This window comes from Pseudomonas sp. (genome assembly GCF_028293835.1).
In the GTDB taxonomy this organism is placed as follows: domain Bacteria; phylum Pseudomonadota; class Gammaproteobacteria; order Pseudomonadales; family Pseudomonadaceae; genus Aquipseudomonas.
Genome location: NZ_JAQGNX010000179.1, coordinates 1 through 57411 on the forward strand (window position 1 = coordinate 1; position 57411 = coordinate 57411).

51 protein-coding genes (1 of these 51 only partly in view) are annotated in these 57411 nt (G+C 57.4%); 27 read left to right on the forward strand and 24 right to left on the reverse strand.

Annotated features, from left to right (window positions below; all coding sequences use genetic code 11):
• Positions 1-320, forward strand: a 320-nt coding sequence (locus JWR17_RS24425) for an FAD-binding protein (RefSeq protein WP_299835646.1), incomplete at its 5' end; no start/stop codon positions are given.
• A gap of 85 nt (positions 321-405) precedes the next feature.
• Here the strand turns inward: JWR17_RS24425 and JWR17_RS24430 are convergent.
• The 4 genes from JWR17_RS24430 to JWR17_RS24445 form a co-directional block, all read right to left on the reverse strand.
• Positions 406-1731: an amidohydrolase family protein gene (locus JWR17_RS24430; RefSeq protein ID WP_299835647.1), complete on the reverse strand. Its 1326-nt coding sequence runs from the start codon at positions 1729-1731 to the stop codon at positions 406-408.
• Positions 1732-1955: 224 nt separating this feature from the next.
• The gene (locus JWR17_RS24435) at positions 1956-2123 is read right to left on the reverse strand and encodes a rubredoxin (protein ID WP_299835649.1); all 168 of its coding nucleotides are present in this window, start codon (positions 2121-2123) and stop codon (positions 1956-1958) included.
• A 103-nt stretch (positions 2124-2226) separates the two neighbouring features.
• Positions 2227-2703 (reverse strand): MaoC family dehydratase N-terminal domain-containing protein, encoded by a 477-nt coding sequence (locus JWR17_RS24440; protein WP_299835651.1) that lies wholly within the window; start codon positions 2701-2703, stop codon positions 2227-2229.
• A 36-nt stretch (positions 2704-2739) separates the two neighbouring features.
• A complete protein-coding gene (locus tag JWR17_RS24445) occupies positions 2740-3642 on the reverse strand; it encodes an SDR family NAD(P)-dependent oxidoreductase (RefSeq protein ID WP_299835653.1) in 903 nt (300 codons plus the stop codon).
• A 328-nt stretch (positions 3643-3970) separates the two neighbouring features.
• Between JWR17_RS24445 and JWR17_RS24450 the strand changes: the two genes are divergently transcribed.
• A complete protein-coding gene (locus JWR17_RS24450; protein ID WP_299835655.1) occupies positions 3971-4711 on the forward strand; it encodes a TetR/AcrR family transcriptional regulator in 741 nt (246 codons plus the stop codon).
• Here the strand turns inward: JWR17_RS24450 and JWR17_RS24455 are convergent.
• From JWR17_RS24455 to JWR17_RS24465, 3 genes are all read right to left on the reverse strand, one after another.
• Positions 4702-5571, reverse strand: a complete 870-nt coding sequence (locus JWR17_RS24455) for a hypothetical protein (protein WP_299835657.1) — start codon at positions 5569-5571, stop codon at positions 4702-4704. The two genes, JWR17_RS24450 and JWR17_RS24455, sit on opposite strands and share 10 nt — an antisense overlap.
• 61 nt (positions 5572-5632) lie before the next feature.
• Entirely contained in the window at positions 5633-6433 is an 801-nt protein-coding gene (locus JWR17_RS24460) for an enoyl-CoA hydratase (RefSeq protein WP_299835659.1), read from the reverse strand.
• Positions 6433-7362, reverse strand: a complete 930-nt coding sequence (locus JWR17_RS24465) for a MaoC/PaaZ C-terminal domain-containing protein (protein WP_299835661.1) — start codon at positions 7360-7362, stop codon at positions 6433-6435. The genes JWR17_RS24460 and JWR17_RS24465 overlap by 1 nt, the downstream gene beginning before the upstream one ends.
• A gap of 197 nt (positions 7363-7559) precedes the next feature.
• On the opposite strand from JWR17_RS24465, the gene JWR17_RS24470 reads away from it, so the two are divergent.
• Positions 7560-8423, forward strand: a complete 864-nt coding sequence (locus JWR17_RS24470; protein WP_299835663.1) for an SDR family NAD(P)-dependent oxidoreductase — start codon at positions 7560-7562, stop codon at positions 8421-8423.
• A gap of 49 nt (positions 8424-8472) precedes the next feature.
• Positions 8473-9660 carry a lipid-transfer protein gene (locus JWR17_RS24475; protein ID WP_299835665.1) on the forward strand — a complete coding sequence of 396 codons (1188 nt, stop codon included), beginning with the start codon at positions 8473-8475 and terminating at the stop codon, positions 9658-9660.
• A 56-nt stretch (positions 9661-9716) separates the two neighbouring features.
• Here the strand turns inward: JWR17_RS24475 and JWR17_RS24480 are convergent, their stop codons facing one another.
• The 5 genes from JWR17_RS24480 to JWR17_RS24500 are packed head-to-tail and all read right to left on the reverse strand — an operon-like array spanning position 9717 to position 14330.
• Positions 9717-10760 carry an acyl-CoA dehydrogenase gene (locus JWR17_RS24480; RefSeq protein WP_299835666.1) on the reverse strand — a complete coding sequence of 348 codons (1044 nt, stop codon included), beginning with the start codon at positions 10758-10760 and terminating at the stop codon, positions 9717-9719.
• An 8-nt stretch (positions 10761-10768) separates the two neighbouring features.
• A complete protein-coding gene (locus JWR17_RS24485; RefSeq protein WP_299835668.1) occupies positions 10769-11929 on the reverse strand; it encodes an acyl-CoA dehydrogenase family protein in 1161 nt (386 codons plus the stop codon).
• Positions 11930-11939: 10 nt separating this feature from the next.
• Positions 11940-13181 (reverse strand): CaiB/BaiF CoA-transferase family protein, encoded by a 1242-nt coding sequence (locus JWR17_RS24490; protein ID WP_299835670.1) that lies wholly within the window; start codon positions 13179-13181, stop codon positions 11940-11942.
• Complete coding sequence (locus tag JWR17_RS24495; RefSeq protein ID WP_299835671.1) at positions 13178-13951, reverse strand: SDR family NAD(P)-dependent oxidoreductase; 774 nt, start codon at positions 13949-13951, stop codon at positions 13178-13180. The genes JWR17_RS24490 and JWR17_RS24495 overlap by 4 nt, the downstream gene beginning before the upstream one ends.
• A gap of 10 nt (positions 13952-13961) precedes the next feature.
• On the reverse strand, positions 13962-14330 hold the full coding sequence (locus JWR17_RS24500; protein ID WP_299835673.1) for an OB-fold domain-containing protein: 369 nt from the start codon (positions 14328-14330) through the stop codon (positions 13962-13964).
• A 185-nt stretch (positions 14331-14515) separates the two neighbouring features.
• On the opposite strand from JWR17_RS24500, the gene JWR17_RS24505 reads away from it, so the two are divergent.
• Both JWR17_RS24505 and JWR17_RS24510 read left to right on the forward strand, forming a co-directional pair.
• On the forward strand, positions 14516-16099 hold the full coding sequence (locus tag JWR17_RS24505) for an MFS transporter (protein WP_299835675.1): 1584 nt from the start codon (positions 14516-14518) through the stop codon (positions 16097-16099).
• Positions 16100-16154: 55 nt separating this feature from the next.
• Positions 16155-18167, forward strand: a complete 2013-nt coding sequence (locus JWR17_RS24510) for a methyl-accepting chemotaxis protein (protein ID WP_299835677.1) — start codon at positions 16155-16157, stop codon at positions 18165-18167.
• Positions 18168-18230: 63 nt separating this feature from the next.
• Here the strand turns inward: JWR17_RS24510 and JWR17_RS24515 are convergent, their stop codons facing one another.
• A complete protein-coding gene (locus JWR17_RS24515) occupies positions 18231-19421 on the reverse strand; it encodes an amidohydrolase family protein (protein ID WP_299835679.1) in 1191 nt (396 codons plus the stop codon).
• Between the two features lie 232 nt (positions 19422-19653).
• Between JWR17_RS24515 and JWR17_RS24520 the strand changes: the two genes are divergently transcribed.
• The 11 genes from JWR17_RS24520 to JWR17_RS24570 all read left to right on the forward strand — a co-directional run bounded on the left by JWR17_RS24520 (position 19654) and on the right by JWR17_RS24570 (position 30448).
• A complete protein-coding gene (locus tag JWR17_RS24520; RefSeq protein WP_299835681.1) occupies positions 19654-20388 on the forward strand; it encodes an SDR family NAD(P)-dependent oxidoreductase in 735 nt (244 codons plus the stop codon).
• Positions 20389-20528: 140 nt separating this feature from the next.
• Positions 20529-21044 carry a MarR family transcriptional regulator gene (locus JWR17_RS24525; RefSeq protein ID WP_299835683.1) on the forward strand — a complete coding sequence of 172 codons (516 nt, stop codon included), beginning with the start codon at positions 20529-20531 and terminating at the stop codon, positions 21042-21044.
• Between the two features lie 113 nt (positions 21045-21157).
• Positions 21158-22225, forward strand: a complete 1068-nt coding sequence (locus JWR17_RS24530) for a phosphotransferase family protein (protein ID WP_299835685.1) — start codon at positions 21158-21160, stop codon at positions 22223-22225.
• Between the two features lie 34 nt (positions 22226-22259).
• Positions 22260-23558 (forward strand): acyl-CoA dehydrogenase family protein, encoded by a 1299-nt coding sequence (locus tag JWR17_RS24535; RefSeq protein WP_299835686.1) that lies wholly within the window; start codon positions 22260-22262, stop codon positions 23556-23558.
• A 13-nt stretch (positions 23559-23571) separates the two neighbouring features.
• A complete protein-coding gene (locus tag JWR17_RS24540) occupies positions 23572-24330 on the forward strand; it encodes an SDR family NAD(P)-dependent oxidoreductase (protein ID WP_299835687.1) in 759 nt (252 codons plus the stop codon).
• Positions 24331-24393: 63 nt separating this feature from the next.
• Complete coding sequence (locus tag JWR17_RS24545; RefSeq protein ID WP_299835689.1) at positions 24394-25167, forward strand: SDR family NAD(P)-dependent oxidoreductase; 774 nt, start codon at positions 24394-24396, stop codon at positions 25165-25167.
• Positions 25168-25191: 24 nt separating this feature from the next.
• Positions 25192-26037 (forward strand): SDR family NAD(P)-dependent oxidoreductase, encoded by an 846-nt coding sequence (locus tag JWR17_RS24550; RefSeq protein ID WP_299835691.1) that lies wholly within the window; start codon positions 25192-25194, stop codon positions 26035-26037.
• Positions 26034-27686, forward strand: a complete 1653-nt coding sequence (locus JWR17_RS24555) for an AMP-binding protein (RefSeq protein ID WP_299835693.1) — start codon at positions 26034-26036, stop codon at positions 27684-27686. Before JWR17_RS24550 ends, JWR17_RS24555 begins: the two co-directional genes overlap by 4 nt.
• Positions 27687-27777: 91 nt before the next feature.
• Positions 27778-29109: an MFS transporter gene (locus JWR17_RS24560; protein WP_299835695.1), complete on the forward strand. Its 1332-nt coding sequence runs from the start codon at positions 27778-27780 to the stop codon at positions 29107-29109.
• A 17-nt stretch (positions 29110-29126) separates the two neighbouring features.
• Positions 29127-29564, forward strand: coding sequence for a PaaI family thioesterase (locus JWR17_RS24565; protein WP_299835696.1), 438 nt, complete (start codon positions 29127-29129; stop codon positions 29562-29564).
• Between the two features lie 11 nt (positions 29565-29575).
• Positions 29576-30448, forward strand: coding sequence for an acyl-CoA thioesterase II (locus tag JWR17_RS24570; protein WP_299835697.1), 873 nt, complete (start codon positions 29576-29578; stop codon positions 30446-30448).
• A 46-nt stretch (positions 30449-30494) separates the two neighbouring features.
• On the opposite strand, the gene JWR17_RS24575 is transcribed toward JWR17_RS24570, so the two are convergent.
• Positions 30495-31346, reverse strand: a complete 852-nt coding sequence (locus tag JWR17_RS24575) for an alpha/beta hydrolase (RefSeq protein ID WP_299835699.1) — start codon at positions 31344-31346, stop codon at positions 30495-30497.
• 24 nt (positions 31347-31370) lie between these two features.
• Positions 31371-32996, reverse strand: a complete 1626-nt coding sequence (locus JWR17_RS24580) for an AMP-binding protein (protein ID WP_299835701.1) — start codon at positions 32994-32996, stop codon at positions 31371-31373.
• Between the two features lie 245 nt (positions 32997-33241).
• Between JWR17_RS24580 and JWR17_RS24585 the strand changes: the two genes are divergently transcribed.
• Complete coding sequence (locus tag JWR17_RS24585; protein WP_299835703.1) at positions 33242-34423, forward strand: thiolase family protein; 1182 nt, start codon at positions 33242-33244, stop codon at positions 34421-34423.
• A gap of 46 nt (positions 34424-34469) precedes the next feature.
• Here the strand turns inward: JWR17_RS24585 and JWR17_RS24590 are convergent, their stop codons facing one another.
• Both JWR17_RS24590 and JWR17_RS24595 read right to left on the reverse strand, forming a co-directional pair.
• Positions 34470-35294 carry an SDR family NAD(P)-dependent oxidoreductase gene (locus tag JWR17_RS24590; RefSeq protein ID WP_299835705.1) on the reverse strand — a complete coding sequence of 275 codons (825 nt, stop codon included), beginning with the start codon at positions 35292-35294 and terminating at the stop codon, positions 34470-34472.
• Positions 35295-35320: 26 nt separating this feature from the next.
• Positions 35321-36181 carry a MaoC/PaaZ C-terminal domain-containing protein gene (locus JWR17_RS24595; RefSeq protein ID WP_299835707.1) on the reverse strand — a complete coding sequence of 287 codons (861 nt, stop codon included), beginning with the start codon at positions 36179-36181 and terminating at the stop codon, positions 35321-35323.
• Positions 36182-36511: 330 nt separating this feature from the next.
• Here JWR17_RS24595 and JWR17_RS24600 point away from each other — a divergent pair, with 330 nt between their 5' ends.
• The 4 genes from JWR17_RS24600 to JWR17_RS24615 all read left to right on the forward strand — a co-directional run bounded on the left by JWR17_RS24600 (position 36512) and on the right by JWR17_RS24615 (position 40661).
• A complete protein-coding gene (locus JWR17_RS24600; protein ID WP_299835709.1) occupies positions 36512-37663 on the forward strand; it encodes a thiolase in 1152 nt (383 codons plus the stop codon).
• 19 nt (positions 37664-37682) lie between these two features.
• Complete coding sequence (locus JWR17_RS24605) at positions 37683-38501, forward strand: enoyl-CoA hydratase-related protein (protein ID WP_299835711.1); 819 nt, start codon at positions 37683-37685, stop codon at positions 38499-38501.
• A gap of 59 nt (positions 38502-38560) precedes the next feature.
• The gene (locus tag JWR17_RS24610) at positions 38561-39709 is read left to right on the forward strand and encodes an epoxide hydrolase family protein (RefSeq protein WP_299835713.1); all 1149 of its coding nucleotides are present in this window, start codon (positions 38561-38563) and stop codon (positions 39707-39709) included.
• 145 nt (positions 39710-39854) lie between these two features.
• Positions 39855-40661: a metal-dependent hydrolase gene (locus JWR17_RS24615; protein ID WP_299835715.1), complete on the forward strand. Its 807-nt coding sequence runs from the start codon at positions 39855-39857 to the stop codon at positions 40659-40661.
• 44 nt (positions 40662-40705) lie between these two features.
• On the opposite strand, the gene JWR17_RS24620 is transcribed toward JWR17_RS24615, so the two are convergent.
• Positions 40706-41782 carry a glycerol dehydrogenase gene (locus JWR17_RS24620; protein ID WP_299835717.1) on the reverse strand — a complete coding sequence of 359 codons (1077 nt, stop codon included), beginning with the start codon at positions 41780-41782 and terminating at the stop codon, positions 40706-40708.
• A 146-nt stretch (positions 41783-41928) separates the two neighbouring features.
• Here JWR17_RS24620 and JWR17_RS24625 point away from each other — a divergent pair, with 146 nt between their 5' ends.
• Genes JWR17_RS24625 through JWR17_RS24635 form a run of 3 tightly spaced genes read left to right on the forward strand, consistent with a single transcriptional unit; the run spans position 41929 to position 44413 of the window.
• Complete coding sequence (locus JWR17_RS24625) at positions 41929-42723, forward strand: enoyl-CoA hydratase-related protein (protein ID WP_299835719.1); 795 nt, start codon at positions 41929-41931, stop codon at positions 42721-42723.
• A gap of 6 nt (positions 42724-42729) precedes the next feature.
• Positions 42730-43641 (forward strand): alpha/beta hydrolase, encoded by a 912-nt coding sequence (locus JWR17_RS24630; protein ID WP_299835721.1) that lies wholly within the window; start codon positions 42730-42732, stop codon positions 43639-43641.
• Complete coding sequence (locus JWR17_RS24635; protein ID WP_299835723.1) at positions 43634-44413, forward strand: enoyl-CoA hydratase/isomerase family protein; 780 nt, start codon at positions 43634-43636, stop codon at positions 44411-44413. The genes JWR17_RS24630 and JWR17_RS24635 overlap by 8 nt, the downstream gene beginning before the upstream one ends.
• Before the next feature lie 213 nt (positions 44414-44626).
• On the opposite strand, the gene JWR17_RS24640 is transcribed toward JWR17_RS24635, so the two are convergent.
• From JWR17_RS24640 to JWR17_RS24665, 6 genes are read right to left on the reverse strand one after another with little or no spacing between them, the layout of a single operon-like run.
• Positions 44627-46846: an acyl-CoA dehydrogenase family protein gene (locus JWR17_RS24640; protein ID WP_299835725.1), complete on the reverse strand. Its 2220-nt coding sequence runs from the start codon at positions 46844-46846 to the stop codon at positions 44627-44629.
• Positions 46847-46848: 2 nt separating this feature from the next.
• Positions 46849-47853: an aromatic ring-hydroxylating dioxygenase subunit alpha gene (locus tag JWR17_RS24645; protein WP_299835726.1), complete on the reverse strand. Its 1005-nt coding sequence runs from the start codon at positions 47851-47853 to the stop codon at positions 46849-46851.
• Positions 47854-47872: 19 nt separating this feature from the next.
• Positions 47873-49435 carry an AMP-binding protein gene (locus JWR17_RS24650; RefSeq protein WP_299835728.1) on the reverse strand — a complete coding sequence of 521 codons (1563 nt, stop codon included), beginning with the start codon at positions 49433-49435 and terminating at the stop codon, positions 47873-47875.
• Positions 49428-50597 carry an acyl-CoA dehydrogenase gene (locus JWR17_RS24655; protein ID WP_299835730.1) on the reverse strand — a complete coding sequence of 390 codons (1170 nt, stop codon included), beginning with the start codon at positions 50595-50597 and terminating at the stop codon, positions 49428-49430. Before JWR17_RS24655 ends, JWR17_RS24650 begins: the two co-directional genes overlap by 8 nt.
• A 2-nt stretch (positions 50598-50599) precedes the next feature.
• Positions 50600-51802, reverse strand: a complete 1203-nt coding sequence (locus JWR17_RS24660; RefSeq protein ID WP_299835732.1) for an acyl-CoA dehydrogenase family protein — start codon at positions 51800-51802, stop codon at positions 50600-50602.
• A 50-nt stretch (positions 51803-51852) separates the two neighbouring features.
• Entirely contained in the window at positions 51853-53871 is a 2019-nt protein-coding gene (locus JWR17_RS24665) for an FAD-dependent oxidoreductase (protein WP_299835734.1), read from the reverse strand.
• Between the two features lie 635 nt (positions 53872-54506).
• Here JWR17_RS24665 and JWR17_RS24670 point away from each other — a divergent pair.
• Positions 54507-56162 (forward strand): DUF1302 domain-containing protein, encoded by a 1656-nt coding sequence (locus JWR17_RS24670; RefSeq protein WP_299835735.1) that lies wholly within the window; start codon positions 54507-54509, stop codon positions 56160-56162.
• 39 nt (positions 56163-56201) lie between these two features.
• Positions 56202-57411 carry the 5' portion of a DUF1329 domain-containing protein gene (locus JWR17_RS24675; protein ID WP_299835737.1) on the forward strand. The gene runs 170 nt beyond the window's last position, so the window shows 1210 of its 1380 coding nt (coding positions 1-1210); the start codon lies at positions 56202-56204; its stop codon lies beyond the right edge, outside the window.

Genomic DNA, 57411 nt, shown 5'->3' on the forward strand with positions numbered 1-57411 from the left:
TGCAGAACGGCGACAACTTCAAACACCTGTACGCCCTGGCAGACAAGCTGGGCGCAGCGGTGGGCGCTTCCCGCGCTGCGGTTGACGCAGGTTTTGTTCCCAACGACATGCAGGTCGGTCAGACCGGAAAAATCGTTGCGCCGCAGCTGTACATCGCGGTCGGTATATCCGGTGCGATCCAGCATTTGGCCGGTATGAAAGATTCGAAAGTGATCGTGGCGATCAATAAAGACGAAGAAGCACCGATTTTCCAGGTGGCTGATTACGGCCTGGTGGCTGATTTGTTCGAAGCCGTACCTGAGCTTGAGGGGATGCTCTGATAAATGAAAAGGACGAGCGTGTGCTCGTCCTTATCTTAAACATCAGCAATAGGCCTCTCATGGTTCACCGTGAGGGGTTTGATCGTCAGGCTTCTATCTTCCCGTCTTCTTTAGACACTTGGCTGAACATCTGGATGATGTCCCCGGAGGTTACGCAGCGACGGGTCTCGCCTTCCGCCAATGGCGCAGGGCCGCCGAACGATTGAGGGCTGGTATCGATATGGCCGGCTTGGGCCCGTAGCGCCGCCACGGTGCAGTTTTCCCGACCGCCTTTCATGGCGAATGCGTCGAAATTGTAGAGGCGCATTGCATTGCCATGGGTAATTTTTTCGATCACACGGGAAGACAGGTGCGAGACCGTTTCGATCAAGCGATCGGCACACTCGGGCCAAACAGTATCGGAATGGGGGTAGTCACATTCGTATGCCACGTTGTCCTCACCAATGTCGTCAAGGTTCTTCAACCCGAATTTATCGTCGATGAAACACGTCAGGAAGTGCTCGCGGAAGACGTCGCTGGGTTTTTTATTACCGAAGTTAGCGTAGGTCCAGGCTTTGTGATGCTCGTTTACGAAGTCCGCACGTTCGAGAAAATAAGGTATCCAGCCGATGCCACCCTCGGACAGCGCGATCTTCAAATCGGGATAGCGCTGCAGGGCCTTGAGGTGCAGCCAATCTGCTGCCGAATTGACGATGGAGATCGGCATGGTGATGATCCACGCGTCGATCGGCGAGCCCATCGAGGCATGTGGGGCTTGGGCACCCGAGCCGATGTGAATATTGATGACTACTTTGTTATCTGCACAGACTTTCCACAGCGGTTCCCAGTGCGCGTCATGCAGGCTGGGCTGACCCTTGAGCGAGGGGTTATCGGTGAAGCTGATGGCATGGCAGCCTTTGGCAACCACGCGTTTGATTTCTTCGACGGTGGCGGCGACGTCCCAGTAAGGCACGATGGCGTTGGGGATATTGCGCCCTGGGAAACTGCCGCACCACTCATCGATATGCCAGTCGTTGTAAGCCTTGAGCAAGGCCAGCGCATTGCGCTTGTTATCGAACTGATGGAAAAGACTCCCATCGAAGGTTACAACGCTCGGAAAGTTCAATGAAGCCAACAACCCATTGGCGTTCATGTCATCAATCCGGGATTTGATATCCCATGCGCCTTTACGCATCTGCTCGAACGAAATCGGTTCACAACCATATTCTTCGCGGTTACGACCTACGACGGCATTCAAGCCGATATTGCCAGCGCGACGGCCTTCGAATAGCCAATAATCCGCGCCGTTCTTGTCTTTGAGAACCTTGGGTGCGAAGGTTTTTTGCTCGACCGTCAGGTGTTGATCGAACATGGTGGGAGGCTCTACGATGTGGTCATCCACACTTATCAGAATCAAGTCATCGACTTTCATTGGCTGCTGTCTCCATTTCGCATGCTGCCGCTGGCCGAATGAGGCCAGCTTCACTGGCTGCTTCAGGTTGTTGTTATTGGCTGGAAGAACGTTAAGGCTTTTAAATAAAATCGGCAAGTAATAACAGACACTATGTCAGTTAATGAGCCGATTTTGTGGTTTTTGCGAGGCGGCGACGCTCGGCCGCTCCGGATGGGCGTGGGGATATCGCCCCGTTCACGGATTCAAGCTAATTCCAGCATGGCGAAATCTTCTTTCGTCGCGCCGCATTCCGGGCATGCCCAGTCGTCCGGCACATCCTCCCAACGGGTGCCGGCCGGTATACCTTCGGCAGGGGCACCCAGCGCTTCGTCATAGACATAGCTGCAAAAAAAACATTGCCATCTCTTCATGATTTTCAGGCGTTCCGTCCAGGTAAAAAACAAGGGAGTAAAATGCTTATTCCATGCGCACAGTGATCTTCTCTTCTGGGAACTTCACCGGGTAGGAGTAGGTTCAACGCGACAGGTTGGCCTTGCCTTTCACCAGACGTAGCGGGGTGTAAATCATCACCACCGTACCGTCCTGCTTGACGACCCGATTCCGGGTGCGGACTAGCCCCATGCCGGGTTTACCCTTGCTCGGGCGGGATTCCAGAACCTCCACTTCGACGTGCACGGTGTCGCCCGCAAAGGTCGGGGCTTTGATGTCCAGCTCCATGCTCAGAAATGCCACGCCGACGCCTTGTAACGCTGTTTGAAACAGCAGCCCTTCGGCGAAACAGAACACCTGGCCGCCCGGCACCAGCCGTCCGCTAAACCCGGCGTCCTTAAGGAATTCAACGTTGGTGAACAGCACTTCGAGCATGCCGGTACTGGAAATAAAATTGACGATATCAGCTTCGGTGATCGTTCGGCCAAGGGTCTGGAAGGTTCTACCCTCCGGCAGCTCCTCCCAGGGAAAGCCGACGCCAACGGTCTCTAAATCACTCATAAGGGTGTCCTTTTCAGTTTAAGACGTCACGCTCGCTCAGATCGGGTCCCACGTAGTGAGGTCTGGCGAGGGAATGTTGTCGTAGAAAAATGTCTGCATGGCCGGAATTGCGTGTTCGGCAATGGTTTCAGGAGTCCAGCCGTCGCTGCGGTGCACCGAGCGCGTCACCCTTGATTGTGAAAACAGGTAGATCTCGTTGGCCCGAACACCGAAAATCTGCCCGGACACCCCCGCACCGGCATCGCTTGCCAGGTAAATGGCGAGAGGCGCGATCTTGCGTGGCTCCATGGTTTTGAGCTTTTCCATGCGTGCGGCGGCTTCAGGTGTATCGGTGGGGACGGACGCCGTCATCGCGGTCCACGCCCACGGTGCAATGCAGTTTGAGCGAACGTTGTAACGCTTCATGTCCAACGCGATGCTTTTTGACAACCCCACCACGGCCATCTTCGCGGCTGCGTAATTGGCTTGCCCAGGATTGCCGATCAGGCCGCTGGTGGACGTCATGTGCACGTAACAGCCGCTGGCTTGGCTCTTGAAATGTGGCGCTGCGGCCCGAGCGACATAAAACGAGCCGTTGAGGTGAACATCAATCACGGCCTGCCATTCTTCCAGGCTCATGTTGAAGAAAAAACGATCGCGCACGATGCCCGCATTATTGATCACGGTGTCTATTTGACCGAATTGGTCCAGCGCGCACTCAATGATGCGGTGAGCTGAATCCCACTGGGCTACGCTTTCAATACTGGCGACCGCTTCGCCACCCGCTTGACGAATCTCGCTGGCCACGGCTTCCGCAGCGCTGCCGCCTTGCTGGGTGCGACCCAGATCGTTGACAACTACACGAGCGCCTTGTGCCGCAAAAGCAAGTGCGTATTCTCGGCCAATACCACTCCCTGCGCCGGTGATTACAACGACCTTGTCTTGAACCATATTGGGCATGCCCATCTCCTGGTGTGATGCGATAGCTGCAACGCATTTATGTCGTTGCTGGCACTGGATGCTAGCACTATAACTGTCATTATGTCAGTTATGTAATTCCACTATTCGCACCGTAAACGCAAAGGTTCACAAGTATTCCGGAGGGTGTAGAGTTGGCAAGGTACTTGCGTAGATGAGGCGGTTTCTATAGCGTTCGGCTCATAGCTGTTCGATTGTTGTTTTTTTGTAGGCTTAAATCCGGTCCTTCAGACCTTCGGCTTGCACAACCCCGTTGTTCTTTTATTTGAATTTGATAGAGCGAAACACACCCATGGCAAACGACATCACAATGAATAAACAGGGTCAGACGCTCGGACGCAAAGGTCTGGAGACCCGCCAACGGCTGATGTTTGCTTCCCGTCGATTGCTCTATACGCACCCTCTGCCGGACATCACTGCGGTGGCTATTTCCAAGGCCGCGAACACCTCATCCGCCAGTTTTTATATGTATTTCGATGATGTACAGGATGTCTTGTATGCCCTGAGCCTGGAGGCGGGGGAGGAGATGGCTGAAGTGGCAAAGCTGTTGGAGCGGCCGTGGGATCACACCCGGTCTGAGGAAGAGGCCTTACGAATCATCGAGTCGCTGAATCAGGTCTGGAGCCGCCACCGGGAAGTGCTGCGCTATCGCAACCTTGAGGCGGATCGCGGTGATCCGCGTTTCGAAGAGTTGCGAATGAATACCTACATTCCGTTCATCGAACGGTTTGCCAAGTTGATCCTGGCGGTCAACCCGGCTATGGGCGGACGCAAGAAAGGCGATGCATATGCCGAAGCTACGGTGTTACATGCGGCCATGGAACGCCTCGCAGCACTTGATCCGGTCGTGATGGAAAGGGGGCTGGGAGCCAAACGGGTCAATGCGGCGATTGCCCGCATCATCGTCCAAACGTTACGGGGCAGCGCTGCGGACAGCGATAGCCCAGCAGACCCCGCATCGGCCACCAAACCCAAACGGGCTGCCAAGGCGACGAAGACCAAGGTCGAAGATAACGGAGCCGAGGGACCAGTGTCGACCGCTCACCCTTGATTCTGGTCGCTTACCGCGAACTCGATAAACCCATGGCTCAGCACAGGTGCGTTGCGTTCGCACGCATGCATGTTGAAGACCGCTTGCCCGGTACGCACATGCCACAGGTCAAGCCGCATGGTTTCGCCAGTAAACATCGGTCCTGCATAGCGAACGCCGATGGCGCGTAGCCGATTTGGATCATTATCGCAGGCCAGTCTTAACGCCCCGCGCCCGGCCAGGCCGAAGCAGCCAACCCCACGCAGCATGTATTGCTGCCGGTTGGTATCGGCTTGTCCCGCGATTGCGATATCGGCTGAAAGCTGGAACGGTGTTCCCGCGCCTTCCGGTGTACGAATTTCGATTGAACAATCGGCCGGCCGTTGCGGAATTTGATCGCGTGGAACAACCGGTTGCGGTTGTCCACCGAACCCCCCGTTCGCACGCAGGACGGTAGTCACCTCGATGCTGATCAGGGGATTACCCAGCAAATCGCTCAGCCATTGAGTCTGCACCATGAGCGCGCCTTTTTCCGGGCCACGGTCAAAAATATCCTGGATTTTCTGGGTGACGATCACCGTACCTTCGGCGGGCAGGGGGCGATGGACTCGCAGGCTTTCTTGAGCATGAACCATTTGCTGCCAGACTATGCCAGTCTCCGTATTTTGCTGCCAAAACTCACCATCGGCCAACGCCACGGCACTCATGGGCAGGGCGAGCATTACGGGCTCGTCGTATAAGAACGGGTGGTCGGCAACCTGCCAGCCAGGGTCGATACCTGCGCCAAAGCCGCGGGCGAAACGGGCGCTGTCCTTTTTGTTATAAGACCGAGTGATAGCAGCGAATGGCCAGTTCATGAGTTTTTGATAGTCGAGGGGCACTGCGGTTGCTCCAGGCAGCAAAAGGGGGACGGGCGAGCCCGAAGGCCTGCCCGATCATGAATCAGGACCGTGCTTTCTTGGCCGCTTCCATTGACGCGTGCATGCCTGCGGCGGCCAGGGCGTAATGTTCGTTGGTGGAGGTGCTGAGAATATGGGTGTCGAAATGCGCCATCAACGAGTTACGGAATCCCATGATGTCGGCTGAGCGGTTGATCGATCGCTTAAGCATGCGCAGGCCGATGGGCGGGGCTTTGGCAATGTGTTCGGCCATGTTCAGGGTAAACTGCTCCAACTCGTCTCGTGGCACAACATGGTTGACCATGCCCCACTCTTTGGCTTCTGCGGCACTGATCTTCTGCCCGGTGAAGAGGAATTCCTTGGCTTTGCGAATACCCATTACCCACGGGTGAACCAAGGCTTCGACTGAGGCGGCGGCCAGGCTGTGGGCCACGGGGTCGCTGAAGAATGCATCGTCCGAAGCAATCATGATGTCGCACATGTTGGCGACCATGAAACCACCGGCAATACAGGCGCCCTGCACTTGGGCAATGGTGGGTTTTGGAAAGTCCCAGATACGCAGCGCATTGCCCAGGTAGTGCTCGCTTTCCCATAGCCAGTGTTGCTCGGGAGAAAAAGCCCCGCGTTTCTCCATGCCGTCAATCATGTCGTGGCCGGCGGAGAAGTGCTTACCCTTGGCGCCAATAATCAGCACCCGCACGTTGTCATCCTTTTTCGCCCGATCCAGTGCGTCGTCCAGCTCGGCCAGCAGGTTTTCTGATTCCGCGTTGGCCTGCGAGGGGCGATTGTGGCTGATCCTGGCGACATGACCGAGGATTTCGTAGGTGATATCTGAGTAATCCATCATGGTTTTCCTATAGGCAGTGATGCGTCGAATTCAACATAACCATTGTTGAGAATGGTGATATTTCGCTGTGTAGCGAGCACCCTGAAGCACGCCTGACCGGCACTCTGATGCCAGACTTCAATGCGCAGCGTTTCGCCGGGGTACATGGGGGCGGCAAAGCGCAGGTTGAGGACTCGCAAGCGATTTGGGTCGTCGTGGCACAGTAGTTTCAGAACGGCTCTGCCGGCCATGCCATAACTGCTCATGCCATGCAGGATCGGCTTGTCGAAGCCGGCCATGGCTGCGAATGCCGGGTCGATATGCAACGGATTCAGATCGCCGGAAAGCCGGTAAATCACCGCCTGTTCCGGGCGACTGTCGAGCTCGATGCTTAGGTCGCACGGCCGGTCGGTGGGGATTGCATAAGGCTTGGGCTGACCGGTGGCCGTACCGCCGAACCCGCCGTTGCCGCGCATGAAGGTCGACCAGGTCGAGGTGGCTAACAAGGTGTTGGTCTGCGCACAAAAAATCTGTCGCGACATGTACATGACCGCCCCTTTGTCGGCCCCCTTGTCGTAAATCTCATCCACACGGTCGTGACCGATCACTTCGCCGTTGGCGGGAAGGGGGCTGTGCACAGTGAGGAATTGTTCGCCGTGCAAGACTTTAGTCAGGTCGATGCCGGTCTCGGGATCAGCCAGCCAGCCCGCCCCGCCTGCCAGGACCGTGGCCATTGTCGGCAGCGCTTTAAGTCCTTTTTCATAGACGTACTGTAAGTCTTCGGGCACCAGCGGGTTGCTGGTGGCGGCGCCTACGCCTAGTGCGTAGAGGATGGTGTCGCGGTCGGTGTACCGCTGCCTGGTCTCTGGAATGGGCCAGTTTTTTATTCGTTCGTAATCGAATGGCACTTCGTATTCCTCGGCCGATTGATAGCTGAGGCATAGCATTGCTCTTAATCTAAAAACTGTCAAATAGTCAGTTATATGTTGTAGTATCGAGTCGTGAGTCAGAGATTTCGTGCTTGTGGCGCTAATTAATAACAAACAATCAGTTGCCTGCACGGCCTGTCTCATCTGCGCGGCAGCGCGGTGGCAAGCGTACCTCAAGGGTATCGCTCATTAGAACAACGCTTTGGAGGCAGGCAATGGCTTTATTGGATGGGAAAGTCGTCATCATTACGGGCGCAGGGCGCGGTCTTGGCGCCGCTTATGCGCATCTGTTGGCTGCTGAAGGTGCGGCCGTCGTGGTCAACGATCTCGGACGCGATGAGAATGGTGCTTTTGGTGCCGAATCGGTTGCCGCCGCCATTCGGGCAAGCGGTGGGCAGGCCGCAGCACACACCCAGGACATCTCCACGGTGGCCGGTGGTCAGTCGCTGCTGGCGACTGCGCTTGAACACTTTGGGCGCGCCGATATATTGATCAATAACGCCGGTATCTTGCGCGATAAATCGTTCCTCAAGCTCAGCGAGGCCGACTGGGACGCCGTAATCGCGGTCAATCTCAAGAGCATGTACGCGGTTACCCAACCCGTTTTTGGCTGGATGAAGGAGAACGGTGGTGGCGTCATCGTCAACACGTCCTCCACCTCAGGGCTGGTCGGAAACTTTGGTCAAGCCAATTATGCCGCCTCCAAATGCGGCGCCTGGGGTTTTTCCAACGTGTTGACGATCGAAGCGGCGAAGTGCGGTGTTCGGGTCTGGACGCTGGCGCCTGCGGCTGTGTCGGCCCTGACTGCGCCGTTGATGGACGACGTCAGCAAAGCGCAACTGGCCCCGGAACATGTCGCGCAAGTAGTGTTGTACATGGTCAGCGAGCTGTCTGGTACCCGCACCGGCCACTGTCTGTTCGCCTCGGGCCAAAGTGTTCGCGAGCTGAAATTGGTCTCCGCCGCGGGTATTCGTGGAGGCGGGCTCGACAGCGAGTTCAGCGCCCAACGACTTGCCGCATCGGAAGACCAGGTTTTCCGACCAGAACCGTCGTTGACCATCATGGATTTCGCCCGCTGAGCACAAGCCATCGATAAACAGTGGGCGCTTGGCGTCCCAAGGAAAACATATGAGCACTAAAGTTCTGGTGGCCGGGGTTGGCATGGTCAAGTTCACCAAGCCCGGCAAGAGTGAGATGTACGACATTATGGGCGCGCAAGCCATTGCCAGTGCCCTGCAGGATGCGGGCATTGATTACAGCCAGGTGCAACAGGCGTATGCAGGGTTTGTGTCCGGCGACACCTGCTCCGGACAGACCGCCCTGTACCACGCCGGCTTGACGCAGATCCCCGTGATCAATGTCAACAATGCGTGTGCCAGCGGTTCTTCTGCCCTGTTTTTGGCGCGCCAGGCGGTTATGAGTGGCGCGGTAGAGGTTGCGCTGGCGGTCGGCTTTGAACAGATGAATCCAGGTGCGCTGGCCGGCAGTGATGGCGCTGCACGCACCCCGATTACGGTGCGTATCGACGAGGCGACGCGACGCATTCGTGGCTGGGACGATCAGGCTCCCAGCGGTCCTCAGTATTTCGGCGGGGCCGGTGCCGAGTACATGGAGAAATACAACGTGACGGCTGAGCTCTTCGGTCGCGTGTCGGTGAAAGCCCGCAGCCATGCAGGGCGTAACCCCTACGCCTTGTTCACTGAACCATTGACCCTCGAGCAGGTGATGGGCTCACCCACTATCTTCGGCCCGCTGACCCGGCTGATGTGCTGCCCACCCACCTGTGGGGCGGCCGCAGCGGTCGTGGTTTCCGAGGCTTATGCACGTAAGCATGGCTTGGCCAACTGTGTTGAAATTGCAGGCATGAGCCTGACTACCGATGGACCACAAAGCTTCGGTTCGGACAGCATGATTCAAGTCGTCGGCGCGGGCATGACCGCCCTCGCTGCAAGCCAGGCCTACGAGCAGGCGGGGATTGGACCGGAGGACCTGGATCTGGTGGAACTGCATGATTGTTTCTCGTCTAACGAAGTCATCAGTTACGAAGCGCTGGGTCTGTGCGGTGAAGGACAGAGTGAGCGCTTCGTGCTAGATGGCAGCAACACCTATGGGGGCTCGGTCGTCACTAATCCGTCCGGCGGATTGCTTTCCAAGGGCCATCCATTGGGGGCCACCGGTTTGGCACAAATCGCTGAAGTGTCTTGGCATCTGCGCGGGTTGGCAGGTGATCGTCAAGTAGAGAATGCTCGGGTTGGCGTTCAGCACAACGTCGGTCTGGGAGGTGCTTGCGTGGTAACGGTGCTCAAGCGCGCTTGAACAAGGGTGACCTGGTCACTCTGGTGACCAGGTCTGACTGATGAGTAAGGTGGCTGTCAGGCTTGTATCGGCTTTGTCAGCCGAGGCCATAACGCTGCACTTCCAGCGTCCAAAACCTGGAACCCGATTCGCTCGGCCCACCACTGTTCGCTGCCCGCATCTGATCGCCATTGCCACAAGCGCCGGGTGTAGTAATGCAGGCTGTGCTCTTCGGTCACGCCGATAGCGCCGAACACTTGATGGGCGATGGCGGCGGCGCGTCCTGCCGCTTTACCCACCAGGGTTTTGGCCACCGCCGCGGCCTGGAAAGGATTACCGGCGTCTATCTGGCGTGCTGCATACAGACCGGCGACTTGGGCGGCAGCTGCCTGCGCCGCCAAGTCGGCGATCATGTGCTGGATCGCCTGAAACGAGCCGATGGGTTTGCCGAACTGCACCCGGGTGTTGGCGTAGTCGACACAAAGTTCCAGCACTCGAGCCAGAGCACCAGCCATCTGGATGCTTCTGAGTACCGCGATATGGGGGCGCAGCGTTTCTTTCATCAACGCTAGCGGTGCAGTTGCAAACTGTTGGGGCATGACGCCGCTGAGGATCCATTCGGCACAAGGCAAGCGGTCGAGCGTATCGACCTGGGTCTGGCTTCCTTTTTTCGCGTCCACCAGACAAACAAACGAAACGCCTTCGCGTTCAGCCGTCAACACGACATGCCCGGCAAGGGGTAGCCAGCTCAGTTGAGCATCGCGGCCATGCAATCGGCCTTGTTCGTCCAGACGGTACTGTTGGGTTGAAACTGCCAACGGCCCTGAAGGTACCTCTAGCCCAGCGCTCGACAGTGCCCATCCCGCTACGGCGGTTTCTCCCAAGGGCAAGGGCGCGGCATGGAGCCCGCACACCCGCAGCATCGGTTCGCTGTCTGCCCAGCTCAGGCCTGCGCCACCCTGTTCCTCAGCGGTCATGGCGAGCGTTATGCCCATGCCCTCTACTTCGCTCCAAAGCGCCACCGCAGGGTGACCGCTTTCGGCGTCTACCCACATCTGTCGATTTATACGGTCAACAAAAAGGCGATTTACCTGCTCGGCGAGCATTTCACTGATATTCATGTCTTCGCTCATCGCAGTCCAAGCCCCTTGGCAATTATGCCGCGCAATATCTCGCGAGTTCCGCCACGTAACGAAAAACTCGGCACGTTCTGCACCAGGAAAGCTTGCATTTCGCTCAACTTTTCTCCACGAACACAGGTCGATGGCGGGTCGAGCAGCTCTCGCACCAGCTCCGGGATTCGTTGTTCGTGGGTATTTCCCAAGTCTTTAACCAGCGCTGCTTCTTTAGCCGGCGAATGGCCGTCCTGAAGTTGGCCGAGGATCGACAATGACATTTCGCGTAACACCACCAATTCGGCGAAGGCTTCGCCCAGCTTGCGCGCGGCCAGGCGGTCGGCTTTGTGATCGCCTTGCAAGGCTTCGATGGTCAGGGGAAGCAGGGGGAAGCTGCTCATGTAGCGATCGGGTTGGCTGCGTTCGAAGGCCAACTCAGCCGTTGCCTGACTCCAGCCATTACCGTCCTGTCCCACCAGCATGTCGTCGGCGACGAAAACATCATCGAAGGTGACTTCGTTGAAGTGCGCTTCCCCCGTCAGGTCATGGATGGGCCGTACCTCAATACCAGAAGAGCGCATGTCGATCAGAAACTGCGAGAGACCGTTGTGCCGTTCCGTGTCGGCGGCGCCCCCGGTACGGAACAGGCCAATCATGAAATCGCACAGGTGCGCGTTGGTGGTCCAGACTTTGCGACCGTTAAGCCGCCAGCCGCCCTTGACCCGTGTCGCCCGAGAGCGCAGCGAAGCCAAGTCGGAACCCGAATCGGGTTCGCTAAGGCCGATGCAAAACGACGCCTGGCCTTTGACAATCAGCGGAATGAAGCGACGGCGTTGTGCTTCGCTTCCCAGGCGCAGCAGCAGAGGGCCGCTCTGCCGGTCGCCAAACCAATGAGCACCCAGCGGTGCGCCGACGGCGAGCATTTCCTCGACCACCACATAGCGCTCCAGGCCTGAACGCTCGTGGCCGCCGTAGGCTTTTGGCCACGTCATGCCAATCCAGCCACGACGGCCGACTTCCTCGCTGAATTCCCGATCAAAGCCGGTCCATGAGTGACCAATTTTCCAACCGGACCAATGACTGGATGCTTCTTGCAGGAAAGACCTGACGTCCTGGCGTAAAGGCTCCAGGCTCGCCGGCAACTGCAGCGGTTTGAAACTGAAGGGTGATGTCATGGCAAAGCCCTCAGATGACGTGTCGTAAACGCAGATCGGCTATCCGATCTGGATCGAGACCCAGCCAGTCACTCAGTATTTGCGCAGTGTGTTCACCGATGGTCGGCGGGGCGAGCTTGTAACGCACCGGTGTGGCGGAAAAGCGCATCGGGCTGGCGACGGTCTGGATTGTGCCGTTGATCGGGTGTTCCATCGGCACAATGAGCCCGCGTTCGATGGCATGGGGGTCTTGTTCGAGGTCGGCCATGCTATTAATCGGACCGCAGGAGACGGTGGCGGCATTCAGGTGGGCGATCCATTCATCCTTGCTTTTGCCTTGCAGCGCGGCTGTCAACAATTCTGATAACTCCTGGCGGTTGGCCACCCGCGCGCCATTGCGGGCGAACTTCGGATCATCGATCCATTCTGGGTGACCGACCGCAGCCGCCAGACGAGCAAACTCCCGGTCGTTGAACGTTGCCACCAAAATGTGCCCGTCGTCGACCGTGTAGACGCCGTAGGGGGAGGCACTGGGGTGATCGTTGCCTGTGCGGCCAAGCTCTTTGCCACCGTTGAACCAAGCGGAAAAGGTGTTGAGCAGCGCCGCGACCTGGGCGTCGAACAGCGACACATCGATATGTTGACCCTCGCCGCTTTGATGGCGGTGGTTAACCGCTGCCAAAACGCCAATGGCGGCATACAGACCGGCGCAAATATCCGCCACCGGTACGCCAACGCGCATGGGCCCATCGCCAGGGTGTCCCTCGCGGTGACCTGTGACCGACATCACACCGGCCATGGCCTGTATCAGATAGTCGTAGCCTGAGCGGTTAGCGTAGGGGCCGGTCTGGCCAAAGCCGGTGATGGAGCAATAGATCAGGCGTGGATTTATCTCACGCAGTTCTTCGTAACTTAACCCGTATTTGGCCAAGGTCCCGGTGCGATAGTTTTCCAGAAGAATGTCTGATTTCGCTGCCAATTGGCGCAGCAGCTCAGCGCCTTCCTGTTGAGCGAAGTCGACACTGATCGAGCGTTTGTTGCGATTGACCGATTGGCTGTAGGTGGACTCTTGATGCGGCTCGTTTTCGGTGCCCTTCAACCACGGCGGTCCGATGCGGCGGATGTCATCGCCTTCGCCTTGGCGTTCCACCTTGAGCACATCGGCACCTAGGTCGGCTAGGATCTGACCCGCATAGGGGCCGGCAATGACTCGGGTCATGTCGAGGACGCGCAGTCCGGCGAGTGCTTCTTTGGCGCTGTTTAGCATAGTCATACCGCGATGGTGTAGCCGCCATTGACCGAAAGGACTTGGCCGGTGATGTAGGAAGCCGCCTCAGAGAGCAGGAAGCAGACGGGAATGGACACTTCTTCGGGGGAGGCGAATCGGCCTAAGGCGATTTGCGCCAGATAGGTCTCAAGAAAGCGTGGGTCGGTGCGAACCTTCTCGGTCATGGCGGTCTCTACCATGCCGAAACACACCGCGTTGGCACGAATGCCGTGCTTGGCCCATTCGCGGGCGGCGGTCATGGCCATGCCGAACATGCCAGACTTGGCCGCCGCATAGTTGATTTGTCCCATGCTGCCGCGACGGCCTGCATCTGAAGAAATGAACACCACCGACCCAGGGCTGGTGTCGCCCGCTCTGGCCCGCTCAAGCAGATGGGCACCCACGGCTTGCGTGAAGAAAAACGAGCCGGTCAGGTGTACGTCAATGACTTGTTGCCATTGCTCCAGGGTCATTTTCTCGATCATGGCGGGACGGCCTATCCCCGCATTATTGACCAGCCCATGGACCGCCCCGAAGTGAGCGACTGCCTGACTGACGGCGGATTGCACAAATGCCTGGTCGCTGACACTGCCCGCCAGTGGAAGGAAATGTTCACCCCATTCATCGGCTGCGCTGTGCAGTGCATCGGCATTCAAATCCACCGCTGCCACGTTGGCCCCCAGTTCAATGCACAGACGTGCAATGGCCAGGCCGATTCCCTGGCCCGCGCCGGTGACGACAAAGGTACGTCCCGCAAGTGACATCGGATTCTTCATGGTCTTTCGCCTAGTGGGTGAGGGGGTCGAAAACGACAAAAAACTGCTCGGCTTCCTGGGCAATGCGCGCCTGGACCCGTAGGTCGATCTGTACCTCGTCGGCGGGTATTCCTTCAACGCGGCTCATCATTCGCGGACCTTCATCAAGATCGATCAACGCCACGTTGTAGGGCTGGGCGGGAGGCTTGGGACGGATAACGGTCACAGAATAAACAGTGCCTAACCCACTGGCGGGTATCCATTCCAGATCCGTGTTGCCGGTGCCCGGTTCAAGCATCCGAGGATAAAAAAAACAGCGTTGGCTCGCGCGACTGCGCTGCAGCATGAAATGGCCTTGTTTCAAAAAGTTCTGGAAGTCGGCGTCGGGGCGCAGAGTCATGTTCGCGTACCTGATCTATTTATTTTTAACTGTCATTAAGTCAGTAATTGATTAATTTATTCGGTGATTTGTCGATTTATGAAGCCTCAGATGGTATAAAACTGTCAATCAGTTAGTTTTCAATATGCGTTTATTCCTGCTTTCAGTCAAGCGCAGGGACACGCTTCAAAGAGGAATCGCGGTTCATGACAGACACATCGAATTCGTTGTGGGCGCCCTTGCGTTTCGCGCCATTCCGCGCCCTGTGGTTAGGTGCGCTGGCAATGAATTTAGCGATCTGGATGCAGAATGTCGGGGCCGCCTGGCTGATGGTGTCGCTGACCACCTCACCCTTGCTGGTCGCGCTGGTGCAGACCGCGATCAGCCTGCCCGCGTTTTTCTTTGGACTGCCCGGAGGGGTGTTCGCCGATATTTTCAATCGCCGACGCTATCTGCTCCTCACCCAGCTCGGGATGTTGTTTACTGCTGCCGTCCTGATCACCTGCAGTGCGTTGGGACTGGTCAGTCCGTGGCTGCTGCTGGGACTGACTTTTTGTTTTGGCATCGGCTTCGCCTTACAGGGTCCGGCCTGGTACACCACCCAAGCGGAATCAGTGCCAAGGGCGCTCATGCCATCAGCACTGGCGTTGTCGTCGTTGTCTTATAGTTCGGCGCGGGCGGTCGGCCCGGCGTTGGCCGGAAGCGTGGTGGCGGTGTCGGGCGTCATCAGTGTGTTTGTCATCTGCGGAGTGTTGTTGCTGGGTTCATTAGTAGTCGTGATGCGCATGACCGCGCCAGAGCGCGATAACAGCCTCGCGCCGGAAACACTATGGGCGGGGTTGCGCGGCACGATCCGCTATGTTCGGCATTCCGAGGTGATGCGTGTTCAATGCCTGCGCACGCTGACCTTCGTTGGCGCGGCGAGCGGCGTATGGGCGCTGTTGCCAGTGATTGCCAGCGAGTCGGGTGGGGCCGGGAGCTATGGTGTTTTGCTGGGCAGCCTAGGGGTTGGCACGATGCTCGGGGCCTTTCTGATGCCGGTGCTTCGGGCGCGAATGAGCCTCAACCTGATGCTGGGCCTTGCGGCATTGCTGTACGCCGCCAATTGTCTGATCGTGGGTCTGGTGCCGAACACAAGCGTGCGATGCGTTGCTCTGTTTATGGCCGGGATCGGTTGGTTGGCCGTTGGCACCACCAACCTGGTGGCCATTCAGTCATCGGTGCCGCCGTGGATCCGAGCCCGGGCGGTGGCGATCTATATGCTGGTATTTCAGGGCGCGCTGGCCATCGGCGGAGCTCTGTGGGGTGCGGTCGCCAGTCATATAGGCAGTCGCCAGGCATTGGTCATTGCCTCGGTCGGCGTGGCGCTGTCAATGCTGGTCATGTGGCGTTATCCGGCCCGCCTGGGGGACGACGCAGAGGTGACACCATCGGACATCGGCCTTCCTGCGGTGTCGTTTCCCGAGCTGAATTTCCGGGAAGGCCCGGTGGCAGTGCAGATCGCCTATGAAATCAGGCAGGAGGCTCGGGAAGAGTTTTTGCGCCAGATCGGCGGTGTCGGCATCCAGCGTCGCCGCGACGGCGCCAGCTTCTGGCGCATCTACCGAGAATTGAATCATCCGGACTGCTACCTGGAACGCTTTATCGTCGACTCATGGACGGACTACCTGCGCCATCAGCGTCGGACCACGCTTGCCGACCAATTGGCAGAGTCAAAAGTGCGGGCGCTGCACTGCGGTGACAACCCTCCTGTGGTTTCACATTTTATTGGTGAATGCCTGGTTCGTTGACCGGCGTGCTCTGTGGTTTTCCGTGTTCATAAAACAATAATGAGAGGAGTGCGTCATGAAGGCTTTGTTCTATCCCGGAATCTGGCTGATGAATCGCCTGGGGTTCGCCCTCAAGTTCAGCCTGATCAGCGTCTTGTTCTTTGTTCCTTTGTTAGGGGCCAACCTTTATCTAGTACGCGATGCCTACCATGAATGGCGCATTACCGATGTGTTGCTGGGCAGCCTGGGCCGAGTGCAACAAACCCTTCACCTGCAACAGACGCTCGATGTGCTCACAGATCTGACGTTGATCCGGGCGCGAGTCGGTCAGGTAGAGCAGAAAAGCGATATTCGCCAGCGTATGGAATCTACCCAGACAGCTGCTGCTGCGTTGATGGCGGGACTCAATCAGGCAGGCGCCAATACCGCCGCCATTCAGCAGAAGCTTGATGCACTGGCCTCCGCGCTAAACACCGTGAGTCACACTGACGGCGCCGGGCCGAAGGCTGAATTGGCCAGCCAATTGGCCGCGCATTGCGCCTTGTTCCTTGAGGCCGTCATGGAACAGCAAGGGCTGAGTCAGGATAACGAACAGCGGGTGCGCCAGCTCAGCACCTTGGTCAGCGTGCAAGTGCCGCGTCTGACGGCCCTGCTGAACAAGGCCAGAGCCTTGGGCTCCGTCACGTTGGGCGTGGGTTATTTGAGTTCCAGCGACACGGTTGTCCTGGAGCAGGTGGTCGTTGGGATGGAGCGTGCCCGTACTGAAAGTGCGCAGACGTTCGAAGTATTTGATGCGGCCCAGGGCAACACGCTGATGCAAGCGTTACAGGACAGCCTGAAAGCGGTGGACGCGGCTAGCAAAGTCTTGGATGAGCAGATACTCAATGGGGCCGACTCGGGGCGGCCGTGGCCTGTTTATTTTGATCAGATGACCGGTTTCAGCGATCAGGTGTACGCGTTGAACGATGAGGCACTGACGCTCCTTGTTCGGTCGCTGAATCAACGCTTGAGTCAGGCACATGGGCAGATGGTTCTATTGTCTGTGGCATCCCTGGTCATTCTGTTATTGATCACGTACCTGTATGGCGCTTTTTATCTGGCGACCCGTGGGGTCATCGAAGATTTGGGTCGGGTAATGGGCAAGGTAGCGGACGGCGACATGACGGCGAGCTTTGAGGTGGTTGGCCAGGATGAATTGGCGGCGTTGGGCAGGGTGTTCAACGGCACGGTCGGACAGATTCAAAACTTGATCCGTCAGGTCGATGGAGTGGTGTTGCAGGTCGGACGGCAGACGGACCTGGTGCAATCAGTCGCCACCACCAGCTCCAAAGAGGTGACCGACCAGCGTGAACAGCTGGAGCTGGTGGCCTCGGCCATGAACCAACTTTCTACCACTGCCCGTCAGGTAGCGCGCAATGCCTCCGCTGCGGTCAATAGCGCTCAAGACGTGAACCGGGAAACCGAACGGGGTCGCCATCGGGTGCGTGAGCAGGTGAGCGCCATTCAGAAACTGGCCGGAGAAATAAATAATTCCATGCAGTTGATTCACCAACTGGCGACCGACAGTCAGTCTATTGGCCAAGTGCTGGAGGTAATCAGAAGTATCGCCGAGCAAACCAATTTGTTGGCGTTGAATGCAGCCATCGAAGCGGCGCGGGCGGGTGATCAGGGGCGGGGTTTCGCGGTGGTTGCTGACGAGGTTCGCACTTTGGCGCGCCGGACCCAGCAGTCGACTCATGAAATTGAACATATGATCGCTGGGTTGCACAGCCGGGTCGCCGATACGGTCAAGGCCATGAGTAACAGCCATCAAATCGCCAATACTACGGTGAGCCAGGCTGACGAGGTGGAGCAGGCGCTGGAGAATATCGTGGCGGCCAGTGGTTTGATTGTCGAGCAGAGTCAGCAAATTGCGGTAGCTGCCGAGCAGCAAACGCAAGTGTCGCAGAGCATCGATCGGAGCCTGGTGGACATCAATCGCGCCGGGGAGCGCACCGCTAGCGGTGCGGTTAAATCAGAGCAAGCCAGTCAGGACCTTCAGGGGTTGGTCAGCACGTTGCAAACCGTGATCGGTGCGTTCCGCATTTAGGTCCGTGCAAACAGAAAAGGCATGAGCAATGCTCATGCCTTTTTGTTTTGTGCAGAAAGTGAATCAGTCCCGTGTACCTTCGAGCAGTCCTTTAAGGTTGCTGCTCATCACCCGTTTGGTCTGTACGTCGTCAAGGTCTTCAATGTCTTTGAAGAAATCCAGCGGGTGCAGCAGGCCTTCAGGGTGAGGCCAGTCACTGCCGAACAACACGCGCTCGACGCCGACCAGTTCAATGACCTTGGCGACCGGATCTTCATAGAATGGCGAGACGAACACATGGCGACGGAACGCTTCCACTGGGTGGCGCTTAAATGCCTTGGGCATTTTTTTGTACGCATGGTTCAGGCGGCCCAGCAGAGGCTCCAGCCACGCTGAACCATTTTCCAGCGACGCCACACGCACATTAGGGAAGCGATCGAACACGCCGTGGCAAATCAACGCTGTCAATGTGTCTGAAATCGCCCGGCCCATCCAGTCCAGTACCTCACTGAAAGGATCTTTTTCAAACGGGCGAAATTCACCCTTGCCGCCTGCAGTCCACCAACTGTTGATCTTGTCATAGCCGGAGTCGGATACGTGCAGCATGACGAAAATACCGGCTTCGTTGACGCGCGCCCAGAACGGATCGAATTCTGTGAACCCCATCGAGCGTCCGCCCGTTACGCCTGCGACGGGGGCCGGCCTTACGCCTACTACCCGAGCGCCCGCAGCCAGCACAAAGTCCAGTTCCTTGACCGCATTATCGACGTCAATCAGGTTAATCATCGGTACCGGAAACAGACGATTATCACGTGCAAAGCCGCACTCTTCAGCCAGCCATTGGTTGGATGAATGGAACAGTGCGGCGATGGCTTCGGGTTTATGTGCCAGGCGTTCTTCAATCACCGACGCCAGCGTCGGAATGAACAGCCCGGCGTGAACGCCTTGCTCATCCATTACTCGCAGGTGCGCTGCGCCGTCAAAAAAGGAGGGGTCAGAAGGCACCGGTTCCCCGCCGAACTCTCGCAGTGACAAGCCGTCGGGGTTTTCCCCGCGATACCACTTTTCATGGGAGCCAGGAGCAGCCACCACATCGAACGTCGGATTGGGGATGTAATCACTTAGCACGCCGCCTACGGCGAGTTTTGTACGGCCATTGATCTGCACGTACTGGAATTCTTTGCGGAACTGCTTGGGCAGGTTGCGCAGGAAAGCCTCTGGGGGCTCGTAGAAGTGACGGTCTACATCGTAGATAGGATAGTCGACGGCTGACATCTGGACCTCGGTATTTAGTCAGGTTGCTGGGTATAACTGACAATATGTTAGTTAAATTGGGGCGTCAAGCGGTCCCGTCGATAAGCCCTGCAAGTACCTACAACTTGGCCTCATTGCCTTAGGGTTGGCGCCGATTTCGTTGGCGATCTGATAGCCATATAAACTGACTTTGTGTCATCTTGTTCGTGCGGGTCGTCATGGGGCGACCCACGAGTACGGACAGGAAATGCATATGACGACCGATGTTTACGGCAAAACGGCCATGGTGATTGGCGGGACCAGCGGTATTGGCTTGGCAACGGTGCGACGACTGCTCGAATCCGGCTACGGTGTGCACGCCACTGGGGTGGCATTAGCCGAAGTGCAGGCCTGTGAGGATGATCCTGCGCTGGCAGGGGTTGCTTTCGAGGTGCTCGATGTCGGCAATGCCGACGCTATAACAGCCAGCTTCGCGCGGTTGTCACGGCTGGACGTTCTCGTTAACGCCGCCGGTATCGGTCGCGGTGCCAGTGAGTTCACCGAGGAGGGTTTTTTACGCACCCTCGAAATTAACCTCGCCGGGACCATGCGTACCTGTTACGCCGCCCATGACCTGTTGGCGGCCACTGGCGGCAATATTGTCAATCTGGCCTCGATGATGAGTTTTTTCGGCAGCCCCACTGCTCCGGCGTATGCCGCCAGCAAGGGTGGGGTCATGCAACTGAGTAAAAGCCTTGCCGTGGCCTGGGCCAGCGAGGGGATCAGGGTCAACGCGGTGGCGCCAGGCTGGATCGATACGCCGATGACCAAAACTATGCAAGCTGATACCGAGCGTAATGCGCGGGTACTGGGTCGTTCACCCATGGGGCGTTGGGGCAAGCCTGAAGAGATTGCTGCGGGAATCATTTTTCTGGCGTCGTCGCACGCCTCGTTTATTACCGGGATCGTGTTGCCGATTGACGGTGGATACATGGCCTGTGGGATCTGAAGCCATTTGTCATGACCTGTACTCTGATTGCCATGCTTCGGGTGCAGAGCATGGCAGCAAACACCTATAGTCGCGCAGCGGTGATCAATTAAGTTAAATATGACAACATGTTGTCATATCGGAAAATAGGTGTCAGAGTTATGAGCAAGGAAACCGAAGACGACAAGGCGGTTACGTTTGATCGTTCTGTGCACAGCGAAGTGGGTGGTTGCCTGGCGGAATTGATCGACGAAGTCCTGCGTCTGCATGGGCGGGTATTGAGCGTGAAGCGGCCCTCGGTACTGGGCAGTTCTGCACAGACCATTGTGCTGGCCTCCATTGTATTGGCGGCGCAGCCGCCGACCGTAGCGCGGATTGCCCGCAGCCTTGGGTATACCCGCCAAGCGGTGCAGCGGGTGGCTGATGTGCTGGTCGGTGATGGCTATGCCTGCTACGAGGATAACCCGCACCACAAGACGTCAAAGCAATTGATTGCCACCGAGCAGGGTCGTTTGGTCTACGCGCAACTGAATCGGGAAAGTGCCGAGTGGACCGAGCGTATTTCCCAGGGCCTGGATGTTTCGGCTCTGGAGCAAACGTTGAAAGTGATGAGGCTGGTGCGCCGTAATCTTGAGCAGGATAAGCAAGCCCCTGCGCAGGAGGTGCCCAAAAAATAATAACAATTAGACAAGGGGAATCGGTGAATGCTGATTTCGTTGCGCTATCGAAACCAACACGTTTGGGCGTTGCATAAGATCAAGCCATCACGGCTTCAAGGAGAGACCTTCCTATGAAGCCGACTCTCCCCGATTTCGAAGGACTGTTGGATTGGACCGTGCTTCAGCCATGGCTCGAAGACGCCGGCTTGCCAGGGCAGGGACCTGTTACCGAGGTCCAGCAGCTCACCGGCGGCTCGCAAAACAATCTGTTTTTGCTAGGACGTGGCGAAGAGCGCTTCGTGCTTCGCCGTCCGCCTCGGCATCTGCGACCCAACAGCAATGCGACCATGTTGCGCGAAGCTACGGTGCTCAAAGCCTTGGCGGGCAGCGACGTACCGCATCCCGCGCTGCTGGCGGTGTGCACGGACAGCGAGATGATGGGTGTCAATTTCTTCATCATGGAACCGCTTGAAGGGTTCTCTCCCGCTGGTCCGCTGCAGGGTCAATACGCCACCGACGCAAGCTGGCGCTACCAGATGGGTGATGCGTTCGTTCGCGCAGCGGCAGCGCTGAGCCAGGTCGATTATCAGAAGGTTGGCCTTGGCGACTTTGGCCGCCCGGAGAACTGGCATGGCCGGCAGGTCGAACGCTGGGGTTCGATGCTCGATGGCTATCGTAATACCCCAGGTTACGACCACACATCACTGCCTCATGTGGATGAAGTCGGTCGCTGGCTCGGTAACAACGTTCCTAACGATGGTCGAATTGGCGTAATCCACGGCGATTACCAATGGCCCAACGTTATGTTTTCCCTTGAAGCACCTCGCATCAGCGGTCTGATCGACTGGGAGTTATCGACGCTCGGGGATCCGCTGTTGGACTTGGCATGGGTCCTCACTTCATGGCGTGAGCCGGGCGACCCACAGGTGGCAGGCCCAGGCAGCAACCCCGTCGTAGAACCGTGGAACGGCTTCATGTCCCGGGCAGAACTGATTGCCTTGTATGGTCAGCTGACCGGTCGCGACATGAGCAGCCTGCCATGGTTCTTCGTTCTTGCCTGCTACAAGCTTGCCTGTCTGCTGGAGGGCACTTATGCCCGCTCGCTGACCGGTAAGGCTTCTAAAGAGATGGGCGAGTACCTACACAATTACGCCACCTGGCTCATGGCCAAGGCTCGGCAACTTATCGCTGCCGCCTGAGCGGTCCATTTGCAACAATGCCTGAGGAATCATCATGTGGGATTTTTCAACCGACCCTGAATTTCAGAAAAAACTGGATTGGATCGATCGGTTTCTAGTCGAGGAAGTCGAGCCGCTGGATGTACTGTTCCCTTCTGTCAGCGTGGTTTATAACACCCGTCACGAAGCATCACGGGCGATCCTTAAACCGTTGCAGGACGAAGTAAAGCGGCAGAAGCTCTGGGCGTGCCATCTGGGTGAAGAGCTGGGTGGAGAAGGTTACGGTCAACTCGCGCTGGCCTTGATGAATGAACGCTTGGGACGTTCACTGTGGGCGCCCACTGTGTTCGGGACGGCTGCACCGGACACCGGTAACGCAGAGATTCTCGCTATGTTCGGCACCGAACAACAGAAAGCGCGCTACCTTCAGCCGTTGCTGGACGGTGACATCGTGTCGTGTTTTTCCATGACCGAACCCCAGGGCGGTGCCGATCCCCGGGTATTCACTACCACTGCAGTACGCGAGGGTGAGCATTGGGTGATCAACGGCGAAAAGTGGTTTTCCTCGAATGCCCGCTATGCCGAGTTCCTGTTGGTACTGGCAGTCACCGATCCCGACGCGCCGATTCAGAAACGCATGTCAATGTTCATCGTTCCAAGAGAAGCGCAAGGCCTGGAAATCATTCGCAACGCACCCTACATGGGCGAGCGCACCGAACTGGATGAAGCCACTGAAGGCTACCTGAACTACTCTGACGTCCGCGTGCCACTGGACCACATGCTGGGTGAGGTGGGTGGCGGGTTCGCTGTGGCCCAGGCGCGTCTCGGTGGCGGCCGTGTGCACCACGCCATGCGCATTGTCGGGCAGTGCCAGCGCGCATTGGACATGATGTGTGAGCGCGCCCTCAGCCGTCGGACCCAAGGAACATTGCTGGCTGACATGGGCACCGTACAGGCCATGATCGCCGACAGTCAGATTGAGCTTGAGCAATTTCGCCTGCTGGTGCTGAAGACCGCCTGGGTCATCGACCATAGCCATGGCGATCCGCGCAAGGCGCGGGCAAGTATTGCGATGGTCAAAGTCGGCATGGCCAAGGTGTATCACGACATCGTTCAGCGTGCATTGCACTTGCACGGCTCCTTGGGCGCGACCTTTGAAACCCCGTTAGCTTATATGTGGATGAACGTGCCGACCTTTGCCTTGGCCGATGGTCCGACCGAAGTGCATCGGGTCACGGTCGCCCGGGAATTACTGCGTCAGCACAAACCGGCCGAAGGTCTGTTTCCCAGCGAGCACCTGCCGCCAAAAATCGCTGCCGCACGGGTTCGGTACGCACACATCCTCAACGGTTGAAACGGTGGATGACATGAACGACATACCGAACAAAGAAACGATGTTCGACCTGACCGGAAAGGTAGTGCTGGTCACTGGCGGCAGTCGGGGCCTGGGTTATCAGATGGTCCGTGCTTTTGCCGAACACGGTGCTGACGTGATTATCGCCAGTCGCAAACTGGACGCATGTGAGGCGGTTGCCGAAGAGGTCCGTTCGCTCGGGCGTCGCGCTTTGGCAGTGTCCTGTCATGTCGGTAAGTGGCAGGAAATAGAGCGTCTGGTGGAGGTCGCTTATGCCGAATTCGGCTACATCGACGTACTGGTAAACAATGCGGGGATGTCACCGGCGGTGCCCTCCCATGAGGTGACCGAGGAACTGTTCGACAAAGTGATTGGCTTGAATTTCAAGGGGCCGTTTCGACTGGGTGCGTTGGTGGCCCAGCGGATGGCACTGGGGAAAGGTGGATCGATCATCAACGTCAGCAGCACCGGCGGCCTTCGCCCTTCGCCGCAGATCGTTCCCTATTCCGGCGCCAAAGCAGCCTTAAATGCGGTGACCGTCGGTTTAGCTCAAGAATATGGGCCTAAGGTGCGGGTTAATACCATTTCGGCAGGGCCTTTCCTGACTGATATATCCAAGGCCTGGACGCAAGATATGCGCGAAACCTGCGCCAATGCCCTTGGGCGTCCGGGACGACCGGAGGAAATCATTACCACGGCGCTGTACCTGGCAAGCCCTTATTCGAGCTACACCACGGCTTCCCTGATCAAGGTCGATGGGGGCTTGCCTTAGCCACAAGTGTGGCTTGCATTCGACATGTCCAACGCCATCCCTATAAAAACAAGAGGCAGAACCATGCAGCTCGAAGGAAAAAGAATCATCGTTACCGGTGGCTCGCGAGGCATTGGAGCCAGTGTTGTGGCCGCTTATGCCGCACAAGGTGCACAGGTTGCGGCCCTTGATGTCCTCGACGAAGAAGGCGCAGAAGTGGTTGCCCGGCTCAATCAGCGCTATCCCGGAGCAGTCACTTACCACCACTGTGACATCGCCCGTCGCGCGGATGTATTTATGACATTCGATGCGGCTGCCAGCCAGATGGGCGGCCTGGATGCCATGGCCAACATCGCCGGGGTCGAGCGCACGGCCGCAGCGCAGGATATCGGCGCGGAGCACTGGGATCTCATCTTTGACGTCAACGTGCGAGGCACCCTGCACACCAACCAGGCGGCGTTCCAGCATATGCGCGAGTCGGGAGGGCGCATCATCAACTTTGGCTCGGCGGCCGGCCTCTGCGGCATGCCCGGAGCGGCGCATTACGCGGCCTCCAAAGGCGCGGTACTGGCATGGACTCGCACGGTTTCCCAAGAGTGGGCACGCTATGGCATTACCGTGAACGCCGTGGCACCCATGATCTGGACGCCGATGTACGACGCTCATCGCGCCAAGATGACGGCCGACGAACTCGCCGCTCACGACAAACACCTCAGCGCGATCATCCCGTTGGGCGGCAAGCTCGGAAACGCCGATCAGGATTTGGCGCCAGTCATGGTATTCCTCGCCAGTGACGGCGCGCGGTTTATCACCGGTCAAACCCTATGTGTTGACGGCGGCACGGTACCCGTCCGTTAGGGCGCTTGTGCCCGGAGGAATGTCATGTTGGAACTGCTGAACAAGACGGCGGTGGTGACGGGTGCTGCCAGCGGACTGGGTCTGGCCATGGCCCGGCTTTTCATCCGAGAGGGGATGCGTGTGGTGTTGGCGGATTTGCCCGGCGCAGCACTGGATACCGCGCTTCAAAGTCTTAAAGTTAAGGCCGGCAATGTAGTTGCGATGCCCACCGATGTCAGCGATCCGGATTCGGTGGCGGCATTGGCGGCGTACGTCGGCTCCTTGGGCGGCGTCGATTTGTTGTGCAACAACGCCGGCATTACCGGCGACCTGCCCCGTGTCAGTTGGGAGCATGACCTGGCCAATTGGCGACGGGTATTGGACGTTAACCTAATGGGCGTTGTGCATGGCCTGCACAGTTTTGTGCCGCTGATGATCGAGCAGGGCAGAGAAGGGCACATCGTCAACACCGCGTCCATGGGCGGACTGATGGCACTGCCGTACCTGAGCCCCTATGCGGCAGCTAAATCGGCGCTGATTGCGCTCTCGGAATCCCTGAGCCTTGAGCTGTCCACCCTGAAGGCAGACATCGCGGTGTCGGTACTCTGTCCGGGCATGGTGGCCACCGGGATGACGGGTCCCGGCAGTGACCACCCCGATTGCACGGCCCCTGCGCCCGGCGATGCGGCAGTGGCTTTTCGGCAGAACACGCGTAACGCCCTACAGAACGCGACCGTGACCGCTGAGCAAGTGGCAGCACAACTGCTGATAGCCATTCATGAAAAGCGCTTCTATGTCCTGACCCACGAACACGCTCTCGAATTGGCGGGTCTGCGCTGGCAGCGCCTGACCCGCGATTGCTCACCTCATTACAGGAACTCACAACCATGAGCGTTGCCCCTTCAATGCAAAACCTTCACGCGCTGGCTGGCTGGTCGGCCGGTGATTCAGACACGGTCAATGATGTGGTGCGTCGCGCCGCTCGCGAGTTTGGCGATCAACCTTTTCTAGACATCCTGGGTGATGTTCTAAGCTTCGCTGATATCCAGCGCCAGTCCTGCCGCCTTGCCAATGGTTTGGCGAAGTTGGGGGTGGTAAAGGGACAGACTGTTGTCACGATCCTGGACAATAACTGCGATGCAGTGTTGTTGTGGTTCGCTTTGAACAAGTTGGGTGCGATTAGCGTGCCGGTGAACACGGCATTCAAGGGCGAATTCCTGCGCCATCAGATCGCTGACGCGAATGCATCAATGGTGATCGCTGAAACGGACTATGCCGAGCGCATTTGCCAGATCGTCCATCAGTTGCCTGACTTGCGCTTCCTCGTTCACCGCGGCGATGCTCCCGAAGGTCTGGGCGGAGCTACCCAAATGGTCGCTCTGGACAGTCTGCGCAGTGACGATGACACCGATCCGGAGGTCAACGTCGGGCCGGGCGATCTCACCATGTTGATCTATACCGGCGGCACCACTGGGCCCTCCAAAGGGTGCATGATCAGCCATAACTATGCCTGTAACGAGGCACGGCAAATCATCCTGTGCCATGGCCGTACTCGGGACTCCATCACCTGGACGCCGCTGCCGCTCTTTCACCTAAATGCGACCGTGACCACGATCCTGTGCAACCTGATGATCGGAGCTCGATCGGTTGTTTATCCGCGTTTCTCGGTATCCGGTTTTTGGCCGGACATCGAACGTAGCGGCGCGAATGAGGCCAATTTGCTCGCATCCATGGGCCCTTTGCTGGCTGGCGCCCCCGACAACGAAGCCATGGCACGCTGTCATGGGCAATTGAATAAGGTTTATAGCGCACCTTTCCCACCAGAACTGCAACAACGTTGGCGTGAGCGTTTCGGCGTCAGGCACACGGTTGGCGGAGCTGGTTTTGGCCTGACCGAATGCGCGATTGTCACCCTGCTGCCGTTTGGCGAACCGGAAAAACCCAACTGTGCCGGCAAGCGCTGCGACTCGTTCGACATTCGAGTGGTGGACGACAACGACGTCGAACTGCCTTACGGCACAGCGGGGGAATTGATCGTGAGGCCGCTCAAGCCGCACGTGATGTTCGAGGGGTATTGGAATCGGCCGGCCGACACCCTGAAAGCCATGCGCAATATGTGGTTCCACACGGGTGATATCGGCAAGATCGATGAAGACGGCTTCTTCTTTTTTCTGGATCGGAAGAAGGATTACATGCGTCGTGGAGGGGAAAATATCTCCAGTTACGAGATGGAAAAAACCTTTGCCGCGCACCCGCAAATCGAAGACGTAGCGGTGCACGCCGTGTTCTCGGAGCTTTCCGAGGACGAGGTCAAGGTGACGGCCGTTTTACGGCCCGGTGGCACCGTGACCGAGGAAGAGCTCTGCCGGTGGGCTATCGATCGTGTGCCGTATTACGCAGTGCCACGTTATATCGAGTTCCGCACTCAAGTCCCGCGCAGCCCCGTGGGGCGCATTCTCAAATACGAATTGCGCGATCAAGGCATTACCCCCGCGACATGGGATCGGATCAAAGCCAACGTGACCTTTGATAAACGCTGATAAATGACATAATGTTAGCTAATGACGGCGGCGCGCTTCTACACTAGGGCGCGCTTTCAGCGTAAAACCATAAAAATAATGAGGTGTCAGCATGCGTCCCACCGAAAAAACAGAGCAATCGTTGGCGATCAATTTCGCCGAGTTTCGTGTGGGCTGGCGGATATTAATCCTGGCGTTGATCGGCATCGGGACTTCGGTCAGCGTTGCACCGTTGTACGCATTCGGCTCGATGATGGTGCCGTTGCAGGATGCGTTCGGTTGGACGCGTGGGGAGATCCAGCCCGCGATTTCTTTTTTATTCGGGTGTTCGGTGGTTTCCATTCAGATCACCGGCTGGCTGTTCAAGCGCTACGGAATTCGGTCAGTGACGATCTGTTCACTGGTGACACTGCCATTGGCCTATCTGCTGATTACCTTTAATACCGGCTCGATCTGGCAACTCTATGGCGGCTATATGCTGCTGGCGTTTGCCGGTCTTGGGACGATGCAGGTCACTTGGACGCAGTTGGTTAACCTGTGGTTCGACGTCAATCGGGGCTTGGCGCTTGCGATCATTTTGTGTGGGACCGGCATGGCCGCGCTGACCTTGCCGTCATTACTTAGTTGGTCGATTGGTCAATGGGGCTGGCGCGCCGGGTATTGGGTATTGGGGCTGCTGCCACTTCTGATCACATTGCCGCTGTCATTGTTCTGGCTATCGTCGGCTGCGCCGCTGGTCCAAAAGGTCGCGGTGGCGGAGCATGCGGACATCCAAGCGGTCAAGTTGCCCGGCATGAGCTTGCGTCAGGCTGCACGCTCCAAGCGTTTCTGGGTGTGCAATCTCGCCCTTGTGCTCGCGGTCACTGCAATGATCGGCATGGTGATCAATACGGTGCCTTTGCTTCGTGACAAGGGGCTGTCGGCGGCAGACGCTGCCAGCGTTTTCGGCATCTACGGCCTCTCGTTGGTAATGGGGCGAGTAGTGGTCGGTTACCTTATCGACCGATTCTGGGCGCCGGCTGTAGCGTTCGTGGTCATGATGATGCCGGCCATAGGCAGCCTGATTTTCATGACCCAATCAGATATGCATATCCTGATGTTGGGCTCGATTTTGGTAGGGCTGGGGGCGGGCGCGGAAATGGACATTGCGGCGTTCCTGATGGCCCGTTACTTCGGCATGCGCGACTATGCTCGGGTTTACAGCCTGCACATGGGCCTGATTGGCTTGGGTAGCACCATTGCGCCTTTCGGTTATGGACTGCTGTTTGCCAGAACCGGCAACTACACGGCCATGCTGGTTTACTGCGTGTGTGCGTTTGCACTGGGCTCGGTACTGCTATTGACGCTGGGCCGCTATCCTCGGTTTGCAATGGATGACGCGCTTGTTCCGAAGAAGAACGAGTCCATTGGATCAATACATTCCGCGCCCGGTGCGACGCAGTGAATCCAAGGAGCCATGACATGACAGAACCTGCCGTTTTTCTCGCGCACTTGATGGCCGATCAAGGGCTCGACCCCTTGATGCAACATTTGGCGTTTTTGGGCGCACCCCAGATGGACGAGCAAGGTGCAACTCTGCACGTCCGGCTTCAAGACTTCCATATGAATGGCGGGGGTAGCGCTCACGGTGGTGTGATCATGACCTTGCTGGATGTGGTGATGGCGTGCAGCACCTTCGTTTCCGGGCGCAACAAGAGCTGCGTCACAGTGGAAATGAAGGCCAGTTTCATGCGTCCAGGCGGGGTAATGGGGACACTGTTGCACGCGCAAGGTTTTTTACGCTCCAGCGGTAGATCGCTGGCGTTCTGCGATGCTGAAGTGCGTAACGAAGCGGGCGAGTTGCTGGCCACTGCTTCGGGAACGTTCAAGTACATTGATCGGCCGACATCAGTCGTTTGAAGGGGCCCGGCATGACGGCAGATCACCCGCCCCAGGCGCGGCTCTGGAATCAGCGGGCGTTGATCGATCTGCTTCCGTTTGCACACGGCGATTCGCAGGTGTTCACCGCGCTGCAGCATGACGCCAACCTCAATGGCCGAGTGTTTGGCGGTCAGCTTGTGGCACAAGCCCTGCTGGCAGCTCAACGCTGCTGCTCCAACAAACACGCGGCCACCCTGCAATGTTTGTTTTTACAAGGTGCGCTGCCCGATTCGCCGGTGAGTTACGCCGTTACAACGTTGCAAGAAGGCAAACGATTCGCGAGCTTTCATGTCAGTGGCCGTCAACAGGAGCGTCGCGTGCTGGACGCTCAGGTGACGTTCCACACCCCCATGGAAGGTTTCGTCCATGTCGAAGCCGCCCCGGTCGTACCTGATCCAGGCGAACTGTTGTCAATGACGCAAATGCGTGACGGCGACAACGCCGATTGGGGTCGCTTCGAAAAGTCCTGCTTGCAACTGCGGATCGTCGAGCCGCAGCGCTACCTGCGCCAGACCTCTGCCGAGCCGAAGCTGGTGTTTTGGCTCAAGCTGCATGAGCGCTTGCCGGACGAACCATCGTTGCACGCGGCGGCTTTGGCCTATCTCAGCGATTTCTGGGTCAACAGTGCGGCGATTTTTCGTCATGTACCACTGATGGAAGCAAGGGAGCGGTTGTTCATTGCCAGTCTCAACCATAGCGTGTGGTTTCATCGGCCCTGCCGGGCTGACCAATGGCTACTGTTCGTGTGTGAAAGTCCGAGCTTGCAAGCCAGTCGAGCCTTGTCCCACGTGCGGATATTCGATGAGTCGCGGCAATTGGTGGCCTCGGCGGCTCAAGACGGTTTGATCAGTCCGCGCCACTAAAAAAGGGCCTGCGACGGCCCTTGAAAATGCAGCGTGGCAACCTCTTCTAATGCGCCGGGTGATGGCGTTGGAGGAATTCGATAATCGCAGCGTTGAACAGGTCATTCTTATCGCCAGCAACCATGTGGCCGGCCCCTTCTACATCAACGAAGCTCAGATGGGGAATGATTGCCTGCAACTCTTGCGCGCCCTTGGCGCTGACCACATCGCTTTGCTGCCCCCGCACAAGCAGGGTCGGGATACGAATCTTGCCCGCAGCTTCCACCATGCGTTGACTGACGGCAGCTACTTTTTGTCGGTGATTGCCCGCCATGAAAAGCGGGTCCCAGTGCCAGTACCAGCGACCGTCCTCGCGCAGCCGCAGATTCTTCTCCAGACCACGCGTGCTGCTGGGCCTGGCCCGGTTCGGGTTGTAGGCGGTGATGGCATCTGCGGCATGCTCGGGGGATGTAAAGCCATCGGCGTTGCCGGTCATGAAACGGATGATGTTATCAATCCCCTCTGATTCCAGGCGCGGTGTAACGTCAACCAGAATCAACGTTGAGGCAAGCGCCGGGTACGCCGCGCAAGCGATGAGCGAATTGACCCCGCCCATTGAGGCGCCTACCAACGCGGGGGCCGCCTCCAGGGTATTGATGACTGCCACCAGATCGTCTACCTGGGACTGATTGCTGTAGTCACCGTCCTCGATCCAGTCCGACTCACCATGGCCGCGAGCATCCAGTGAAATTACCCGATAACCTTCCTGGGCCAATGTCTGATGGGCTTTTGACCATGAGTGACGGGTTTGCCCCCCACCGTGCAGCAACAGCACCGGTGGCCCATCATCAGGGCCGGAAACATCAGCGGCGAGGCGGTTTCCCGACCCTCCGGTAAACCAGACAGGTGACTGTGCCATGCAAATACCCCTCTTCGGTGGCGATCAACGCTTGGCCAATATGAGGCCCGACTTTTCGCGATCCCAGGTCGTTACAGTGACGCCTTCGTCGCGCAATTGGAACTTGTAGACACGCCCCAAAGGACTTTTCGGCAACGCTTCACGGTATTCGATATAGCGGGGAACGGCGTAGTAGGGCATCTGATCGGCAGCCCAACGGCACAACTCTTCTTCGCTGAGCGATGATCCTGGCTTGAGGGTGATGGTGACTTTCAATTCATCTTCCCCCAGATCGGACAGCACGGCGTGGGCAGCCACTTCGTCAACGGCGGCGTGTTGCAGAAACGCGCTTTCCACTTCGAAACTGGAAATGTTCTCGCCACGTCGGCGCAGGTAGTCTTTTTTGCGGTCGAGGAAATAGAAATAATCATCCTCGTCGAACATGCCGATGTCGCCGGTATGGAACCACATGTTGCGCATGACTTTGAGGGTGTCTTCAGGCCGTTGCCAGTACCCGTCGAACATGACGCTAGGTTTGCGCGGCCGAACAATGATCTCGCCGGCAGTATTGGCGGGTTGCTCAATATCGTTGTCATCGACGATGCGCACGTCAAAGTCTTCGGTGTTGCGCAGGCCAGAGCTGCCGGGCTTGCCCACCGTCCCGAACGGTAGAATGCTTGGCAGGGAGCATTCGGTCAGGCCAAAGCCACCACATACGGTATGAATGACGCCGAAGCGTTGTTTCCACTTATCCTGCACTGCTTCCGGAAACGGCGCGCCCCACACGGCCTTGAGTTGACCGTGGCAGCGCAGGCTGAATTCGTTGTCAGGGGCACCCGCGAGCATTGGCATCATCGCTGCCAGCAACTGCACTTCGTTGGCACCGGTGCGTTCGATTTCAGGCCAGAAGTTGGAGACTGAGAAGCGTGGGTAGATGGCTACCTGGGCGCCGACCATCATGTTTGCCAACAGGGTTGTCGACACCGCATTGAGGTGGAAAAGCGGCAATGGCGTCCAGGTGATGGTGTCTTCCTGCCGGTTGGTGATGATCAACATCTGCCGTGCCAGGCTGCACGTGTAGTTGTGGCTGACCATGCAACCCTTTGACGGGCCCGTGGTGCCGCCGGTATAGATCAGCATTGCGAGGTCGCTGGGCAGAATCTCTACCCCCGGCTCGCTGCTGTCATCACTGAGCAAGTCTTCCCATCCTAGCAAGCGTTGCTCAAAGACCAGGTCTGGGGTTTTACCCCGATGGACCAGCGTCGTCAGCTTAGGCAGCTTGTCTGCAATCGACGCTACGCGTTCGGCGTAGTCGCTTTCGGCAATCACGACCGCAGCTCCGGCATCGCCCACTTGATGGCGGAGGAACTCGCCTTTGAGCGCGGTGTTGACGGGCACGCTGACAGCACCCAATTTGTTAATGGCAAACCAGATAAAGGCTGCGTCGGCCGAGTTGTCCAGCAAGGTGACTACGGTTTGCCCCTTGGTCACGCCCAGTTTTTTCAACCCATTGGCAAGACGGCAAGCTGCATGATTTATATCAATGAAGCTATAAGTGTCACCAAGCACATCAAGGAACTGGCGGTCGCCGTATTTCTGCACTGCACGCTGCAAGACTGCGTTGATGGTGTCTACCTGATCAGAGCTCCAGCCTGTTTCTCGTGTTGCCATGGATCGTCACCTCGAATCTTATTTTTGTAGGCATCCTCTCTCCCGGAACGGGAGAAAGATTTACCGCTATCTGGGCCGTCAGCCGGTATCGTCGGAATGCTCGATTTTACCATAACTGACTGTTTGACATTTTTCCAAGTCTGCCGCAGTGTTGCAAACGGGTCAACACTTCATATAAAGCATTCGTCTATTGTCTTCATCGAAAGGCAAGTTAAACCGAAACCAATAAAAAAAGAGGCAGTTTCATGACAATGGCACCAGAGCGCCAAGCGATTATTTCCGGTATTGGACAATCCACCGTGGGGCGCAGGCTTGGGCGTAGTGGTCTCGACCTGACGTTGCAGGCTATATTTGCTGCTCTGGAAGATGCGGGACTGGATCGCAAGGACATTGATGGCGTCGCCAGTTGGCCGGGGTACCGCGCCGACATGCCCGCGTTTTCGCCAGTTTCCATTGGCCAAGTCAAAGAGGCATTAGCGCTGGACTTGAACTGGTACAGCGCGGGTAACGAAGCCACCCAGATGAGTGCACTGATCAACGCATGTATGGCGGTTGCCTCAGGCCAGGCCAAACACGTGCTGTGTTTTCGAACCGTTACCGAGTCCAGTGCCTTGGCCTCCGGCACTCGCTCTAGCCTGGTGGGTGGTACGGCACGCGTGTCAGGTTTCGGTGAATTCCAGGTGCCTTTTCAAGCTTCCTCTGCGGCCAATTGGGTAGGCCTTGTGGCCAGTCGGTATTTCCATGAGTTCGGCGCGACCCGCCAACAGCTGGCGGCCGTTGCGATCAACGCCCGGCGCAATGCCGCACTCAATCCCGTTGCTGTATACCGAGAGCCATTGAGCATGGACCAGTACATGGGGTCGAGGATGATTTCGACCCCACTGTGCCTGTACGACTGCGACGTGCCAGTGGATGGCTCAACGGTATTGATCGTTTCCCATCGCGATACCGCGCCTGACTTGCGTGCCAAACCGGTAAACATAGAGTCGATTTGCGGCCCGTTCACCGGACGTGATACCTGGGATCAGATGGGCGACATGACCCGTTATTGCGCCGAAGAGGCCGGTCGACGGCTGTGGCAACGCACGGATTACACACCCGCCGACGTCAAGGTAGCGGCGCTGTATGACGGCTTTAGCTTCTTGAGTCTGCTGTGGCTCGAAGGCCTTGGATTTTGTGGACGAGGCGAGGCGGCTGCGTTTGTCGAAGGCGGAAAAAGAATCGCTTTGGACGGTGAGTTACCGTTGGCGACGGGTGGGGGGCAATTGTCCGCCGGGCGTCTGCACGGCTTGGGTCATGTGCATGAGGCGGTACTTCAGCTGCGCGGTCAGGGTGGCGCAAGGCAAGTTCCAGGACAACCAAAGCTGGCCGTCGCCAGCAACGGCGGCGGCCCGCTGGCTGGCGCGGTGCTGCTGTCGCGCGAGTAGTCTCGGGCAGGACGCGCCGTAAGGCTTTGGCACGCCCCCCAGGTGCTCAGCCGTGATAAAGGTCCCATTGGTTGGTCGCTGGCGAACGGCTCCAACCGCTGGAAGCAATCGCACCGCCGTCTACCGGGACCGTTAAGCCGGTAACGTAGGACGACATGTTCGACACCAGGAAAGCCACGACACCGGCCAGTTCGTAGGTCGAGCCAGGGCGCCCTAACGGGATGTAGCGGTCACGTGCGGCATTGCCCGATTCCCCTGCGGCGTCGAAGTAGGGCTTTAAACCAGGGGTCATGATCATATCCGGCGCCAACGCATGCACCCGAATGCCATGCTCCGCCAATTCCAGCGCCATCGACCGGCTGAAACTGATCATGCCTGCCTTGCAGGCCGCATACACGGCAAACCCGGGAGCGGCCCGCAGGCCCTCGCTACTGGCGATATTAATGATGCTTCCGCCCAGACCTCCCGCAATCATCACCTTCGCCGCCGCTTGGGTTGCGGTCAGCATGCTGATGAAATTGAAGTCGATGTGTCGCCGCCAGCTGCGCTCGCTTTGCTCCAGGAACGGCCCCTTACGGACGCCACCTGCGTTATTGACCAGAATGTCCAGGCGGCCAAAATGTTCCGCAGTTTTGGTCACAGCGGCGATGATCTGCTCCGGATGGTTAACGTCGGTGGGCACAAACAGCGCCTGCCCACCGAGTGCTTGAATGGTCTGCACCAGACGTTCGCCATTTTCCCGATCAATGTCGGCAATGGCCACGCGGGCGCCGAAATTGGATAGGGTTTCGGCGATACCGGCGCCAATGCCATTGGCGCCAGCGGTAATCAAGGCCACTTTGCCATCCAAGCGAATATCGTTAGGGTTCATGCTTGTCTCCTTAAAAGATAAGAGGTTCAGCCTCTGAGTTCGACTCGACCGTTGTTGATCACGACGACATCACGCTCCAGGCTGCGAACTCGAAAAGCAACCACGGCACCGTCCACCCAAATCTCTGTGCGAAAGGTTTCGCCTGGATACGCTGGCGCGGTAAACCGCCCGAAAATCGACGCTATCTGCCGACCGTCATAGCCGCAAACGGCCTGTAGCACTGCGCGCCCAGCCAAACCCCAGGTCGCCAGTCCATGCAAAATCGGCCGTTGAAAGCCGGCTTTGAGGGCAATGGCTGGGTCGGCGTGCAGGGGATTCCAGTCGCCGTTCAGTCGATACAGCAATGCCATGTTTTCATGGGTGCAAAGATCGACTACGTGTTCGGCTGGACGCTGCGGGATAACCGGGGGAGGCGCGGCGCTGCGTTGAGGTCCCCCGAAACCGCCATCGCCACGGGCAAGCATCGTTTGGGTGATGGTGCACAGCGGCTCTCCGCTGACGGCTTCAAGGATGCGTCGCTCGTACGTGATCAGCGCGCCTTTATCCGCACCTTTGTCGATGATGTCGACGATCCTTGATTTGCCAATTACCTGGGCTTCGGCAGGTAATGGCTTGTGCAGCGTCAGGCCTTGTTCGGCATGGACGATACGCACCCAATCCAGACCGGTAGCAAGGGTTCGCGGCCAGTAGCCGGGGTGCGCCAATACCACGCCCATGGTTGGCACCGCGTGCAAATCGGCTTCATATACCAGCGGCAATTGTCGGCAGTCCAGCGGATCGCTGCCGTAACCCAGGCTCAAGGCATACAGGATGCTGTCCTTGTGAATATAGCTTTGGCGGGTATCGGGTATCTGCAGTTCGAGAAGCTTGTGGTAGTCGAGGGCCATGGGGAATTCCTTGGGAGAAAAAGAAAAATACCTAGCGGCGGGGTGAAGCGAGTAGGGCACGCAATGGGCTGATCAGCGCCATGGGCTGGTCCAGCATCCCGTCGACCCAAGCGGGGCGTGCCCAAAGCGGGTTTAAGACGGGATGCGAGGTGTCGCTCATGGTTGCTGTTCTCTTATTGGCATAGGCGCAGCTAAGCCCTGCTGCAGCAGCTGCTATTGCACCGCTCTCTGGCATGCGCTAATTTAGCTGTATAGCTGATACTATGTTAGTTATTAATTCAAAGTCCAGATCAATTGCCGGTTAAATTCGGGTCTAAGTGGAGTGCTGTAATGGAGCGTTTTCCTCGCGGGAAAGTGGCAATCGTCGGTGCCGCGACCTATGGCATGGGGGAGTCGCCGGGCATGCGGCCCCTGGATTTGGCTGCCAAGGCCGCCGTGTTGGCGCTCAACGATGCCAATCTCTGCCTGCAGGATGTCGATGCGCTGTTCGTTTGCACCCCCGATGACGCCTTATCGGGCCTAAGCGCTGCGGAATACCTGGGCATCAAACCGCGTTTCACTGAGAACAATCGTACCGGTGGCTCGGCGTTTCACTCTCACGTTATCGCCGCCACCCTGATGCTTGAGAACGGCTACTGCGATACCGCGTTGATCATGTACGGCAGCAATCAACGAACGGCAGCTGGGGGCCTGGTGTCCATGCGCCTGCCTTCACCTTATGAAAAACCCTACAAGCCGCTCACACCCGCGTCGTCTTACGCATTGGCGGCGGCCCGACACATGCATCAGTACGGCACGACCCGTGAACACCTGGCCGAGGTCGCGGTGGCGGCGCGCCAATGGGCGCAACTCAATCCGGATGCATTCGTTCGCGATGAACTGACCATTGAAGACTGTTTGAAAGCGCGGATGGTGTCTGACCCTTTAAGTGTCCGTGATTGTTGTTTGGTCACTGACGGGGCGGCGGCCATCGTTTTGACCCGGGCTGATCGGGCCTTGGATTTGCAGGCTAAGCCCGTTTATTTGCTCGGCGGCGCCGCGGCCACCTGGTATTCGGGGGTCGACCAATCTCAGGATCTGACGGTGACCGCCGCCCGTGAATCGGGCCAGCGCGCCTATGCATTGGCCGGCGTTACTGCGGCTGATATCGATGTGGTGCAGCTCTATGATGCGTTCACCATCAATACCCTGCTGTTTCTTGAAGATTTGGGCTTTTGCCCAAAAGGCGAGGGTGGCCACTTCGTTTCCGGGGGCACCATAGGGCCCGGCGGCTTATTGCCGGTCAATACCAATGGCGGCGGCTTGTCCTGTTGCCATCCGGGGATGTACGGCTTGTTCACTCTTGTGGAGTCCTGCGTGCAGCTGCGTGGCGAGGGCGGCCAGCGGCAAGTAGCCAATGCGCGGTTGGCGTTGGCACACGCCAATGGCGGCACGTTATCGAGCCAGGCAACCTTGATTCTCGGTACCGCTGAAACCCTTTGATCCAAGGAGATATCGCACCATGAGCGCTACCGTCACTGGCACCGAAATGCAGCATGTGCACACTGAAATTCGCGACCGCATTGCTTTTGTTACCCTTGATAGGGCCCCCGTCAATGCCCTCGATTCGGTGGCCGTCCGCGAATTGACCGCAACCTTCAACGCCCTCGCTCGATCGACTGAAGCCAGCGTGATCATCTTCACGGCTCCCGGCGACCGCCTATTTTGCGCCGGCATCGATCTCAACGATTCGGCGCGGCGTCATGCACGCACCCTGGCGCAAGGCGACACTACCATTGACCTGCTTGATCCCGGGGCCGTGGTGCGCGAATGTTTCTGGGCTATTCTCGATTGCCCATTACCAGTGATCGCGGCGGTCAATGGCAAGGCGATTGGTGCCGGCCTGGTACTGGTGGCGTGCTGCGATTTGATCATTGCATCGGAGAACGCCAGTTTCTCTGTGCCGGAAATCAAAGCTGGGGTGCTGGGCGGCGCCCGTCATTTGCAGCGCCTGGTAGGTCCGTTCAAGACCCGCAAAATGTTTTTTACCGGCGAAGCGGTTTCCGCCCACGAGTTCTATCGTCTTGGGGCTGTCGAAGCGGTGGTCGAACCCGCGAAACTAATGGCGTCGGCTATTGAGTTGGCGGCGAATATCGCCCGCAACAGTCCTATCGGCTTGCGCTTGGCCAAAGAGTCACTGACCCGAGTCGAAGACCTCTCGCTTAAAGAGGGCTATCGCATTGAGCAGGACTACACCGGCCGAGTCACGCGCTATAACGACTCCCAGGAGGCGCGCCGTGCTTACCTGGAAAAACGTGAGCCGGACTGGAGCTGGAGCTGATTCGAGGTTGTCTTCCACCCGAAAGGCAATTACCACCGAACAAGACGAGAACAACAAAAATGAAGGCATTCGAGGTGCAATGGTCCGCCGCCGAAATCGAGCGCGTCATCCGAAAAGTTGAAGACTGCCGCTTGCCGCAAGTGCTGTCGGGAACGGGATGGACGTTGGGTTGCGATGCTGATTTTTTAAACAGGCTGCAGACTTACTGGGTTCGGGAGTTCGACTGGCGAGCCTGTCAGGCCCGGCTCAACCGGTATCCACAATTCATCGCCGAAATAGACGGGTTGGACGTGCATTTCGTCCACGTCAAAGGCGAAGCTCAAGGGCGTCGGCCGTTGCTGCTGACCCATGGCTGGCCAGGGTCGCATCTTGAGTTCTGGGAAGTGATCGAGCCACTGGCGTTTCCATCGCGGCATGGTGGCAAGGCCGAAGATGCATTTGACCTGATTATTCCCAGCTTGCCGGGGTTTGGTTTTAGCGGTAAGCCGTCAAGCATCTTTGGCCAGCGGCAGACTGCAAGGCTGTGGAACACACTGATGACTGAGGTGTTGGGCTATCCCCGCTACCTGGCCCAAGGCGGCGATTGGGGCGCAATAGTAACGTCTTGGCTGGGGCTTGATTATCCCCGGTCCGTCGAGGCAATTCATTTGAATATGTTGGGATTTCGTTCCCTCACGCCTGGCCGCGATGAAGCCGAAATAGAGTGGCAGCGGCGGGCTGACCTGGCCCAGCGCGTTTACAGCGGCTATGCCGCCGTTCAAATGAGCAAGCCGCAATCCATCGCCTGGGCAGCGGCAGACAATCCATTAGGGCAGGCGTCCTGGATCCTTGAGCGCTTTCATGACTGGGCGGATTTACGCAGACGCCCGTTCGAACAGGTGTTCCCCCTTGATAGATTGCTCGACAACATTGTGCTTTACGTCATGACCGGCAGCTTCACCAGTGCGTTGTGCTTCTATCCGGGCGTGGTCAAAGAAGGTTTTGCGCTGCTACCAGAAAACATTCGCTGCGAAACACCCACCGCGTTCGCCCAATATTCGGGCGACGCGCTAACACCCGTGCCGCCACGTAGCCGCATCGAGCTGGTCTATAACCTGGACCGCCTCACGACGCTGCCGGAAGGCGGCCACTTTGCGGCGATGGAAGTGCCGGACCATTTTGTTGGCGATATACGTCTGTGGGGCTCTGCAGTGGCTGCGAGCCGTTAGTCCGAGGAGTGTCGTGACGATTGACGTCGTACATCGATCAGCATACAACTGACTGATAGTCATTTATCTTGACGTAAAGAGGGCCGTGGCATGTTTGTGCCCAGCCCGCTGAACGTGTCCAATAACAATAAGAGGAACTGCGGTGATGAAAGTCCGTCAACCCACCTTCGACTTTTCGAGTATTCGCCCCCATTGGGCGCCGGTTCGCGAGTTTGCCCAGAGCTACAACGCGTTTTCCACCGTGCCGGCACACATCGAGCCGTTTTTGGTCAAGGTCATGATGCGGGTCAAAGACGCCTTGGGGGAAAAGCATCCCAAGCTGCGGGCAGATATCGAGATTTTCAACAAGCAGGAAGTACAGCACTGCAAGCAGCACGTCGCGTTCAACAAAATGCTCTACAAGTCCGGTTACGCGGGCATGCAGGCGTTGGAAAAGCCCTATAAGGATGACTACCAGCGTTTCTTGGAGACCCGCTCGCTGCGCTTCAATGTGGCTTATTGCGAGGGTTTCGAAGCCATGGGGTCTTCTGCCGGCCAAGTCTTTTTTGAGGAGTTGGACGAGTATTTGGCCGGCTCCGATCAGGAAGCCGTGGATTTGTGGAAGTGGCACCTGGCTGAAGAATTTGAACATCGCGAAGTATGCTTTCAGGCCTATGAGGCGCTGTACGGCAAAGGCTTGTTCGCGTGGCTTTACCGTATTTGGGTGTTTGCTTATGCGGTCAAGCACATCGGCTCCCATACTGCACGGGTCGGGGCTTACATGAACGACGTTGATCGGGAGAACATGAGTGAGGTTGACCGTGCGGCTTCAATCGAACGTCAAAAAGTGTTGAGGGCGAAAATTTCCAAGGCCAGTAAGAAACGCTTGGTCAAAGTACTCTCGCCCTTCTACAACCCCGGAAAAATGGTGCCGTCCCCAGGGATGGCGGAATTGTTGTCCCGGTTTTCCTGAGTTTAAAGTGCATAACGGGGAGCCTGAGTTCCCCGTTGTGATGTCTAGGGATTAAGTTGTTCGACCCGCTTGATTGCGGCCTCTAGTTGATCTGCATCTACCGGCGGCGCAAACCGTGCAGCGCTCGGGCTGACCATGGCGTTTACGGCCAATGCGCGAACTTCTTCAGGTGTCGGGTGGTTCAGCCCGAAATCCTCAAGCCGGGTCGGCAGCCCAATTTCACGATAATAGGCGCACAGCTCCTCGATAAAGGCTGTGGGGCGTCGCTCCATGACCAGCTGCACCAGCAACCCATACGCCACATGGTCGCCGTGCAAAGTGCCATTAGCTCGATTGAGATAGGAAAAGCCCCGAGCAATCGCATGGGACAGCGACAGTCCACCGTTTTCGAAACTGAGGGTGCTTAGCAGCACAGCGGCCTCAACCAGCGCTTCCAGATCATCATTGACCTCTTTGGCTTCCACCGCCCGCAATGCGCCCGCGGCGTGCTTGCGAATAATCTCATAGCACGTATTCGCCGCCATCAATCCAGTGATCGACGCCGGTGTGCCGAGCAGGGTATGTGCGCCAGCTGCGGCACAGGCTTCGGCTTCGAATTTTTTTGAAATGGCATCACCGATACCTGCTCGTAAAAAACGCACAGGTGCGTTGGTGATAACGCGGGTATCGACCAACACCAGGTCCGGGTTGCGTGGCAAATGCAGGATGTCCTGCATGATGTGATTGTCGTCATACACTGCAATGGCTGCGCTGGCAGGACCATCGTTCGATGCGATGGTCGGTACGCTGACGCTGCGCAGTCCCAGTCTCAAGGCGACACCTTTCGCGGTGTCCAGTGCCTTGCCGCCGCCGAGCCCGACGATCATGTCGGCGCCGAACCCCATGGCATCTCTGGCCAGAACAGCAATGGCAGCATGGGTGATCTCCCCAGGGAAAATCTGCAATGAACAGGCGACATCAGCAGCCTGGAAGCTGTTGATTACCCGTTCTCCCAACAGTTGCGCGATCTCGGTGTCCGTGATCACGAACGCGCTTCGTCCAAGGACCTGACATTGCTGGCCCAACAGGTCCAGGGCGCCGTCGCCTTGAACGTAGCGTGAGGTTGCGGCGAATATTCTCATCGGAAACTCCATAGAAATGAATTTCAGTTTTTATTGTCTTCAGGCTCGCGCTTGCAAGCCCTGATCTGCTGCTATACATTCTACACATAACTGACCTACAGTCAGTTTTATAATAAATACAATTAACAGATCCTTGGAGGATGACGATGAATTTCGCTGACTATAAGACGATAAGTTTCGAGCGCCGTGGTCGCGTTCTGACCGTGACCTTCAACCAGCCGGAAAAGCTCAACAGCTTCGCTGGGCCATCGCATACCGAACTGTCATGGCTGTTCTACGACCTGGTTGAAGACAAAGACAGCGACATTATCGTTGTGACCGGTGCCGGACGCGCCTTCAGTGCCGGTGGCGATATCGAGTACATGCAATGGTTGCACGACAACCCTTCGGAATTTTATCGTTGCGTGCGTGAGGCCAAGCGCATTGTCAATGGCATGCTTGAATGCGACAAACCCGTGATCGCCAAGGTCAACGGAGACGCCATTGGCCTGGGGGCTACTGTCGCGGTGTTCTGTGATGTGATATTTGCGGCTGACACCGCGCGTTTCGGCGATCCTCACAATAATGTGGGCCTGGTCAGCGGTGACGGCGGGCAAATCATGTGGCCGTTATTAATGGGGTACGCCCGGGCCAAACACTACCTGTTCACTGGCGAAAAATTCACAGCCAGGCAGGGCGTCGAAATGGGCATGGTCAACGCGGCAGTACCCGCAGCAGAGCTGGACGCCTACGTTGATGCTTACGCCGACAAGTTGGCTGCGTTACCGGTGCAATCCTTGCGCTGGAGCAAATCGACCATCAACGTACCGCTGCGCCAGTTGGCGGCCAGCATGATGGACGTAGGCATGGCTTACGAAAACGTTTCCTCGGCGGCCAAGGATCATGTGGAAGCCATTGCGGCCTTCCGCGAAAAACGCAAACCCAACTTCAATCAGCGTTAATTGACCATGCTGAGTACCTCCTTGCCCGAAGCCATTTCAACTGCGCAACCAGCGGAGGTGCCCGGCTGGTTTCGCTGGGCCACCGGCCAGCCCGGAACGTCGCATTACGTCACTGTCGACGGTGTCCGTCTGCATTACCTCAGTTGGTCACAGCACTCCGATAATCCGGTGCTTTTACTGGTGCATGGTTTGCGGGCTCACGCTCACTGGTGGGACAGCATCGCGCCTTTTTTCATGGAGGATTATCGCGTCATCGCCCTCGATTTGTCAGGGATGGGAGATAGCGAGCATCGTGCTCACTACCCATGGCAGTTCGCGGCGCGAGACATCATTGGTTTGATCGAAGAAGCAGGGTTGGGCCCTGTCATTGCCGTTGGGCATAGCTACGGCGGCTCACGGATCATGAGCGCCTGCGGTGATCGACCGGATTTGTTCAAACGTTTGATTGTTCTCGACGCGTTGGTGGTTTTCCCCGAGGACGTGCCACCAGACGATCCGATAAAACCGTCAGTCAGACGCTATTACCCCGATCAGCAAACGGCGCTTGGGCGCTATCGTTTATTACCGGAGCAGCCGCTGGCGTTGCCCTATATCACCGAGCATATAGCCCGACATTCAATGGCTGAGCACAGTCAGGGCTGGTGCTGGAAATTCGATCCTATGATGCCGAACGGAGTCGAGCACGAAGAGCCCGGTGCAGTTTTATTACCAAGGGTCCACTGCCCGGTGGATGTCGTTTTTGGCGAACAAAGCGCCATCGTTTCCCGGGATATGGCCGAACGTATTGTGTCGGGGTTGCCAAGCGGCCGGGGGCCCTTCGGGATTCCAGGCGCCCACCACCACTTGATGATCGATCAGCCGATTGCGCTGATCACACTTCTGCGCGGCCTGTTCGCCAGTGGAGTTGAAGATGAATGACTTGGTTTTGCTGGACATGCAGGGCGCTGTGGCGGTAGTCACGTTGAATAACGCGAAAACCCGCAATGCCCTTTCCCGAGACCTGCTGACGGTGCTTGCCGATCAGCTGGAATCTCTGAACGAAGATGCCGAATGTCGGGCGATTGTACTGAGGGGCGCCAACGGGCATTTTTGTTCGGGGGGCGATGTGTCCGGCATGTCGGCCGAGCGTCCTTTGCCGGTGGGTCGCGGACGCATGGCGTTGGGGCACCGGGTGGTCAGAGCCATGGTGTCAGGCAATAAGCCGGTGATCGCGGCGGTTGAAGGCTATGCCGCCGGTGCCGGCTTCTCGCTGGCCGCTGCGGCCGATTATGTAGTGGCCGCCCCTACTGCAAAGTTTGTGTCGTCGTTTGCCAAAGTTGGGTTGGTGCCGGATCTGGGTCTGCTGTGGAGCCTGCCGCAACGCATCGGGATGGCCCAGGCGCGACGTTTGTTCTTCAGTGCCGCTGTGGTTGATGCAGAAGAGGGCGTGAGGCTCGGCATCGTCGACAGCCTGGTCGACGACCCCGATGCGCTGTTGTCGAGGGCGGTAGAGTTGGCGCAGGCCTTTACCGCCCATGCGCCGCTCTCTGTCGCATTGGTGCGCTCGGCCCTGGCTCGGGGGATCAATACTCTGGATGAAGCGCTTGGCTATGAGCTGGATAATCAGGCCGCGCTGTACCTGACCAAGGATCATCGCGAGGCCGTCAGTGCCTTTATGGAGAAGCGCCCTGCGGTGTTTCAAGGCGTTTGATTGCCAAAGGGGAGTGAGATCCCCAGCGGGCAAAGATCCCACAGTCAACGTATGCGCAAGAGATGCCGCCCCGGTCTTCGACGCCGCCCTGTCGCCCTGTCGCGCAGCAAACACAAAATCTAACGTAGAGCGGGCTTACTCGTGATCGGCTGCGCAGCAGTCGTAAAACAAGCAAGCCCCCATACACATTCGGTAAGCGCTCTGTCTAGCCATTCAGGTCCGTGAGCGGGGCATACCCAGTCCTTGCTCGGCGATCAGGCTGCGATGGATTTCGCTGGTGCCACCGTAGATGGTCATGCCGATGGACTGTCGGTAGCTTATTTCTACCTGGCCCACGCCCAGGTTGGATTGCATCAGCGATTCCGGAGCGCACAGGTCCATCAGATCAAGCGCATCACGTTGGTACTGTTCGGTGGAGAACAGTTTTGACATCGGTCCGAAGGCCGCTCGACCGGGAACCTGATCTTTCACCCCCCAAATAACCCGGTAGCACAGGTCCCGGGCGAGGGTGGTGTGTACCGCCACCCGCGCCAGCCGTCGACGTGCATCAAGGCAGGCAATCACGGGTTGGCCATCCCGTTGCGTGGATTGCGCCCACGTCACGGCGTGCTTGTACATGTTGCTGAAACTGATTCGGTACTGATCGCCGCCGTGCTCAAGCTCAAGCGTGGCTGCCATTACCGCAGTGCCACCGTCAATAGCGCCCACGCGGTAGCGATCGGCTACCTGCACCTGGCTCAGGTAGGTGATGTTGGTGCGTTCGTCTTGCAGGGTGAAGATCGGATGGATGTCGATGCCCGGCAGATTCATAGGCACCAGAAACAGCGTCAGACCAGCGTGCTTAGGAACGTTTGGATTGGTCCGAACCAGCAGGAAAATATAATCGGCCAAGTTCGCCGCCGTGGTAAATATCTTTTGCCCATCGATCAGCCAATTACCCTCGGGTGTGCGTGTGGCGCGGGTTTTGGCGGCAAACACATCGGAGCCACAGGAGGGTTCGCTAAAGCCGAGGCATGCTAACGATTCACCACTGGCAAAGCGTGGCAGGACTTCGTCTTTGACCTCTTTAGTGGCGAATCGCATGACGATTTGTGCCACCTGATTGGTGATAGGGGCGGTGATGCGTTGCCAGTTGAATTCCTCGAACACTTCGCCCAGGGCTGCCATGTCGAAAGCAGTTTTGCCTCGCCCGCCGAACGCTTCAGGCCAGTGGGGAAACAGCAGGCCGGCGTCGGCGAGCATGCGATTGAAGCCCGCGTGGAAGCCGTCGACCGAATGATGCGCGTGAGCCTTTAATTCCTCGGTCAGGGTGGCGTGAAAGAACCCGCGCACCTCGTCTGCGAAATCCTCGGCATCGGCGCCATAACCAAATTCGAGGGTGACGTGGCCAGCATCCGGCAGTGAAATGTCCTGTGGACCATTCCACAAGCGGTCGGCCAGCCTATCAAGTTCATGGTTGGGGTCGCCATTGAACAAGGCCCAGGCCTTGGCGCGGCGATAATAGAGTTGCACATCGTATTCCAGCGACACGCCATAACCACCAAAGGTGTGCAGGGCACAGGCAACGGCGCGCCCGGCCGATTGCGTGGCCCACCACCAGGCCATGGACACCAGCGCGGCGGCATCCGGTTGCTGGCGGGCAATGGCCCAGACGGCATGCCGGGACAGTAATTGGCTACCTTCAACTTCAGTGAGGGCGTCGGCCAAGGGATGAGCGATGCCTTGAAAGCTGCCGATGGCGCGACCGAATTGTTCACGCTCTCGGGAGTACTCGGCGGCCAGTTGAATAGCCTGCCGCGCCAGCCCGGTAAGCATGGCCGCCTTTAGCACTTTCCACTCCTCCACTGCAGCCTGAAACAATCTGCTGGCTGACTCGCCGCGGGCCAACAGGCGTTTCTCAACCGCGCAGTCAGCGAGGTTGAGGACACGGACACTGTCAGACCCGAGATTGGCCTGGTGGGGGGTGATCGCCAATCCCAATAGCGCATAGACTGCATCGTCTTCACACACCAGAAGGGCCTCGGCTGCGCCTGCTCCCGGCAACACCATCGGACGCGAGTACGTCAGTGGTTGGGGGACCAAAGTAATCCGTTTTCCGAAGTGGATTTGCTCCAGCAGGCGGGACGCCTCAACTGTATCTAGCAGCGCCAGCAGACGAGCAGCCGGCAAGCATTCAGCCAAGGGAACAGACGCCAGATAGCGCCCGGCTTCTTCGACTACCAACAAGGCTTCGAGCAGTCCCATGCCGGCACCACCTGCCGATTCCGGGACACGCATGGTAGGGATGCCAAGATCTGTCAGTTGCTGCCACAAAACAGGGTCGAAGCCGGTGTTTTCAGCGGCGCGAACCCGGGTCGCGGTGGACTCGCTGGCAAACAGGCGGTTGGCAGTGTCGAGTAACAGCTGCTGCTCCTGCGTAAGGGTCAGGTTCATGGTCAGGCATCCATTACTTTTATCGGGCCTTGAGCGGACTCGGTGGCCTCATAGAACTGCTCACACCAACTGCGCAATGCCGAATACCCGGCAACGTCCTGTCGGGCGAAAATCGGCCGTTGGACAAACTTTTGATGGCGCCAGATCACCGCATCCTCCTCAAACAGCGACACCGTATGGCGTGCCATTTGACGCACGGATTCAGGCATCACATCTGGCGATTTTGGGTCTCGCAGAAAGTAGTAGCTGACGCGCAGGTCGGATGTCTGATCATCGATTGGCGTGCAGGACAACACCAGTCGGCGTGCTAGCTGCGGGTGGTCGAAGATCGAAAAATTCAAGCCGACTCCTGCGTTGCGCGCATGCAAGTACATGGCAATTTCTTTGGTCGCTTTGGAGCGAAATCCGGTTGCGGCTTGCCAGATCGGGCCACTGGTGTCGAAAGACAGCAGTACCGGGTCTTCAGGGGCGTTGTGAGTGAAACGAAAATGCATGGTGTCGGCGGCATTTTCAGTCATCAATTGCGGGTGAATCGCTTCGTTGGGCGCGAACACCACAGCATCCGGGTAGCAGGGGTAGTAGTCGTCAGGGTTGGCTGGCAAATCGGGGTGAGCAAATACGTCAGGCAACCAACCATCCCGCGGTGACCCGCCCGCCGGGTCGTGCCAGAAAAAAATGATGCCGTGTTGCTCGACGACATCCCATTTGTGCAATTTTTTGCGTATGGGCTGGTCTTGATAGGGGATAAGGGCATTTTCGCCCTGAGTATTCCATTGCCATCCATGGTAAGGGCAAGCGACGCAGTCGCCCTTGACTTTGCCGCCGTAACCGAGATGCGCCCCCATGTGATGACAGTGTGCATCCAGCACCGCCAGTTCGCCCTTATCACTGCGAAACGCAACTAAATCATGGTCAAAATACTTCATCGGCTTGACCGCGCCTGGCGGGATTTCAGCGCTCCAACCGATTTGAAACCAGCCTGTTGGTTTCATGGATAGATTCAACATGGTGAGTCTCCTTTTTTTGTTATACGCCAATAGGCTTCGCGTACAAATTTCGCAGCTCGATCTTGTTGACCTTTCCTGTCACGAGCTTGGGTAAAGCGTCCACCACAATGATTTTCTTGGGTTTCTTGTAACTGGCGATCAGCGCTCGAGCATGTTCGATCAGTTCATCTTCCCTGGCGCTTTGACCCTGTTTGAAGGTGATCACGGCGCAAACGCTTTCGCCCCACTTCGGATCGGGAATACCGATAACTGCGCATTCGGAAACTGCCGAATGCTGGAGCAAGACTTCCTCCACTTCACGGGAGTACACGTTTTCGCCGCCGGTGATGATCATGTCTTTCTTGCGGTCAACCAGGTAAAGAAAGCCATCTTCGTCGAAGCGTCCCATGTCACCGGTGTGGCACCAACCATCGCGTAGGGTTTGTAAGGTGGCTGAGTGGTTATTCCAGTAGCCGCGAAACATGGCGCTGCTCTTGGCGAGGATTTCTCCTGGTTGGTTCGGCGCGCACTCGTCGCCGTTCTCATCGACCACCTTGGCCAGCAGGTTGGGGTACGGCTTGCCCACGGAGCCGAGCCGCTGGCGTTCTTTAGGGGTGCCGTCCGGCCGGTGCTGGGCTGGCGAGAGCGAAAACATGCAGACCTCGCTCTGACCAAACAGGTTGACGAAGCCGCACCCGTCGAATACGTCGATAGCCCGTTTCAGCACCGGCACCGGCATCGGCGCGGCCGAATAAATGATGGTGCGCACACTTGAGAGGTCGGCTTCGCTGACATAGGGGTGTTCTAGCACCATTTGGACCATGGTGGGTGCCAGCAGCAGAATGCTCAGTCGTTGTTTTTCGATGGCCTTGAGTACGTCCAATGGTTCGAATTGCCGCTGCAAATACGCGGCGCCGCCCCGCACGTGCTGGGACAGGCTGATGACCATGCCGCCCAGGTGGAACATAGGCATCACAATCAAGGTGATATCGGGTTGTTGCATGTCGCATAGCCAGGTATCAACTTGAATCAGTTGACGGTATTCCCGATGGCCCCAAATCACACCCTTGGGTTTGCCGGTGGTGCCGCTGGTATAAATCAGGCAGCAGATATCTTCTTCAGTGGCCCGGCTGGGCGGCCCGAGGGGATCGCCACTGGCAACGAAGTCGTCGTGATTGACCGCCCATTCGCTCGCGCCACCAATGCACACGTAGGTTTCCACCGAGGGCAACTCGTGCCGCAGTTGCTCCATGAGGGGCAGGTATTGAGCTTCGAAAAAAAACAATCGGGGCGAGCCATCGCACACGATACTGGCGACCTCGGCGGGGGCCAGACGGAAGTTGACCGGCGCCAGGATGTAGCCGGCCCACTGGGTCGCCGCCATGATTTCGCCGAATTCGAGGGAGTTCATCGACAGGATCCCAACGCGATCCTGATGCTTCAGTCCCGCCCCGTGCAGCGCCGAGCCGATCTTTTTGGCGCTGTCGAGCAGTTGGCCATGGCTGATGCTGTTGTCGCCCAGGATGTAAGCGGGGTCATCGTGATAGAACCGGGCACGTTGCTCCAGGTCGTCGGCGAAGGACAGTGGCAAATAATCACGCATGCAAGGCACCCCCAAGAGGCAATTCAAGGCTGGCACCGATCCAGCTTTCACTGGCGCGGCTCAAATGGAAGTCGCTGTCGCCAAAGCGTTGCTCGAAGTACACGGCGGATTTGTAGTGATGACCCACTGCATATTCATCGGTGGTGCCAATACCGCCGTGTAACTGTATGCCTTGGCTGGCTACAAAGTAATGGGCGCGGGCAATGAACACTTTTGCTCCGGAAATAGCCACGCGACGGCGTGCCGGGTCTGTTCCTTCGAAGGCGTTGATGGCGCTGAACAGCATGGCGCGGGCTTGATCCGTCTCGACGAACATCTCGGCCATTCGATGTTGTAACGCCTGAAACTGAGCCAGTGATTTGCCGTATTGAACGCGGGTCTTGAGGTAATCGGCGGTCATGCTCATAACCGCTTCCATGGAACCGACACTGCCGGCACACAAGGCAAGAATGGCGCGATCCAGCGCGGTTTCCAGGGCGTTCGCCACAGCCGCTCCGTGCATCAGCAGTGCCGTGTCGTCCAGCCGGACGTTGTTTAGATGCAGATCGGCGGCCCGGCTACCATCGATCAACTCGTAGCCGTCCAGCGAAACCCCAATAGCAGTTCGCTCCACGAGAAAGAGGGCGGGTTCGCGACTGCCTTCGAGTAACGCACTCACGAGCCACTGGTCTGCCCCGGCGCCATGGAACACTCGGTGTTTACGGCCATCAAGGATCCAGCCATCGGTGACCTTGTGGGCGAGGGTGCAAACGTCAACCTGGTATTCGTTGCGCGAGTGCTGTTCCTGATGAGCCAATGCCATCACGCTTTCGCCGCTGGCAATCAGTTCCAGCAGGCGCAAGCGTTTTTGCGTTTGGCCGACGCCGCTCAGGATACTGGCGCACAGCACAGCGGTATCGACCAAGGGTTCAACCACTAAACCATGACCCAGCGGCTCCATTAACAAGGCAAGATCGAGGCTGCTTCCACTCAATCCTCCGTTCTCTTCGGCAATATCCAGGGCCAACCAGCCCATTTCGGCGAATTGGCGCCACTGTTTGCGCGAGAAACCATCGGCCCTTGCGGTGGCTTGCCGACGTTCCTCGAACGGGTAGCGTTCGCGGATATACCGCTCGGCGCTGTCCGCCAATTGTTTCTGTTCATCGGTGAGGTCGAAATTCATGGTCAAAACCCGAATGCCAGTTTGGCGATGATGTTCTTTTGCACTTCCATGGCACCGCCAAATATGGTGCAAGCACGCAAGTACATGAGGTCGGCGGTGACACCCGGCACATGGGCAGGCCAGAGCGGGTCATCGCTGGATGCGGCGTAGGCTTCGTCCCGGCTATAAACCCGCAGGCTGCGCTGGCCCATGGTGCTGACCATCAGTTCGGTGAGTTTTTGTTGCAGGCTTGAGCCGCGTACTTTCAATACCGAAGCGCAGGCCGCAATCGGGTGACGGCTGGGGGCTTCGTGAAGCACGCGCAACACTGACCATTCAAGCGCCTCCACTTCTAGCCGCAGCCCGGTGAAACGGCAAATGAAGGCCGGGTCATCCAGCAGCGGTTTGCCGTGTTTGTATTCTTTGCTGGCGATGAGGCGGATACGCTCCAGATCGGCGCGGGCTTTATGAATGTCGGCGCTAGACGTGCGCTCGTTGGAGAGTAGGAATTTGGCCTGGGACCAAGCATTCCCGACTTCCCCTAAAATGTTGTCGCAAGGCACCCGAACGTTGTCGAGAAATACCTCGCAGGTCGAGCCGTCGCCATTGATCATCGGAATCTGGCGCACGGTAATGCCCGGCGACTTCATGTCGATGATCATCATCGAGATGCCTTTCTGCGGTCGATCACAATTTTCGGTGCGCACCAGAAAGAAGCCTTGTTCGCAATATTGGCCTTCCGTGGTCCAGAGCTTCTGGCCATTGACCACGTAGTGATCGCCGTCCAGCACGGCCTTTGTTTTAAGCGCCGCCAAATCAGACCCAGCCCCAGGCTCAGAGAAGCCCTGTGCCCACATTTCATCGCCGCGCAGAATCGCCGGCAGATAGCGTTCCTTCTGTTGCGCGCTGCCATAGGTGTAGAGCACAGGCGCCAGCAGACGCAGCCCCTGCCAACGCAACTCGGGTGCGCCCGCCAGCTTGCATTCGTACTCGAAAATGTGGGTGTGTAAGTGACTCCATCCGGTGCCGCCGTACTCAATCGGCCAATGAGGCGCCGACCATCCTTTGTCAGCCAATACCCGGTTCCACCAGCGACGATCGTCTTCGTTCGGTGGGTGCATGCCAGTAAGGCTGCGGCGAATGACCTCAGCGTGCAGCGAACTTTTGAGAAATGCGCGGACCTCCTCGCGAAAGGCCAGGTCCGAAGGGGACAGGGTCAGGTGCATGATGTTTTCCTTTAGCAAATCCTGTTCAGTTAAAGCCGGTGTTGGCGTTATCAGCACGCCAGCGGCTGTAAAGGCGTCTCGGTTGCACACAGCCCGAGCACCGCATGGTAAGCGTCATGCACCGCGTCGCCAATTCGACCACCCCGGCGCGCATCGCCAATAGTCGTGACCGGCAGGTGTGCCTCCAGCAGCTGGTTCAACAAGGTTTCGTCCGGACTTCTGCCTTGGGCAATCAGCACGCCCAGGGTCTGGAGTTCGGTACGTTCGCCGGCGGTGTGCTGAAGCTCCACTCGGCCATCTTCGTGAATTCGCACGATGCTGCTGTTATCCAGAATGCGGATAGACGTGTTGCTGAACAGGCGTTGCTTCAGCACTCCGCGATAAATCATTTCGGCGGAGCGGGCCAGTTGCGACCGGGGCGAGCGGCTGACCAGCACCACTAAGTAACCTAGGTCACTTAACAGCTCTGCGGTTTCGCAACCGGTTTCGCCGCCGCCGTACACCAGTATTGGCAAGTTCGGGTCGGGCGCCGGAAGGCTAGCGATGTCCCCCATCAATAGTTCGTACGCATCCAGCACTGGTCGGGTATCGATGCCGTCAATGGCAAGGCGCAACGCCCGACCGCCGATGGCAAGCAAGACAATCGCTGGCTGAGCCGGTCCGCCCAGCGTTGCCAGATCGATATGACTATTGAGGTAGACCTCAACCGCACTCTTGTCGAGTTGACGTATCAGATAACTGAGGTACCAATTCAGTTTGTCTTTGAAAGGCGGCGCTGCTGAAGCAATCAAACCTCCACCGAGGTCGCTGCGACTTTCGTGCAACTCAGTGGCAAAACCGGCCTGCTGCAACATCAACGCTGCGGCCATACCGCCAGGGCCACCTCCCACGACCACTGCGCGCTGACCACGACGAGCACCCGCGTCCGGGAGGCGGTCCAGTTCATGACCACTGCGTGGATTCTCGGCACAGCCGATGGTGCCGTGGGGGCCGGAGCTGATGGCGACACAATAGTTACAGGACGTGCAGGGTCTGATGTCCAGTGCCGCGCCGCGTCGTGCCTTGTTTGCCCATTCGGGATCGGCCAGCAACGGCCTGCCCAGCGCGATCATGTCGGCATCACCTTCACGAATGGCGCGTTCGGCGGTTTCTGGCCAGCGAATCTGTCCGACACTGATCACCGGCACGTCCACCGCTTCACGGATCCGCCGCGAGTAGGGCAGGCGCCAGCCTTCAGGTGCAGACATAGGCTCGATGACTTTGTCAAAGCTGGTCCAGCCCAGTCCGATAGACACATGCAACGCGTCTACGCCCGCAGACACTAGTTTCGGTGCGATGCGTACCATGTCGTCAATGCTCAGCCCCTGAGGGGTAAATTCGTCGGCCGAGAGCCGGTAGATCAGCGGGCGATCACCGATACTTTGGCGCACCCGCTCAATGACCCGGCGCGGGAAGTTCAGGCGTTTTTCCTCGTCTCCTCCCCACGCGTCGTTACGATGATTGCTGTAGGGAGACAGGAAAGCGGTCAACAGATAGCCATGGGCGCCATGTAACTCGAATGCCTGATAACCGGCCAGTACGCCCAGCTCTGCGCTTGCGCCAAAACATTCAATCAGGTACTCGATTTGCTCTGGCGTCATGGCGCTCGCCACCAGGCGGTCGGGGGAAGAGCGTGAACTGACATCGCTGGGTGCCCAAGGCATTCCATCCACAACCAGTTCGCGCTTGGCGCCCTGGCCGCCGTGCTGCAATTGCAGGCAGGCCACGGCGCCCGTCGAGGTTATGGCTTCGACCAAACGCTGATGGCCAGCGATATGGGAGGGGGACTCAAGGGTCAGCTGGCGATGTTCGGACCGGCCGCTGGCAGAGTCAACGCAACAGAACTCCACGACAATCATGCCGGTTCCACCTTTGGCACGCTCTCTATAGAAGGCGATTTGTTCCGGTGTCACGCGTCCATCCAGTCCACCCAGATTTGTCGACATCGGCGCCATGACTGTCCGGTTAGGGATAATCAGATTACGCAATCGAATGGGTTCAAAGAGACGCGGGTAGGGGTTGTTAGGCATGGAGTGACTCCTGATTGTTCGCCCTCGTTGAGCACTGACCCGGCACTGAAGTACGGGGCAAAAACGGCAGCGTTGGATTTGTTGTGATGTTCTATAGCTGACGATATATCAGTTATTTAGGCATTGCCAGTGAAGAATGTGAATCTGCCTGACTGGGCCGGGGCTGACAGGCGTTTAGCCAGAAGGTTAGAGTGGCCTGTCGACGCATCGGCTAGCTTGAAAAGCATTGGTGGTTTGCGGCGCCATAGCTGGTCAAGGTTTAGCTGCTGGTTTTTGATACCTGAGGACGTAGTCCAAATATTATTCTTAAGGACCGCATAACGTCTTGAATAGAAAGAAAATATGTACCCGACAAGAAAAACTTTTCAGAAAGCCTATTGCGAATAGCTGACGGTATGTTAGCTTGGCGTCGGAGGTTCTGAAGGGCTGCTATCAACGGCTGAATGATCTGATGTTGTGGTTTAGGATCTTCCTTGCGATAGTGTTTTCTGTTCTTCATGCCCAGCGTCTAGCCCCTGTTTTCAGGGGTGAGCCGAAAATAACAAACCGATTTGAATCGGAGAGGCAGGCCAGTGAAAACAACAACAATAAGTAACGCTAGCAGTCGATACGTCAGTTTTAAAAAGCCGTTATGTATGCCGTGCTCTGTTGCATTCCTACTGGGCGTGGTCGGCAGCAATTGTGTGCAGGCAATAGAAGTCGATACCGGTATTCCCGATGTCAGCGTGCGTTGGGACAACACCTTTCGCTACAACCTCGGAATGCGAATGGAAGGGCAGAACAGCGACTTTTCCAAATCGCCGTTTTATGACGATACCGAGCATAAATTCGGGCGTGGCGATGTTGTCACCAACCGGGTCGATATCATCAGTGAGCTCGATGTGGCCTGGAAGCAAGCGAATGGCTTTCGATTGAGCGCGGCGGGATGGTATGACGACGCCTACAAAGGCAGCGACTCGCCGAATCCAGACCTGACCGGTAGCAGCAACTACATCAATAACCACTACAACAGTTACGCCAGCCGTTACATCGCCGGTCCGTCGGGTGAGATTCTCGATGCGTTCGTTTTTACCGGCTTCCAACTGGGTAATGTGGGCGTCAATATCAAAGCGGGTCAGCACAATGTCTATTGGGGTGAATCGCTTTACTCCATCGGCAACAGTATCGCCTACTCCCAAGGTCCGGTTGACACCATCAAGGCAGCAACCAGTCCGGGCGCGGAGGCCAAGGAACTGTTCTTGCCGCTGAAGCAGATCTCGACAACGGTTCAGCTCACTGATGAATTGTCATTCGCTGCGCAATATCTGTTGGACTGGAAACCTTTCCGCCTGGTGCCTGGCGGTACGTACTTCTCGTCGGCCGATGGGGCCCGTTCGGATCTGGGCGCACCGGCAGATATTTTCCAGATTCCAAACGGTCGTGATATCGAACCGGATAGCCATGGTGACTATGGCTTGAACCTACGGTGGAGCCCTTGGTGGCTGGGCGGCACGGCGGGTGTCTATTACCGCAAGTTTGCTGAAAAACTGCCGTGGAGCTTTACCCAGGTCGGTGTTCAGCAAGTGGCGCCGGGTGTATTTGCCGGGATTCCAAACGCGATTCGCTTCAACTATGCCCGTGATACCGAGCTGTACGGCTTGAGCCTGACTAAAACCCTGGGCACCGTGAGCGTTGCGAGCGAAGTGTCTTATCGGCGTAATACAGCGCTGAACTCGGTGGCGGGCTTTACCGTGATCTCAAGCGGCGATGCCGGATATGCGCAAGCCGAAGGTGCCCGAGGTGACAGCCTTCATGCGCTGGTCAACGGTATCTATCTGTTGCCCAAAACGCCCATCTGGGACGGTGGTACATTTCAGGCGGAGTTGGCTTACAACAAGCTGGAAAACATTACTGAGAACGCTGATCGATTCAATGGTCGCGGTCACGGTTGCGTGACGGCGTATAGCAAGAACTGTGCAGATGACCATTCATTAGGCATGCAGATGGGCTTCACTCCGCAGTGGCCGCAGGCCTTTCCGGGTTGGGACATGTCGATGCCGTTCTCTCTGGCATACGGTATAGATGGCAACAGCCCTACGTTGGGTGGTACTAACGAAGGCGCGTACAACTATTCGGTGGGCATCAATGGTGTCTGGAAGAACCAACACAACTTTACGTTGGCCTGGATAGACTCGCACGCCGATTATAAAGTCAACCCGGCCAGCGGCTATGTCACCAGCGATTATACAAATGGCTCGGCTGTACAGAATAACCATGGCTGGCTGTCGTTTACCTACAAGACCACTTATTAAAGCTGCACCCGTTAGCCTGCCAAACGTGAGGGTTAGTCCATGAATAATAAAAACATCGTAATGTGGGGCGCTGTCAGCCTGCTGTTCGCAAGCCAGGTCATGGCGGCGCCTACGGACGAAGAGATTAAACAGCTAGGCACTACACTGACACCGCTGGGTGCCGTTAAAGCTGGTAACGCAGACGGCTCGATCCCGCCGTGGACCGGGGGCATGTGCACCATTCCGCCAGGCTACAAACCCATCATGGGCGACAAAGGTGGTTCGCCTTATGTCGATCCATTTGCCAATGAAAAACCCTTGTTTAGCATCACAGCGGCCAACATGGCGCAGTACAAGGACAAGATCGACGATGGCACGCAAGAATTATTCAAGCGTTACCCTGAAAGCTTTCGCGTTGATGTTTACCCCTCCCATCGGACGGCTTGCTTCCCGCAGTGGGTCTATGACAATACGATTAGTCGAGTGAAAAACCCACAAGTGGTTGGTGCTGCGCCAAGTTTGGCCAATGCCCACGCACAATATCCCTTCCCGATTCCCAAAACCGGGTATGAGGCGATGTGGAACTCGAACGTCAAGTATGAGCTGCCCTATAGCGAAGGCACTCAGGCAGCCTATTTGATTGATACCTCGGGCGGCGTCACGCTGACCGGTGTGCAGAAAATCGAAAACCGAAACTTGTTCTGGGATAACTCCATGGACAAAATCCCGGACAACCAACCGTATTGGGCATTGATTGCCAGTACCACTGCGCCTGCACAAGCTGTGGGCGTCAAGCAACTGCGCCATTCGTTTCTGGAAGCTCAGGATCGCGAGAACATGGCATGGTCCTATATCCCGGGACAGCGCCGGGTCCGACTGGCGCCTGAGTTCAAATACGACACCGTCAGTACCACCAGCGGTGGTGTATTACTGTTCGACGAGATCAACGGTTTTGACGGCAAGATGGACAAGTTCGACTTCAAACTCGTCGGTCGGCGCGAAATGTATGTGCCTTACAACGACTATAAGACCTGGGATGCCGATCCGGTCGCAATCAACACGCCCAAGCACCTGAACCCGGACTACCTCCGTTGGGAATTGCACCGGGTGTGGGTGGTGGAAGCGACGCTCAAGCCAGGTGAACGGCATGTACAGAAGGTCAAGCGTTTCTATCTGGACGAGGACAGCTGGAGCATCCTGACCTACGTTTCGTTTGATCAGGCTGGCAAGGTCCACCATTTGATGTACCAGCCTTCGATCCAACAGTATG

Excerpts from the sequence above, each read along its gene's own strand:
- JWR17_RS24430 (WP_299835647.1), bottom strand. The coding sequence starts at position 1,731 with ATGAAAGTCGATGACTTGATTCTGATAAGTGTGGATGACCACATCGTA.
- JWR17_RS24435 (WP_299835649.1), bottom strand. The coding sequence starts at position 2,123 with ATGAAGAGATGGCAATGTTTTTTTTGCAGCTATGTCTATGACGAAGCG.
- JWR17_RS24440 (WP_299835651.1), bottom strand. The coding sequence starts at position 2,703 with ATGAGTGATTTAGAGACCGTTGGCGTCGGCTTTCCCTGGGAGGAGCTG.
- JWR17_RS24445 (WP_299835653.1), bottom strand. The coding sequence starts at position 3,642 with ATGCCCAATATGGTTCAAGACAAGGTCGTTGTAATCACCGGCGCAGGG.
- JWR17_RS24450 (WP_299835655.1), top strand. The coding sequence starts at position 3,971 with ATGAATAAACAGGGTCAGACGCTCGGACGCAAAGGTCTGGAGACCCGC.
- JWR17_RS24460 (WP_299835659.1), bottom strand. The coding sequence starts at position 6,433 with ATGGATTACTCAGATATCACCTACGAAATCCTCGGTCATGTCGCCAGG.
- JWR17_RS24465 (WP_299835661.1), bottom strand. The coding sequence starts at position 7,362 with ATGCTATGCCTCAGCTATCAATCGGCCGAGGAATACGAAGTGCCATTC.
- JWR17_RS24470 (WP_299835663.1), top strand. The coding sequence starts at position 7,560 with ATGGCTTTATTGGATGGGAAAGTCGTCATCATTACGGGCGCAGGGCGC.
- JWR17_RS24475 (WP_299835665.1), top strand. The coding sequence starts at position 8,473 with ATGAGCACTAAAGTTCTGGTGGCCGGGGTTGGCATGGTCAAGTTCACC.
- JWR17_RS24480 (WP_299835666.1), bottom strand. The coding sequence starts at position 10,760 with ATGAATATCAGTGAAATGCTCGCCGAGCAGGTAAATCGCCTTTTTGTT.
- JWR17_RS24485 (WP_299835668.1), bottom strand. The coding sequence starts at position 11,929 with ATGACATCACCCTTCAGTTTCAAACCGCTGCAGTTGCCGGCGAGCCTG.
- JWR17_RS24490 (WP_299835670.1), bottom strand. The coding sequence starts at position 13,181 with ATGACTATGCTAAACAGCGCCAAAGAAGCACTCGCCGGACTGCGCGTC.
- JWR17_RS24495 (WP_299835671.1), bottom strand. The coding sequence starts at position 13,951 with ATGAAGAATCCGATGTCACTTGCGGGACGTACCTTTGTCGTCACCGGC.
- JWR17_RS24500 (WP_299835673.1), bottom strand. The coding sequence starts at position 14,330 with ATGACTCTGCGCCCCGACGCCGACTTCCAGAACTTTTTGAAACAAGGC.
- JWR17_RS24505 (WP_299835675.1), top strand. The coding sequence starts at position 14,516 with ATGACAGACACATCGAATTCGTTGTGGGCGCCCTTGCGTTTCGCGCCA.
- JWR17_RS24510 (WP_299835677.1), top strand. The coding sequence starts at position 16,155 with ATGAAGGCTTTGTTCTATCCCGGAATCTGGCTGATGAATCGCCTGGGG.
- JWR17_RS24515 (WP_299835679.1), bottom strand. The coding sequence starts at position 19,421 with ATGTCAGCCGTCGACTATCCTATCTACGATGTAGACCGTCACTTCTAC.
- JWR17_RS24520 (WP_299835681.1), top strand. The coding sequence starts at position 19,654 with ATGACGACCGATGTTTACGGCAAAACGGCCATGGTGATTGGCGGGACC.
- JWR17_RS24525 (WP_299835683.1), top strand. The coding sequence starts at position 20,529 with ATGAGCAAGGAAACCGAAGACGACAAGGCGGTTACGTTTGATCGTTCT.
- JWR17_RS24530 (WP_299835685.1), top strand. The coding sequence starts at position 21,158 with ATGAAGCCGACTCTCCCCGATTTCGAAGGACTGTTGGATTGGACCGTG.
- JWR17_RS24535 (WP_299835686.1), top strand. The coding sequence starts at position 22,260 with ATGTGGGATTTTTCAACCGACCCTGAATTTCAGAAAAAACTGGATTGG.
- JWR17_RS24540 (WP_299835687.1), top strand. The coding sequence starts at position 23,572 with ATGAACGACATACCGAACAAAGAAACGATGTTCGACCTGACCGGAAAG.
- JWR17_RS24545 (WP_299835689.1), top strand. The coding sequence starts at position 24,394 with ATGCAGCTCGAAGGAAAAAGAATCATCGTTACCGGTGGCTCGCGAGGC.
- JWR17_RS24550 (WP_299835691.1), top strand. The coding sequence starts at position 25,192 with ATGTTGGAACTGCTGAACAAGACGGCGGTGGTGACGGGTGCTGCCAGC.
- JWR17_RS24555 (WP_299835693.1), top strand. The coding sequence starts at position 26,034 with ATGAGCGTTGCCCCTTCAATGCAAAACCTTCACGCGCTGGCTGGCTGG.
- JWR17_RS24560 (WP_299835695.1), top strand. The coding sequence starts at position 27,778 with ATGCGTCCCACCGAAAAAACAGAGCAATCGTTGGCGATCAATTTCGCC.
- JWR17_RS24565 (WP_299835696.1), top strand. The coding sequence starts at position 29,127 with ATGACAGAACCTGCCGTTTTTCTCGCGCACTTGATGGCCGATCAAGGG.
- JWR17_RS24570 (WP_299835697.1), top strand. The coding sequence starts at position 29,576 with ATGACGGCAGATCACCCGCCCCAGGCGCGGCTCTGGAATCAGCGGGCG.
- JWR17_RS24575 (WP_299835699.1), bottom strand. The coding sequence starts at position 31,346 with ATGGCACAGTCACCTGTCTGGTTTACCGGAGGGTCGGGAAACCGCCTC.
- JWR17_RS24580 (WP_299835701.1), bottom strand. The coding sequence starts at position 32,996 with ATGGCAACACGAGAAACAGGCTGGAGCTCTGATCAGGTAGACACCATC.
- JWR17_RS24585 (WP_299835703.1), top strand. The coding sequence starts at position 33,242 with ATGACAATGGCACCAGAGCGCCAAGCGATTATTTCCGGTATTGGACAA.
- JWR17_RS24590 (WP_299835705.1), bottom strand. The coding sequence starts at position 35,294 with ATGAACCCTAACGATATTCGCTTGGATGGCAAAGTGGCCTTGATTACC.
- JWR17_RS24595 (WP_299835707.1), bottom strand. The coding sequence starts at position 36,181 with ATGGCCCTCGACTACCACAAGCTTCTCGAACTGCAGATACCCGATACC.
- JWR17_RS24600 (WP_299835709.1), top strand. The coding sequence starts at position 36,512 with ATGGAGCGTTTTCCTCGCGGGAAAGTGGCAATCGTCGGTGCCGCGACC.
- JWR17_RS24605 (WP_299835711.1), top strand. The coding sequence starts at position 37,683 with ATGAGCGCTACCGTCACTGGCACCGAAATGCAGCATGTGCACACTGAA.
- JWR17_RS24610 (WP_299835713.1), top strand. The coding sequence starts at position 38,561 with ATGAAGGCATTCGAGGTGCAATGGTCCGCCGCCGAAATCGAGCGCGTC.
- JWR17_RS24615 (WP_299835715.1), top strand. The coding sequence starts at position 39,855 with ATGAAAGTCCGTCAACCCACCTTCGACTTTTCGAGTATTCGCCCCCAT.
- JWR17_RS24620 (WP_299835717.1), bottom strand. The coding sequence starts at position 41,782 with ATGAGAATATTCGCCGCAACCTCACGCTACGTTCAAGGCGACGGCGCC.
- JWR17_RS24625 (WP_299835719.1), top strand. The coding sequence starts at position 41,929 with ATGAATTTCGCTGACTATAAGACGATAAGTTTCGAGCGCCGTGGTCGC.
- JWR17_RS24630 (WP_299835721.1), top strand. The coding sequence starts at position 42,730 with ATGCTGAGTACCTCCTTGCCCGAAGCCATTTCAACTGCGCAACCAGCG.
- JWR17_RS24635 (WP_299835723.1), top strand. The coding sequence starts at position 43,634 with ATGAATGACTTGGTTTTGCTGGACATGCAGGGCGCTGTGGCGGTAGTC.
- JWR17_RS24640 (WP_299835725.1), bottom strand. The coding sequence starts at position 46,846 with ATGAACCTGACCCTTACGCAGGAGCAGCAGCTGTTACTCGACACTGCC.
- JWR17_RS24645 (WP_299835726.1), bottom strand. The coding sequence starts at position 47,853 with ATGTTGAATCTATCCATGAAACCAACAGGCTGGTTTCAAATCGGTTGG.
- JWR17_RS24650 (WP_299835728.1), bottom strand. The coding sequence starts at position 49,435 with ATGCGTGATTATTTGCCACTGTCCTTCGCCGACGACCTGGAGCAACGT.
- JWR17_RS24655 (WP_299835730.1), bottom strand. The coding sequence starts at position 50,597 with ATGAATTTCGACCTCACCGATGAACAGAAACAATTGGCGGACAGCGCC.
- JWR17_RS24660 (WP_299835732.1), bottom strand. The coding sequence starts at position 51,802 with ATGCACCTGACCCTGTCCCCTTCGGACCTGGCCTTTCGCGAGGAGGTC.
- JWR17_RS24665 (WP_299835734.1), bottom strand. The coding sequence starts at position 53,871 with ATGCCTAACAACCCCTACCCGCGTCTCTTTGAACCCATTCGATTGCGT.
- JWR17_RS24670 (WP_299835735.1), top strand. The coding sequence starts at position 54,507 with ATGCCGTGCTCTGTTGCATTCCTACTGGGCGTGGTCGGCAGCAATTGT.